At 69.9% G+C, this 56,897-nt stretch carries 55 protein-coding genes (2 of these 55 only partly in view); 15 read left to right on the plus strand and 40 right to left on the minus strand.

The genetic code is table 11. The features are described 5' to 3' along the window. The 29 genes from rpsC to ORG17_RS16530 all read right to left on the minus strand — a co-directional run. Window positions 1-15 carry the 5' portion of a 30S ribosomal protein S3 gene (gene rpsC, locus ORG17_RS16390; protein WP_017885527.1) on the minus strand. It extends 798 nt beyond the left edge of the window, so 15 of the gene's 813 nt are visible here — the first part of the coding sequence; its start codon is at window positions 13-15; its stop codon lies off the left edge, out of view. Then, on the minus strand, window positions 15-407 hold the full coding sequence (gene rplV, locus ORG17_RS16395) for a 50S ribosomal protein L22 (protein WP_035809257.1): 393 nt from the start codon (window positions 405-407) through the stop codon (window positions 15-17). Before rplV ends, rpsC begins: the two co-directional genes overlap by 1 nt. A 25-nt stretch (window positions 408-432) precedes the next feature. Beyond that, on the minus strand, window positions 433-714 hold the full coding sequence (gene rpsS / locus ORG17_RS16400) for a 30S ribosomal protein S19 (RefSeq protein ID WP_017885529.1): 282 nt from the start codon (window positions 712-714) through the stop codon (window positions 433-435). Window positions 715-725: 11 nt separating this feature from the next. Continuing rightward, on the minus strand, window positions 726-1,565 hold the full coding sequence (gene rplB / locus ORG17_RS16405) for a 50S ribosomal protein L2 (protein ID WP_027466728.1): 840 nt from the start codon (window positions 1,563-1,565) through the stop codon (window positions 726-728). 18 nt (window positions 1,566-1,583) lie between these two features. Next, window positions 1,584-1,883, minus strand: a complete 300-nt coding sequence (rplW, locus tag ORG17_RS16410; protein WP_027466729.1) for a 50S ribosomal protein L23 — start codon at window positions 1,881-1,883, stop codon at window positions 1,584-1,586. Further along, window positions 1,880-2,539, minus strand: coding sequence for a 50S ribosomal protein L4 (rplD, locus tag ORG17_RS16415; RefSeq protein ID WP_027466730.1), 660 nt, complete (start codon window positions 2,537-2,539; stop codon window positions 1,880-1,882). Before rplD ends, rplW begins: the two co-directional genes overlap by 4 nt. A gap of 2 nt (window positions 2,540-2,541) precedes the next feature. Then, complete coding sequence (gene rplC / locus ORG17_RS16420; protein ID WP_027466731.1) at window positions 2,542-3,198, minus strand: 50S ribosomal protein L3; 657 nt, start codon at window positions 3,196-3,198, stop codon at window positions 2,542-2,544. 12 nt (window positions 3,199-3,210) lie between these two features. After that, entirely contained in the window at window positions 3,211-3,519 is a 309-nt protein-coding gene (rpsJ, locus tag ORG17_RS16425) for a 30S ribosomal protein S10 (RefSeq protein WP_017885534.1), read from the minus strand. Between the two features lie 521 nt (window positions 3,520-4,040). Next, the gene (locus tag ORG17_RS16430; protein WP_051596996.1) at window positions 4,041-4,868 is read right to left on the minus strand and encodes a DarT ssDNA thymidine ADP-ribosyltransferase family protein; all 828 of its coding nucleotides are present in this window, start codon (window positions 4,866-4,868) and stop codon (window positions 4,041-4,043) included. An 80-nt stretch (window positions 4,869-4,948) separates the two neighbouring features. Beyond that, window positions 4,949-5,926, minus strand: coding sequence for a DNA topoisomerase IB (locus tag ORG17_RS16435; protein ID WP_027466733.1), 978 nt, complete (start codon window positions 5,924-5,926; stop codon window positions 4,949-4,951). Between the two features lie 172 nt (window positions 5,927-6,098). Continuing rightward, on the minus strand, window positions 6,099-7,286 hold the full coding sequence (gene tuf / locus ORG17_RS16440; protein ID WP_027466734.1) for an elongation factor Tu: 1,188 nt from the start codon (window positions 7,284-7,286) through the stop codon (window positions 6,099-6,101). A 147-nt stretch (window positions 7,287-7,433) separates the two neighbouring features. Then, a complete protein-coding gene (gene fusA, locus ORG17_RS16445) occupies window positions 7,434-9,551 on the minus strand; it encodes an elongation factor G (RefSeq protein WP_027466735.1) in 2,118 nt (705 codons plus the stop codon). A gap of 87 nt (window positions 9,552-9,638) precedes the next feature. After that, on the minus strand, window positions 9,639-10,109 hold the full coding sequence (rpsG, locus tag ORG17_RS16450) for a 30S ribosomal protein S7 (RefSeq protein ID WP_017885539.1): 471 nt from the start codon (window positions 10,107-10,109) through the stop codon (window positions 9,639-9,641). A gap of 5 nt (window positions 10,110-10,114) precedes the next feature. Then, window positions 10,115-10,483, minus strand: coding sequence for a 30S ribosomal protein S12 (gene rpsL, locus ORG17_RS16455; protein ID WP_017885540.1), 369 nt, complete (start codon window positions 10,481-10,483; stop codon window positions 10,115-10,117). A gap of 228 nt (window positions 10,484-10,711) precedes the next feature. Beyond that, on the minus strand, window positions 10,712-11,884 hold the full coding sequence (locus tag ORG17_RS16460) for a hypothetical protein (RefSeq protein ID WP_214526123.1): 1,173 nt from the start codon (window positions 11,882-11,884) through the stop codon (window positions 10,712-10,714). 37 nt (window positions 11,885-11,921) lie between these two features. Next, window positions 11,922-12,434 (minus strand): DUF6121 family protein, encoded by a 513-nt coding sequence (locus ORG17_RS16465; RefSeq protein WP_214526122.1) that lies wholly within the window; start codon window positions 12,432-12,434, stop codon window positions 11,922-11,924. A 27-nt stretch (window positions 12,435-12,461) separates the two neighbouring features. Continuing rightward, on the minus strand, window positions 12,462-13,064 hold the full coding sequence (locus ORG17_RS16470; RefSeq protein WP_411913894.1) for a CBU_0592 family membrane protein: 603 nt from the start codon (window positions 13,062-13,064) through the stop codon (window positions 12,462-12,464). 161 nt (window positions 13,065-13,225) lie between these two features. Further along, window positions 13,226-13,903 (minus strand): type IV pilus inner membrane component PilO, encoded by a 678-nt coding sequence (locus ORG17_RS16475; protein WP_027466738.1) that lies wholly within the window; start codon window positions 13,901-13,903, stop codon window positions 13,226-13,228. Next, the gene (locus tag ORG17_RS16480) at window positions 13,900-14,628 is read right to left on the minus strand and encodes a hypothetical protein (protein WP_214526120.1); all 729 of its coding nucleotides are present in this window, start codon (window positions 14,626-14,628) and stop codon (window positions 13,900-13,902) included. Before ORG17_RS16480 ends, ORG17_RS16475 begins: the two co-directional genes overlap by 4 nt. Further along, complete coding sequence (gene pilM / locus ORG17_RS16485; protein WP_214526119.1) at window positions 14,625-15,677, minus strand: type IV pilus assembly protein PilM; 1,053 nt, start codon at window positions 15,675-15,677, stop codon at window positions 14,625-14,627. Before pilM ends, ORG17_RS16480 begins: the two co-directional genes overlap by 4 nt. A 35-nt stretch (window positions 15,678-15,712) precedes the next feature. After that, a complete protein-coding gene (locus tag ORG17_RS16490) occupies window positions 15,713-16,555 on the minus strand; it encodes a prepilin peptidase (RefSeq protein ID WP_214526118.1) in 843 nt (280 codons plus the stop codon). Next, complete coding sequence (locus ORG17_RS16495) at window positions 16,552-18,447, minus strand: hypothetical protein (protein WP_214526117.1); 1,896 nt, start codon at window positions 18,445-18,447, stop codon at window positions 16,552-16,554. The genes ORG17_RS16490 and ORG17_RS16495 overlap by 4 nt, the downstream gene beginning before the upstream one ends. After that, entirely contained in the window at window positions 18,444-19,148 is a 705-nt protein-coding gene (locus tag ORG17_RS16500) for a PilW family protein (protein ID WP_027466743.1), read from the minus strand. The genes ORG17_RS16495 and ORG17_RS16500 overlap by 4 nt, the downstream gene beginning before the upstream one ends. Next, a complete protein-coding gene (locus ORG17_RS16505; protein ID WP_214526116.1) occupies window positions 19,148-20,599 on the minus strand; it encodes a prepilin-type N-terminal cleavage/methylation domain-containing protein in 1,452 nt (483 codons plus the stop codon). Before ORG17_RS16505 ends, ORG17_RS16500 begins: the two co-directional genes overlap by 1 nt. A 76-nt stretch (window positions 20,600-20,675) precedes the next feature. Beyond that, window positions 20,676-21,098, minus strand: coding sequence for a type II secretion system protein (locus ORG17_RS18420; protein WP_051596998.1), 423 nt, complete (start codon window positions 21,096-21,098; stop codon window positions 20,676-20,678). 183 nt (window positions 21,099-21,281) lie between these two features. Then, the gene (locus ORG17_RS16515; RefSeq protein WP_214526115.1) at window positions 21,282-22,505 is read right to left on the minus strand and encodes a type II secretion system F family protein; all 1,224 of its coding nucleotides are present in this window, start codon (window positions 22,503-22,505) and stop codon (window positions 21,282-21,284) included. Beyond that, window positions 22,505-24,103: a type IV pilus twitching motility protein PilT gene (locus ORG17_RS16520; RefSeq protein WP_284731060.1), complete on the minus strand. Its 1,599-nt coding sequence runs from the start codon at window positions 24,101-24,103 to the stop codon at window positions 22,505-22,507. Before ORG17_RS16520 ends, ORG17_RS16515 begins: the two co-directional genes overlap by 1 nt. Window positions 24,104-24,123: 20 nt before the next feature. Then, entirely contained in the window at window positions 24,124-25,791 is a 1,668-nt protein-coding gene (locus ORG17_RS16525) for a GspE/PulE family protein (protein WP_027466747.1), read from the minus strand. Window positions 25,792-25,969: 178 nt separating this feature from the next. Next, window positions 25,970-26,998 (minus strand): GNAT family N-acetyltransferase, encoded by a 1,029-nt coding sequence (locus ORG17_RS16530; RefSeq protein ID WP_214526114.1) that lies wholly within the window; start codon window positions 26,996-26,998, stop codon window positions 25,970-25,972. Window positions 26,999-27,083: 85 nt separating this feature from the next. Here ORG17_RS16530 and ORG17_RS16535 point away from each other — a divergent pair, with 85 nt between their 5' ends. Then, the gene (locus ORG17_RS16535; RefSeq protein WP_071245506.1) at window positions 27,084-27,479 is read left to right on the plus strand and encodes a VOC family protein; all 396 of its coding nucleotides are present in this window, start codon (window positions 27,084-27,086) and stop codon (window positions 27,477-27,479) included. Between the two features lie 129 nt (window positions 27,480-27,608). On the opposite strand, the gene rpoC is transcribed toward ORG17_RS16535, so the two are convergent. The 6 genes from rpoC to ORG17_RS16565 all read right to left on the minus strand — a co-directional run bounded on the left by rpoC (window position 27,609) and on the right by ORG17_RS16565 (window position 38,814). Beyond that, window positions 27,609-31,490, minus strand: a complete 3,882-nt coding sequence (gene rpoC / locus ORG17_RS16540) for a DNA-directed RNA polymerase subunit beta' (RefSeq protein WP_027466748.1) — start codon at window positions 31,488-31,490, stop codon at window positions 27,609-27,611. Window positions 31,491-31,534: 44 nt separating this feature from the next. Continuing rightward, entirely contained in the window at window positions 31,535-35,023 is a 3,489-nt protein-coding gene (rpoB, locus tag ORG17_RS16545; protein ID WP_027466749.1) for a DNA-directed RNA polymerase subunit beta, read from the minus strand. A 401-nt stretch (window positions 35,024-35,424) separates the two neighbouring features. Beyond that, on the minus strand, window positions 35,425-36,069 hold the full coding sequence (locus tag ORG17_RS16550) for a hypothetical protein (RefSeq protein WP_214526113.1): 645 nt from the start codon (window positions 36,067-36,069) through the stop codon (window positions 35,425-35,427). Between the two features lie 332 nt (window positions 36,070-36,401). Next, complete coding sequence (locus ORG17_RS16555) at window positions 36,402-37,085, minus strand: response regulator transcription factor (RefSeq protein ID WP_214526112.1); 684 nt, start codon at window positions 37,083-37,085, stop codon at window positions 36,402-36,404. Next, on the minus strand, window positions 37,082-38,296 hold the full coding sequence (locus ORG17_RS16560) for a sensor histidine kinase (RefSeq protein ID WP_214526111.1): 1,215 nt from the start codon (window positions 38,294-38,296) through the stop codon (window positions 37,082-37,084). The genes ORG17_RS16555 and ORG17_RS16560 overlap by 4 nt, the downstream gene beginning before the upstream one ends. Next, window positions 38,293-38,814, minus strand: a complete 522-nt coding sequence (locus tag ORG17_RS16565) for a hypothetical protein (protein ID WP_214526110.1) — start codon at window positions 38,812-38,814, stop codon at window positions 38,293-38,295. The genes ORG17_RS16560 and ORG17_RS16565 overlap by 4 nt, the downstream gene beginning before the upstream one ends. A gap of 131 nt (window positions 38,815-38,945) precedes the next feature. Between ORG17_RS16565 and ORG17_RS16570 the strand changes: the two genes are divergently transcribed. The 6 genes from ORG17_RS16570 to ORG17_RS16595 all read left to right on the plus strand — a co-directional run bounded on the left by ORG17_RS16570 (window position 38,946) and on the right by ORG17_RS16595 (window position 44,547). Continuing rightward, the gene (locus tag ORG17_RS16570; protein WP_071245518.1) at window positions 38,946-39,788 is read left to right on the plus strand and encodes a spermidine synthase; all 843 of its coding nucleotides are present in this window, start codon (window positions 38,946-38,948) and stop codon (window positions 39,786-39,788) included. 108 nt (window positions 39,789-39,896) lie between these two features. Continuing rightward, window positions 39,897-40,700, plus strand: a complete 804-nt coding sequence (locus tag ORG17_RS16575) for a DUF4064 domain-containing protein (RefSeq protein ID WP_214526109.1) — start codon at window positions 39,897-39,899, stop codon at window positions 40,698-40,700. 143 nt (window positions 40,701-40,843) lie between these two features. After that, entirely contained in the window at window positions 40,844-41,674 is an 831-nt protein-coding gene (locus tag ORG17_RS16580) for a hypothetical protein (RefSeq protein ID WP_214526108.1), read from the plus strand. After that, a complete protein-coding gene (locus ORG17_RS16585; RefSeq protein WP_214526107.1) occupies window positions 41,671-42,162 on the plus strand; it encodes a SprT-like domain-containing protein in 492 nt (163 codons plus the stop codon). Before ORG17_RS16580 ends, ORG17_RS16585 begins: the two co-directional genes overlap by 4 nt. 47 nt (window positions 42,163-42,209) lie before the next feature. Further along, a complete protein-coding gene (locus ORG17_RS16590; protein WP_214526106.1) occupies window positions 42,210-42,905 on the plus strand; it encodes a CGNR zinc finger domain-containing protein in 696 nt (231 codons plus the stop codon). Between the two features lie 382 nt (window positions 42,906-43,287). Continuing rightward, window positions 43,288-44,547: an Nramp family divalent metal transporter gene (locus tag ORG17_RS16595; protein WP_173032721.1), complete on the plus strand. Its 1,260-nt coding sequence runs from the start codon at window positions 43,288-43,290 to the stop codon at window positions 44,545-44,547. Between the two features lie 30 nt (window positions 44,548-44,577). On the opposite strand, the gene ORG17_RS16600 is transcribed toward ORG17_RS16595, so the two are convergent. Next, window positions 44,578-44,880 carry a DUF427 domain-containing protein gene (locus ORG17_RS16600; protein ID WP_027466755.1) on the minus strand — a complete coding sequence of 101 codons (303 nt, stop codon included), beginning with the start codon at window positions 44,878-44,880 and terminating at the stop codon, window positions 44,578-44,580. Between the two features lie 42 nt (window positions 44,881-44,922). Beyond that, entirely contained in the window at window positions 44,923-45,528 is a 606-nt protein-coding gene (locus ORG17_RS16605; RefSeq protein ID WP_250892046.1) for a hypothetical protein, read from the minus strand. Between the two features lie 91 nt (window positions 45,529-45,619). Between ORG17_RS16605 and ORG17_RS16610 the strand changes: the two genes are divergently transcribed. The 4 genes from ORG17_RS16610 to ORG17_RS16625 all read left to right on the plus strand — a co-directional run bounded on the left by ORG17_RS16610 (window position 45,620) and on the right by ORG17_RS16625 (window position 47,943). Next, window positions 45,620-46,258, plus strand: a complete 639-nt coding sequence (locus ORG17_RS16610) for a GNAT family N-acetyltransferase (RefSeq protein ID WP_214526105.1) — start codon at window positions 45,620-45,622, stop codon at window positions 46,256-46,258. A 127-nt stretch (window positions 46,259-46,385) separates the two neighbouring features. Then, window positions 46,386-46,868, plus strand: coding sequence for a hypothetical protein (locus tag ORG17_RS16615; protein WP_110859471.1), 483 nt, complete (start codon window positions 46,386-46,388; stop codon window positions 46,866-46,868). A gap of 132 nt (window positions 46,869-47,000) precedes the next feature. After that, window positions 47,001-47,573 (plus strand): DUF1684 domain-containing protein, encoded by a 573-nt coding sequence (locus ORG17_RS16620; protein WP_214526155.1) that lies wholly within the window; start codon window positions 47,001-47,003, stop codon window positions 47,571-47,573. A gap of 10 nt (window positions 47,574-47,583) precedes the next feature. Then, window positions 47,584-47,943: a GntR family transcriptional regulator gene (locus ORG17_RS16625; protein WP_035809483.1), complete on the plus strand. Its 360-nt coding sequence runs from the start codon at window positions 47,584-47,586 to the stop codon at window positions 47,941-47,943. A 155-nt stretch (window positions 47,944-48,098) separates the two neighbouring features. Here the strand turns inward: ORG17_RS16625 and ORG17_RS16630 are convergent, their stop codons facing one another. Continuing rightward, window positions 48,099-48,932, minus strand: a complete 834-nt coding sequence (locus ORG17_RS16630) for an endo alpha-1,4 polygalactosaminidase (protein WP_214526104.1) — start codon at window positions 48,930-48,932, stop codon at window positions 48,099-48,101. 288 nt (window positions 48,933-49,220) lie between these two features. On the opposite strand from ORG17_RS16630, the gene ORG17_RS16635 reads away from it, so the two are divergent. Further along, the gene (locus tag ORG17_RS16635) at window positions 49,221-50,822 is read left to right on the plus strand and encodes a DEAD/DEAH box helicase (RefSeq protein WP_214526103.1); all 1,602 of its coding nucleotides are present in this window, start codon (window positions 49,221-49,223) and stop codon (window positions 50,820-50,822) included. A gap of 250 nt (window positions 50,823-51,072) precedes the next feature. After that, complete coding sequence (locus ORG17_RS16640) at window positions 51,073-51,276, plus strand: CsbD family protein (RefSeq protein WP_027466762.1); 204 nt, start codon at window positions 51,073-51,075, stop codon at window positions 51,274-51,276. 103 nt (window positions 51,277-51,379) lie between these two features. On the opposite strand, the gene ORG17_RS16645 is transcribed toward ORG17_RS16640, so the two are convergent. Next, a complete protein-coding gene (locus tag ORG17_RS16645) occupies window positions 51,380-51,922 on the minus strand; it encodes an NUDIX hydrolase family protein (protein WP_027466763.1) in 543 nt (180 codons plus the stop codon). Between the two features lie 73 nt (window positions 51,923-51,995). Here ORG17_RS16645 and ORG17_RS16650 point away from each other — a divergent pair, with 73 nt between their 5' ends. Next, window positions 51,996-52,616, plus strand: a complete 621-nt coding sequence (locus ORG17_RS16650; RefSeq protein ID WP_051597006.1) for an alpha/beta hydrolase — start codon at window positions 51,996-51,998, stop codon at window positions 52,614-52,616. Between the two features lie 71 nt (window positions 52,617-52,687). On the opposite strand, the gene ORG17_RS16655 is transcribed toward ORG17_RS16650, so the two are convergent. Continuing rightward, entirely contained in the window at window positions 52,688-53,362 is a 675-nt protein-coding gene (locus tag ORG17_RS16655) for a PadR family transcriptional regulator (RefSeq protein ID WP_214526102.1), read from the minus strand. A 160-nt stretch (window positions 53,363-53,522) separates the two neighbouring features. On the opposite strand from ORG17_RS16655, the gene ORG17_RS16660 reads away from it, so the two are divergent. Further along, window positions 53,523-56,897: the 5' portion of an Lhr family ATP-dependent helicase gene (locus ORG17_RS16660; RefSeq protein ID WP_214526101.1), read on the plus strand. Its footprint extends 1,383 nt past the window's final position; only the first 3,375 of its 4,758 coding nucleotides appear in the window; its start codon is at window positions 53,523-53,525; its stop codon lies off the right edge, out of view.

Consider the following 56,897-nt stretch of genomic DNA (forward strand, 5'->3'; position numbering starts at 1 on the left):
GACCTTCTGGCCCATTACTTGCTCGCCTTCTTGCTCGTCGCGGCAACCTCGGCCTCGTCGGGCGTCGCGAGGACGACCGTGATGTGGCTGGTGCGCTTGTTGATGCGGAAGGCGCGGCCCTGGGCGCGCGGCTGGAACCGCTTCAGGGTCGTGCCCTCGTCGACGAAGACGCGGCTCACGTAGAGGTCGCGCTCGTCGAGGAAGCTGTTCGTCGAGTCCGCCTTGACCCGTGCGTTCGCGATCGCCGAGGCGACCAGCTTGTACACGGGCTCCGAAGCGCCCTGGGGGGCGAACTTCAGGATGGCGAGGGCCTCGTGGGCCTGCTTGCCGCGGATCAGCTCGATGACGCGACGGGCCTTCTGAGGCGTGACGCGGATGTGTCGCACGCGTGCGATCGACTCCACCATTTCGTTCCTCCTCTGCGTCGCCGCCTCAGCGGCGACGGCCCTTCTTGTCGTCCTTCACGTGACCACGGAAGGTGCGGGTCGGCGCGAACTCGCCGAGCTTGTGACCGACCATCGACTCGGTGACGAACACCGGGATGTGCTTGCGGCCGTCGTGGACGGCGATCGTGTGCCCGAGCATGTTCGGGACGATCATCGACCGACGCGACCACGTACGGATCACGTTCTTGGTGTTGGCCTCGTTCTGCGTGACGACCTTGCGGAGCAGGTGCTCGTCGACGAAGGGGCCCTTCTTCAGACTGCGTGGCATCTTCTGAACTCCTACTTGCGCTTCTTGCCGGCGTTACGGCGACGGACGATGAGCTTGTCGCTCGGCTTGTTCGGCTTGCGCGTACGGCCCTCGGACTGGCCCCAGGGGCTGACCGGGTGACGACCACCGGACGTCTTGCCCTCACCACCACCGTGCGGGTGGTCGACCGGGTTCATGGCGACACCACGGACGGTCGGGCGGACGCCCTTCCAACGCATGCGGCCGGCCTTGCCCCAGTTGATGTTCGACTGCTCGGCGTTGCCGACCTCGCCGATGGTGGCGCGGCAGCGTGCGTCGACGTTGCGGACCTCACCCGACGGCAGACGGAGCTGCGCGTAGGGGCCGTCCTTGGCGACGAGGCGGACCGAGGCGCCGGCGGAGCGAGCCATCTTGGCGCCGCCACCGGGGCGGAGCTCGATGGCGTGCACGACGGTACCCACGGGGATGTTGCGCAGCGGCAGGTTGTTGCCGGGCTTGATGTCGGCGCCGGGGCCCTGCTCGATGACGTCGCCCTGCTTCAGCTTGTTCGGCGCGATGATGTACCGCTTCGTGCCGTCCACGTAGTGCAGGAGCGCGATGCGCGCAGTGCGGTTGGGGTCGTACTCGATGTGAGCGACCTTGGCGTCGACGCCGTCCTTGTCGGAGCGACGGAAGTCGATCACGCGGTACTGGCGCTTGTGGCCACCACCGATGTGACGCGTGGTGATACGGCCGGAGCTGTTGCGACCACCGGTCTTCGGCAGCGGACGAAGCAGGGACTTCTCCGGAGTCGAACGGGTGATCTCAGCGAAGTCTGCGACCGACGAGCCGCGACGACCGGGGGTCGTCGGCTTGTAGTTACGAATAGCCATGATTTATCCCTCTGGTCCTCAGCCGACAGCCGTGAAGATGTCGATCGAACCGGACTTGAGCGTCACGATGGCGCGCTTGGTGTCCTTGCGCTTGCCGAGACCGAACTTGGTGCGACGGGTCTTGCCCGGGCGGTTCAGCGTGTTGATGCTCGCGACCTTGACGTCGAAGATCTTCTCGATGGCGAGCTTGATCTCGGTCTTGTTCGAGCGGGGGTCCACGATGAACGTGTACTTGCCCTGGTCGATGAGCGCGTAGCTCTTCTCCGAGACGACCGGCGAGATGATGACGTCGCGCGGGTCCTTGTTGAAGCCGCTCATGCGGTGATCTCCTTCGCGGTCTTCGACGCGATGAAGGCGTCGAGGGCGCTCTTGCTGAAGACGACAGCGTCCGAACGCAGCACGTCGTAGGCGTTGAGCTGGCCGTACGAGAGCGCGTGGACGTTCGACAGGTTGCGGATCGACTTGAGCGTCAGCTCGTCGTCCGTCTCGAGCACGACGAGCACGTTCTTGACGGGCGCGACCTTCTCGAGGAGCGTGCGGGCGGTCTTGGTCGACGGCAGTTCAGCCGCGACGAAGCCCTCCACAGCGGAGATGCGGCCACCGCGGGCGCGGTCCGAGAGCGAGCCGAGCAGAGCAGCGGCGATCATCTTCTTCGGGGTGCGCTGCGAGTAGTCGCGCGGGGTCGGTCCGTGGACGACGCCACCGCCGGTGTGCTCCGGAGCACGGACGGAACCCTGACGGGCGCGGCCGGTGCCCTTCTGCTTGAACGGCTTGCGACCGGCACCGCGGACTTCGCCGCGGTTCTTGGTCTTGTGGGTGCCCTGACGCGCGGCTGCGAGCTGCGCGGTGACCACCTGGTGGATCAGCGGGACGTTGGTCTCGACGTCGAAGAGAGCTGCGGGGAGCTCGACGGTGCCGGACTTGGCACCCGATGCGTCGAGGACGTCGATCGTGGTTGCGGTCGTGGTGGCCATGATCACTTACCCTTCACGGCGGTGCGGACGAAGACGGAGCGGCCACGAGCACCGGGGACGGCGCCCTTGACGAGCAGCAGACCCTTCTCGGCGTCGACGGCGTGCACCGTGAGGTTGAGGACGGTCACGCGGTCGCCACCCATACGACCAGCCATGCGCATGCCCTTGAAGACGCGCGACGGGGTCGAGGAAGCACCGATCGAGCCGGGCTTGCGGTGGTTGCGGTGCGCACCGTGCGAGGCACCGACGCCGTGGAAGCCGTGGCGCTTCATGACACCGGCGAAGCCCTTGCCCTTGGAGGTACCGACGACGTCGACCTTCTGGCCCGCCGTGAACGTGCCGTCCACGGTGAGCTCCTGGCCGAGCGTGTACTCAGCGGAGTCGTTGGTACGGATCTCGGTGAGGGTGCGACGCGGGGTCACGCCAGCGGCCTCGAAGTGGCCAGCGGCCGGCTTGTTGACCTTGCGCGGGTCGATGGCGCCGGCGGCGATCTGGATCGCCTCGTAGCCGTCGCGCTCAGCGTTGCGGATCTGGGTGACCACGTTCGGGCCGACCTCGATCACGGTGACGGGGATGAACTTGTTGTTCTCGTCCCACACCTGCGTCATGCCGAGCTTCTTGCCGAGGAGGCCCTTGACGGTCTTGGTTGAGTTCGCCATTGGTCAGCCCCCTTACAGCTTGATCTCGATGTTGACGTCTGCCGGCAGGTCGAGTCGCATGAGCGAGTCCACGGCCTTCGGCGTCGGGTCGACGATGTCGATGACCCGCTTGTGCGTGCGCTTCTCGAAGTGCTCGCGCGAGTCCTTGTACTTGTGAGGGGAACGGATCACTGCGATCACGTTCTTCTCGGTGGGGAGCGGCACCGGGCCGACCACGGTTGCACCGGCACGGGTCACCGTGTCGACGATCTTCCGGGCCGACGTGTCGATGACCTCGTGGTCATACGACTTGAGCCGGATGCGGATCTTCTGTCCCGCCATGTGTCTCTTGTCCTCTCTGCGCCGCGCACCCTCTGGCCGCCTGACGCCGCTCGGTTCCGCATTCCTGCGGACCGTGCTGTTTTCCTGAACCAACCGGCCGCATCCACTGGGGATGACCGCTGTTCACCTGTCAACCTCGCGGGCGACCGTGGCCGTCCAGCGTGGGCAATCGACTGCCTCGCGCTCCGGGCGCAGCAGTTGTACACCGCGTCCGTCACATCTCGGGGAGTCGTGTTCTGCTGCCTGCGGCCCAACCCAGCCCTGCTGAACAAGGGGGTTGTGCACTGCCAGAGCAGTGATCCTGTGGGCGTACACCCACGGGGAATTCGGAACCGGACAAGTCTCGCATAGCCCCGCCCCACGTGCAACCCGGGCGTGTCGCGAATTACCGGGCGTGTCTCGCCGGGTCGCTTCCGCGGATCCACGCGGATCGAACGGCCTGGAGGCCCGGCTCGGCCCCGCAACGCGACGCACCCTCCGGACGGGGTCCGGAGGGTGCGTCGAAACGGGTCAGGAGACCGTCACTCGGCGGTCACCGGGGGCACGAACCACGGCGGGAAGACGGCCACTCGCGGAGCGTGTCCGCCGTGGTCGGCGAGCACGGCGCGGACGGTCTGCCGGGCCTTGTCGTTCGGCACGCCGATGACCGCGACCGACGTGAACGGCACACTCGGACCGGCGAGCAGCTCGAGGCCGTGCATCTCGGGGTCCGTGAAGTCGGTGCGGCGGATCAGGTTCGTGCCGGCGTCCGGGCCGACGGCGAACCGGACGTCGTCGGCGTCGGCGTCCTGGTCGGCGACGATCACCGAGGCACCGAACGCCGAGACCGGCACGACGAGCACGACGTAGTCGATCGCCCGGGTACGGCGGGCGGCGTCCGACCAGCGCTCACCGTCGGCGCCCGTGCGGAGCTCGTCCCAGCGGGTGGCGTCGGGCGACAGCGTGAACGGCACGTGGCCGGCGATCGAGGAGCCGTCGGGGGCCTCGGCCTCGGCGCGGGCGGCACGGGTCTCGGCGGAACTGACGTCCACGACCGGCTCGGCCTGGTCGGACGCCAGGATCGCCCCGGCACCGACGATGCCGTCGAGGTTGTCGATGTGGGTCACGTGGTGGGCGCGGAGCGCTGCGAACTCACGTGCCTCGGGCAGGTCGGCTGACGACGAACGGAGCGACGTCGGCGACCGGAGCGACGTCCCGGGGCCGGAGGCCGGCGGGTCGACGCGCAGGTTGGTGGTGATGCGGGTCCGGCGGGGGGCCGGGGTGGCTGGGATCTCCGACGCCTCGCGCTGCCGGGGTGCGCAGATGTCGCAGAGCTCGGTGGGGAATCCGTGGATGCACTCGTCGGTCACGACTGTTGTGGGTCCTTCCGTGCCGTGTGGGGGTGGTCCGGCACGTCGACCAACGCTACGTCATCCGGACGGCCCCCGGGTCATTGTCGGTAGAGCAGTGCCCGGACCTCGGCCTCGGCGGACGCCAGGCGGTTCGGGTCGATGGTCTCCCCGTGGTCGTACGCGTCGAGCAACCGGGGGTCGATGTAGCTCTGTCGGCACACCGTCGGGGTGTTGCCGAGCTCGTCGCTGGCGGCCTTCACCGCGTGCGAGACGGCCTTCTTCCGCTTCGCCTGGGACGACTGCGGTCCGGTCTTGGCCAGGTCGACCGCGGCCGCGACCGTCCCGTGCAGGGTCCGGAAGTCCTTCGCGGTGAACTCGTCGCCCGCACGTTCCTTCACGTAGGCGTTGATGTCCTCGGCCGAGAGCGGCTCCCACTCCGCTCCGCGGCGCTCACGGAACGAGAGCAACCGCGCGTTGGGCCCACGACGCTTCATGCCCGCGATCACCCGCGCCAGGTCGTGGTCGTGGATCGACGACGACCACTCCTGCCCGCTCTTGCCGGGGAAGTCGAGCTCGATGTCGTCGCCGGAGACGTGCGCGTGCGCGCAGAGCAGGGTAGACAGTCCCCGACTGCCGTGCTCTGTGGCGTACCGCTCGGACCCGACCCGGAGCGACCCCTGGTCGAGCATCCGGAACGCTGCTGCCAGCGCACGGCGGCGGTCCGGCTCGGGGCGACGGAGGTCCTGCGTGACACCGCGGCGGGCAACCGGCAACGACTCGGCCAGTGCCAGCGCACGGTCGTACTTGATCCGGTCCATCCGTTCGCGCCAGGACGGGTGGTACATGTACTGGCGGCGTCCCGCGCCGTCCGTGCCCGTCGCCAGGATGTGGCCGTTCTCGTACGGGGAGATCCAGACGTCGTCCCACGCCGGCGGGATCACGAACTCCTCCAGCCGACGGCGTTCGTCCGGGTCCGTCACGGTGTTGCCGTCGGGGTCGCGGAACGAGAAACCGCGTCCGGAACGGACGCGGTGGTAGCCGCGACCAGAGGTCGCGGATCTGCGGAGGCGTGTCACGACGTCGAGCCAACTCCGTGACGCCTGTGACGGGTCACGGGGCGGACTGGAGGCCCGTGGCGGGCCCCGCCCCGGCCCTCCTGTCCGGCGCCCTGTACGCGCGCCAGGGGCCGGACACGACGAAGCGGGGCCGGGCCCGAAGGCCCGACCCCGCTGTCGCAAGGAACCGGAGTTACTTGATGATCTTCTCGACCGTACCGGCACCGACCGTACGACCACCCTCACGGATGGCGAAACGGAGGCCCTCTTCCATGGCGATCGGCTGGATCAGCTCGACCGTCATGGCGACGGTGTCACCGGGCATGACCATCTCGGTGCCCTCGGGCAGCGTGATGACGCCGGTGACGTCCGTGGTGCGGAAGTAGAACTGCGGGCGGTAGTTCGCGTAGAACGGGTTGTGACGCCCACCCTCGTCCTTGGTCAGGATGTACGCATTCGCCTGGAACTCGGTGTGCGGCGTGACCGAACCCGGCTTCACGACGACCTGGCCGCGCTCCACGTCCTCGCGCTTGAGGCCACGGATCAGCAGACCGGTGTTGTCACCGGCGACCGCCTGGTCGAGCAGCTTGCGGAACATCTCGATGCCCGTGACGGTGGTCTTCTGCGTCGCGCGGATGCCGACGATCTCGACCTCGGCGTTCAGGTTGAGCGTGCCACGCTCGACGCGACCGGTGACGACCGTGCCACGACCGGTGATCGTGAAGACGTCCTCGATCGGCATCAGGAACGGCTGATCGGTGGCGCGCACCGGGTCCGGCACGTGCTCGTCGACCTGGGCCATGAGGTCCTGGACCGACTTGACCCACTTCTCGTCGCCCTCGAGCGCCTTGAGCGCCGAGACCTGCACGACGGGAGCGTCCTCGTCGAACTGCTGCGAGCCGAGGAGCTCGCGGACCTCGAGCTCGACGAGCTCCAGGATCTCCTCGTCGTCCACCATGTCGGACTTGTTCAGTGCGACGACGATGTAGGGGACGCCGACCTGGCGGGCGAGCAGCACGTGCTCACGCGTCTGGGGCATCGGGCCGTCGGTGGCGGCGACCACGAGGATCGCGCCGTCCATCTGTGCCGCACCCGTGATCATGTTCTTCACGTAGTCGGCGTGACCGGGGGCGTCGACGTGCGCGTAGTGACGCTTCTCGGTCTGGTACTCGACGTGCGAGATGTTGATCGTGATGCCGCGCTGGCGCTCCTCGGGAGCGTTGTCGATCTGCGCGAAGTCGCGGGCCTCGTTGAGGTCCGGGTACTGGTCGTGCAGAACCTTGGTGATCGCCGCCGTGAGCGTGGTCTTGCCGTGGTCGACGTGACCGATGGTTCCGATGTTGACGTGCGGCTTGGTGCGCTCGAACTTGGCCTTGGCCACTGTGGGTCCTCCTCAGGACTCGGAAGCGTCACCCCCGGCCGGCCCTGGATGGGCTCGGAACCGTTGGTGCGCGGTGTGTGTCTGTACTTTACTTGGTGGCGAGGGGCCCGTCGCCGGGCGCCCCCGCCTGTGGAGAAGCGCTGAGCGCTACTCCCCCGCGTTCTTCGCGATGATCTCCTCGGCGACCTTGGCCGGGACCTGGCTGTAGGTCTCGAAGGTCATCGAGTAGACCGCACGACCAGAGGTCTTCGACCGCAGGTCGCCGACGTAGCCGAACATCTCGGACAGCGGCACGCTCGCGCGGACCACCTTGACGCCCGAGGCGTCCTCCATCGAGGCGATCTGGCCACGACGGGAGTTCAGGTCACCGATGACGTCGCCCATGTACTCCTCAGGAGTACGGACCTCGACGGCCATGATCGGCTCGAGGATCGCCGGACCGGCCTTGCGAGCCGCTTCCTTGTAGGCGATCGAGCCGGCGATCTTGAACGCCATCTCGGACGAGTCGACGTCGTGCGCCGCGCCGTCCTTGAGGATGGCCTTCACGCCGACCGTCGGGTAGCCCGCGAGGATGCCGACCTGCATGGCGTCCTGGATACCGGCGTCGACCGACGGGATGTACTCGCGCGGGACACGGCCACCGGAGGTCGCGTTGACGAACTCGTAGACCTTCTCGCTCGTGACCTCCATCGGCTCGAGCGCGATCTGCACCTTCGCGAACTGGCCGGAACCACCGGTCTGCTTCTTGTGGGTGTAGTCGTAGCGCTCGACGATCTTGGTGAGCGTCTCGCGGTAGGCCACCTGGGGCTTGCCGACGCTCGCCTCGACGTGGAACTCACGCTTCATGCGGTCGACGAGGATGTCGAGGTGGAGCTCGCCCATGCCCTTGATCGTCGTCTGACCGGTCTCGGCGTTGAGCTCGACGCGGAACGTCGGGTCCTCTTCGGCGAGCTTCTGGATGGCCGTGGAGAGCTTCTCCTGGTCAGCCTTCGTGTTCGGCTCGATGGCGACCTCGATGACCGGCTCCGGGAACGTCATCGACTCGAGGACGACCTGGTTGGTCGGGTCGCACAGGGTGTCACCGGTGGTGGTGTCCTTGAGGCCGATGACCGCGTAGATGTGGCCAGCGGTCACGTTGGCGACCGGGTTCTCCTTGTTGGAGTGCATCTGGAAGATCTTGCCGATGCGCTCCTTCTTGCCCTTGGTCGAGTTGATGACCTGGGCACCCGACTCGATCGAGCCGGAGTAGACGCGCACGTAGGTCAGACGACCGAAGAACGGGTGCACCGCGACCTTGAACGCGAGGGCCGAGAACGGCTCGGACGCGTCGGGCTTGCGGATGATCTCCTTCTCCTCGTCCTTGACGTCGTGGCCGATCATCGGCGGCACGTCGAGCGGGGACGGGAGGTAGTCGATGACGGCGTCGAGCATCGGCTGGACACCACGGTTCTTGAACGCGGAACCGCAGAGGACCGGGTAGAGCGTGCTGCTCACCGTGAGGGCACGGATGGCTGCCTTGATCTCGGCGACCGAGAAGTCGGTGTCGCCCTCGAGGTAGCGCTCCATGAGGACGTCGTCCGCCTCGGCCACGCGCTCGATGAGCTTCTCGCGGTACTCGGCGGCACGGTCCTGCAGGTCGGCCGGGATCTCTTCGATCTCGTACTTCGCGCCCATCGCGACGTCACCCTTGGCGTCGCCGCGCCAGGTGAGTGCACGCATCTGGACGAGGTCGACGACGCCTTCGAACGAGCTCTCGGAACCGATCGGCAGCTGGAGCACGAGGGGCTCCGCGCCGAGGCGGTTCACGATGGTGTCGACGGTGTAGTAGAAGTCGGCGCCCAGCTTGTCCATCTTGTTGACGAAGCAGATGCGCGGGACGTCGTACTTGTCGGCCTGACGCCAGACGGTCTCGGACTGGGGCTCGACGCCCTCCTTGCCGTCGAAGACGGCGACCGCACCGTCGAGGACGCGGAGCGAGCGCTCCACCTCGACCGTGAAGTCCACGTGACCGGGGGTGTCGATGATGTTGATCTGGTTGTTGTCCCAGAAGCAGGTCGTCGCGGCCGACGTGATCGTGATGCCGCGCTCCTGCTCCTGCGCCATCCAGTCCATCGTGGCAGCGCCGTCGTGGACCTCACCGATCTTGTGCGTGATGCCCGTGTAGAACAGGATGCGCTCGGTCGTCGTGGTCTTGCCGGCATCGATGTGCGCCATGATGCCGATGTTGCGGACCTTGTTCAGGTCGGTGAGCACGTCCTGTGCCACAGGGTTCCTCCGGAAGAGTTGTAGGAGAGGTTGGCGGCCGTCCGGGCGCCGGGGTTCTTGACCACCGGCGCCCGGACGGTGCCGGGACTACCAGCGGTAGTGGGCGAAGGCCTTGTTCGACTCGGCCATCTTGTGCGTGTCCTCGCGGCGCTTGACCGCGGCACCGAGACCGTTCGACGCGTCGAGGATCTCGTTCATGAGACGCTCGGTCATCGTCTTCTCGCGACGGGCCTTGGCGTACGAGGTGAGCCAACGGAGCGCGAGGGTGTTCGCGCGGTGCGGCTTGACCTCGACCGGGACCTGGTAGGTCGAGCCACCGACGCGGCGGCTGCGGACCTCGAGGGTCGGACGGACGTTGTCGAGCGCCTTCTTCAGCGTCACGACGGCGTCCTGCTGGTTCTTGGCGGAAACGCCCTCGAGTGCACCGTAGACGATGCGCTCGGCGAGGCCCTTCTTGCCGTCGAGCAGGATCTTGTTGACGAGCTGGCTGACGATCGGCGCACCGTAGACCGGGTCGGCGACGACGGGACGCTTGGGGGCGGGACCCTTACGAGGCATCTAACTCAACCCTTCTTCGCGCCGTAGCGGCTACGAGCCTGCTTACGGTTCTTGACTGCCTGGGTGTCCAGGGCGCCACGGATGATCTTGTACCGCACACCCGGGAGGTCCTTCACACGACCGCCACGGACGAGCACCATCGAGTGCTCCTGGAGGTTGTGGCCCTCACCGGGGATGTAGGCCGTGACCTCGGTGCCGTTCGAGAGCTTGACACGAGCGACCTTGCGCAGTGCCGAGTTCGGCTTCTTGGGGGTGGTGGTGTAGACGCGGGTGCACACACCACGCTGCTGGGGGTTCGCCTTCAGGGCGGGCGCCTTGGTCTTGGTGACCTTCGGCGTACGACCCTTGCGAACCAGCTGCTGAATAGTAGGCAACTGTTCTCCTGGTTCTTCGCTCGTGCTCTCTGGCCGGCGCGTTCCGCCGGCTTCCTCGTCCCACGCTGAGCACCGCCGGACGGCGGGTGTTCGAGTGGGGGACGGAGTGGTCCGGCTGGGCGATCCCGCTCGCCGGACTTTTCGGGCGCGCCCGAGGGCGCACACCCGGTAGAGACTACCCGCGTAACGGGACGAAATCAATCCGGGTCACCCCGGGAACCGACACCGTCATGAGCCGGTGTCGGAGGACCCGTTGCCCACCGCCGAGCGGAACGTGGCACCGTCGCTCGAGAAGCCGGTGACGTACCCGCTCGCGTTCACGTTGAGCGGCCCCGCGGACGCCGTTCCGGTGCCGGCGGCACCCGAGATGTCGGCCGTGTACTTCGCCCGTCCGAACGTCGTCGTCGTGATCAACCAGCCGTTCGTCGTCCAGCTGCCGACCCGGACGGTGGGCCGCGTCTCGAGTGTCCACTTCTGGTTCGAGTACGTGTACGCGGGGTTCTGCCCGTACGCGTAGAAGCTGCACCCGGCGGGGGCGGCGTCGGTGGAGGCGATGCAGCCGTCCACCCAGGCGTCCACCGCTCGCTTGGCGGCCTGCTGCCCGGCGGTGGTCAGGGTCGTGGTCATCTGCACCGGGCTCGAGGTCGACCGGCCGAACCCGCTGACGCTCGCCGATCCCCCGCTGGCCGTGGTCCACTTGTCACCGTCGAAGGCGACGTCGTAGGTCCCGGGCAGCGCGCGGAGGCTCACCGTGCCGTCCTTCGCGGTCTTCGCGTCCCGGCCGGCGACGGTGACCCCAGCACCGGACGGACCCCGCACGGCGACGTCGACCGATCCGAGCTCCGGGGCCTGCAGCTCCCAGACCGGGAACACCCCCCAGTCCGTCCCGGTCTTGTCCAGCGTGAAGGTCGCGGCGACGTCCTGCCCGCCCTGGCGCAGGTAGGCGCGGACCGTCGCGGTGTCGCCCTCTGTCCGCGTCGCGGCGACGCGGTAGCCGGTGACCTTGTCCGATGCCTTCGCGTAGGCGGCTTCACCGAGGAGCACGTCGGTCTTCTCGCGCTCGATGCCCGCGTCGTCGAGGGCGTCGGCCACGCGTCCGGCCGTGAGATCGTCGAGGAACGCCCGCACCGGACGGTCAGCAGAGTGCGAGGAGGAACCGATCGAGTACCCGACGACCCCGGCGACGAGCAGCAGGACGACCGCCGTGCCGCCCGAGACGATGCCGATGAGCTGACCGCGGCGGAGCTTCCGGCGAGGACGCTGCGGCACCGGCCCGGACACCCCGGGGAACCCGGGGGCTCCTGCGGCGGGCGTTCCGTCGGTGCCACGGATCGAGTCCACCGGCGGGACGGCGCCCCAGCCGCCCTGCTGGTCCGGATCCTGCGCGTGCTGGTCGCTCATCGTTCCCCCGTTGCGTGTGCGTCGTGCCCTGCGAACACTACCGTCCGGCGGGTTCCTCGCCCGCGTTCGTCCGGTCGTGCCCGGAGCGCCCGTCAGGCCCGTCCGGACGCGTCGCGGCAGCGCCCGAGCCGCCAGCGGTCCGCGCCTGGTGTCGGGCCATCGTGATCCCGCCGAGCACCGACAGGACCGCCACCACGACGGACCCGACCACGAACGGCCCGAGGGCGTACCCCGCGGGGAAGACGAGGAGCTCCGTCGCGTCCGAGCGGACGAGCGCGTAGCCCACGGCCCCGATGCCGAGCATGACCAGGTAGACCGTCGCAGCGGCCACCAGGGCCGTCACGCCGGGGTTGCCGTCACGCGCACCCGCCGCAGTCGCGAGGAAGACCACCACCGCGGCGCCGACCACCATCGCGGGCCCGAGGTACGGGGTGGCGTCGGGCTGGGAGATGACCTCGACGTCGGCGAGCAGGGCTTCGAAGCCCGTGACGGCGATCACGAGCGCGATGAAGAGGACGGACGTCATCGTCGCGATCAACCACCGGGACATGCGCCGATCGTATCGCCGACCGGCTGGTCAGCGAGCGGGTTCGGCGTGGCCCGTGTCGTCCGCGTGCTCGCGACGGTCCGCCCGGGCGGACTGCTCCTGCGCGGCGGCGACCAGGGCGAGCGCGATCGTCGCCGTGATGATCGGGACGGTCTCCGTCATGGGGGCGGGCGCAGCATCCGGCGTCTTCTCGTCCGTCGCGTCCGTCGCGTCCGTCGTGTCCGTCGCGTCGTCGGACTGGAGGCCCGTGGCCGCGTCCGCCTCGGCGGTGTCCTCCGGCTCGTGGTCACGCAGCGCCGGGCCGATGACCGGCAGGACCCCGGTGGTCGCGGCCGGTTCGGCGTGCAGGACCGGCGGCTCGGTGGACACGGATCCGTCGCGCTTCGCCGCGCGACGCGCTCGGCCCATCTTCACCAGGACGACGACGGCGACGATCGCCCAGATCCCGTTGACGATCGTCGAGGGCACGGCGTGGTGCGCGGCGACGTTGATCGCCACCGCGAGGCCACCGACCAGGTTGAACAGCTGGTAGAGCGGGCCGTTCGGGATCTTGCCAGTCGAGAACAAGATGTAACCGGCTAGAACGGTTACGGCACCGAACCAACCGAGGAATTCCACGATTCCGACCAACACGCGCGACTCCGGGCACGACGAGGAACGGCCGGTTCGAGCCGACCGTTCGAGCGGGGATGAACAGCCGCGATCACGGCGTCTGGTGCATCGTAATCACAACGACGGGTGTCGCGGAAGTGGGGTCGGCGTGGCGTGGTCGACCGCGGTCCGTGGGGGCGGGGTCAGCCCTTCGCGGCGGTGTCCGACTCGGCGAGGACGTAGACCGATCCGGAGAGCGACCACGCCTGCGCGTCCATCGGGCTCGCTCCCGAGTCGGAACTCGTCGAGGCGATGCCGGTGACCAGGAACAGCCGCTGCCCGGACTGCACCGCCTTCGTGAAGGCGAGCGCCTGGTCGTACGAGCCCTGCACCGCCACGGTCACCGGGATGACGACGAAGTTCGATCCGTTGATCGCAGCGTCTGTCCGGGCAGTCGGCGCCGTCGGGGTCGGCTCGGCGCTCGGCGTGGCACTCGCCGAAGCCGCCGGCTCCTCGGAGGCCTGGTCGGCTACCGGCTCGTAGGCCTTCGCGTCTCCGACGGTGATCGAGGTCACCGTGACGCCAGCGGCGGTCGCAGCGCCGTTCAGCTCCCGGAGGAGGGCATCCGTCGACGGCGTCGACGGTACCGAGGCGCGGAGCGCGTCCAGCTTCGTCTTCGTCTCGGCGAGTGCGTCGCTCGCCTTCTGGAGCCGAGCGAGCTCGGCCTGGTTCCGGGCGTTCGTGGCGTCGATGTCCGTCTGCTGCGAGGAGTTGTCCGCAGCCTGGGCGAGCTGCGGCTGCACCCCGAGGAACCACGCCCCGGCGAGCACGGCTCCGATCGCGACGAGCGCGACGACGAGCGAGAGGCGGTTGCGGTTCACTTCGACTGCTCCTGGGTGTACTTGCCGTCGAACGCCCGTTCCCCGAGGTGGACCTGGACCGTCGCGGTGTACCCGCCGGAGTCCTCCTGCAACGCGACCGACGTGATGGTCGAGTCCGCGTAGCCCCCGAGCTGCGACAGACGAGCGGTCCAGTCGGGTACCGAGGGGATGGTCGGACTCGACACGGTCAGCTGCATCGATGCGACACGGGCCTTCTCGAGCGGGACCGCCGACTGTGCGAACGTCGTGGTGACGTCGGCGGAGTCGATGGTCATCGAGGTGATGACGACGCCGGCCGGCAGCACGTTCTCGAGCTGCGACAGCGTGCCGTTCCAGTCGATCTCCGTCGACCCCCCGACGGTTCGTGCCGCCTCCAGGAGCTGACTGTCCTGTTCGACCTGCCGGACGTCCGAGAAGCGTTGCTGCTGCTGCAGCAACGACGCCGTCTCGGCCTGCGCCGCGCTCAGCGACGATGCGGTGTCCAGCTGGTGGACCGCCGCTGCACCGACGCCGAGTGCCGCGACGGCCGCCGTGATGAGGACACCGAGCCACGCACGACGTGCGACGCCCCGCTCGCGACGGTCCACGTGGACCTCGGAGGGCAGGAGGTCGACGCGGGGTTCACGACCAGCGATCGAGACCTGCGCGCCGCGAGCACTCCTTCGAGGACGCTCCGGTCGTGCAGCGCCGACCGCGTCGACGGTTCGCGCTTCTGTGACGGTCATGCCGCTCTGCTCCCTACTGCCAACCCGAAGGCGACCGTGATCGCATCGACGTGGTCGGCGACGTCGCCGGGCGGGATCGATCGTGCGAGTCCGACTCCGTCGAACGCGGCGCCCATCGTGACGGGCAGGCGCGTCTGCTCCGCCAGCGCTTCCCGCATGCCCTGCAGCCGGGTCCCGCCACCGGTCAGCACCACCCGGGTCACGGGTTCCGACGGCCGGGTGTTGACGAAGTAGTTGATCGTGTTCCGCAAGCTCGACGTGAGTTCGTGGACCGAGGCCGTGATCACCGCGACGGCACGGGCGTCGTCCGGGGTCCGGGCCGATCCACCGAGCCCGAGGTGGCGCTTCACGGCCTCGGCCTCGTCGAAGGTGATGTCGAGGGTCCCGACCAGCGCGCGGGAGATGTCGTTGCCCCCCATCGGGATGATCCGGACGAACTGCGGGATCCCGTCGGTCGCGATGACCACGCTCGTGGTGTCCGCGCCGAGCTGCACCACCGCCGCGGTCCCCGGGACACCCTGGCGCCCGAGCAGGACACGGGTGAGGGCGAACGGGATCATGTCGACCCCGATCGGGTTGAGTCCGGCGAGCTGCACCGCCTTGACGTTCGCCAGCACGGCGTCCTTGATGGCTGCGATCAGGAGGCCGTGGACGACGGGGCCGTTCTCGCTCTCCCCCTCGGACACCGGGTAGAAGTCGAGGATCGCGTCGCCGACCGGCACCGGGAGCATCTCCTGCACCTGGAACGGGAGGCTCTCGCGGATCTGTGCCATCGGGGCGAGGGGCACCGTGAGGTCGCGGGAGAGCACACGTTGGTTCCCCATCCCCAGGACGACGTTCTTCGAGCGGAACCGCCCCGTCGACCACAGCTCGCGGAGGGTGGCCGCGACGGTGTTCGGTTCGAGGACCTCGCCTCGGCTCACCGCGTCCTGCGGAGTGGGGACCTCCGCGAAGCGCACCACCGTCGGTTGTGCCTTGTCGGCGTCGACGACCTCGACCGCGCGGATCGACGACCCCGCGATGTCGAGGCCCACGATGCTCTTGCCCATGATGCTGCTTTCGTTGGAGGTGGAGTGGTGGTCGCTCAAGCGACCCCGAGGACCTGGAGGTACCCGGTCCAGAGGAGGTCCCCGAAGACGATCCCGAGCCATGCCCCCACCAGCATCGACGGCCCGAACGGCAGCCCACCGCGCCAACGTGCACGGCCGGCGAGGAGGAGCGCGATCGCGACGGTACCGCCCACCAGGAAGGCACCGAAAGCACCCACTGCGAGGGGTCCCCATCCGAGGTACGCGAGGACGAGGCCGAGGACCGCGGCCAGTTTGACGTCGCCGAGACCCATGCCGCCGGGGACCGCCAGCGCGAGACCGAGGTACAGCACACCGGAACCGAGGGCACCGATCGCCGCACGACCGAGAGCGGACCAGTCGCCGTCGGCAGCACTCGCGACGACGAGGAGCACCGCGAGGACGATGCCGGACGGGTAGACGATCGCGTTCGGGAGCGTGTGGGTGGCGATGTCGATCAGGGTGAGTGCGACGCTGATCGCCATCAGGTACAACAACGCGACGAGGACCACGACCTGCGCCACGGTGTCCTGGGTCGTCCCCGCAGGAGAGCGGCCCACGACCACGAGGGCGGTGAGCCCGAACAGGACCGCGGTGGTGAGCTCGACGGCGGGGTACCGCGCGGATATCGGCGCGGTGCAGTCACGGCACCGTCCGCGCAGGACGAGCCAGGAGAGCACCGGGACGTTGTCGCGGCGTCGGATCGTGTGCCCGCACGCCGGACATGCGCTCGGTGGTGAGACCACGGACTGGCCCGCCGGCACGCGGTGCACCACGACGTTGAGGAACGAGCCGATGAGCAGTCCGAACACGGCGGAGAGTCCGGGGAGCACGGGGCCGAGCACCTGGAGACCGGTCATCGGCACGCACCACCGGTCGTGGTCGCGCATGAGCCGCCGGCGGTGTACGCGGCCTGGACCTCGACCTGCGTCGTGACCCCGTACGAGGTCGACACCGGCTGCAGGAACTTCGGGGGCGCCGTCGTCAGGAGCCGCTGGTCGTAGACGTAGTTCTTCGAGAACCCGGTGTTGCCGGTCGTCGCGACCGCCCCGCGCCAGTTCTGTGCGATCGAACCGATGACCTTGAGGGTGCCGAGCTTCGAGCCGATGTCGTAGTTCTGGTTCCAGAACGTCCCCGCGTTGCTCGCGATCGCCGCCGACACGGTGATCGATTCGCCCGGAGACCGGCTCAGCAGGCCCACACCCGAACTGTTGCAGCGCGAGGTGTCCGTCACGTACCCGACACCCCACTGGTAGGTCGTCGGGTACGAGGTGCAACGGGCTGGGTTGGAGATCTCGACGGCGTTCTGGCCGACGAGCCCGAGCACGTCCTTCGTGGCGCTGAGGTAGGTGATGTCGTCGGTGACCCACACGGTCCCGGATGCCGCGATCGTCATCGCCCCGCTGAACGCCCCGCTGACGAAGACGTCGCCCGCCGTGCAGCTGTACGTGTCGGACGCCGAACCCGTCTGGTACGAGGAACCCGACGATCCCCCGTTGATCCACTCACCTGCGGCCGGGAACCCCTGTCCGTTGTTGAACGGCTGGTTGCTCGTGTTCGTCGCCGAACCGTTCGACCGCACGGTGACCGTGGTGGTGCAGTACGTGTTCGTGTACTTCGACGGGAAGGCCGCACCCCAGGCGTTCACGTTGTTCGACGCGGACGGGATGTCCTGCACGTACATCAGGTTCGAGGGGAGGGTCGGGATGGTGGCACCGGCGGAACTCTGCAGATCCGAGACCGCCCCGCAGAGCGCTGCGGCCTTCGCTGCGTCGTCCGCGGCGAGGACCGCCCCACTCGAGCTGTTGACCTTGATCTGCGTGGCCCGGGACCACGGCGACCACACGGTCATCTTGCCGTTCCCGAGGAACTTCACGCGGGTCGGTCCGGTGTACATGCAGCCGGGCCGCGGAACCGTCGTGGGGAGGTCGGTCCGCGTCTCCTGCGACATGTTCGTGTTCAGCGCGGGCAGACCGAGGTACGGAACCGCGGTTGCAGCACCGCCGTTGAACGTCCCCGCGCAGGTGCCGCTCGACGGGCGCACCGTCGTGTCGTGCTGTTCGACCGACCCGTTGAACACCGTCGAGCACGCCGAGGTGAAGACGTCGTTGGTCCGGATCGGCCCGTTCAGGGTGTCGGTGCCGGCGAACTGCACCGCCGTGCACTTCCCCGCGACCGATTGCCACTGGTAGGCGGTCGTGCAACCGGTCCCGGTGAGCGCGGGGTTCGAGGACTCGTAGTTGGTGAAGTAGAGGTAGTTGATGAAGCCGTCGCCCTTGAGGTTGGCCACGAGCGACCGGACGCTTCCCCCGGCCTTCCCGGTGACACGGACCCGCAGGACGCCCTTGCCGGAGTAGTCGGAGTTGTCGACCTCGTAGCGGAACCACTGGTCGCTCGAGCCGACGACCGGGGCCCAGTCCGAACCGGAGTTGGTGAAGGCGATGTTCTTGTCGGCGTTGACGAAGGTCGACCCACTCGACTTGCTGAACTGGGCGTTCGCGTTGCCGTAGAGCGCGTAGCCGTTGTCGTTCGAGAGCTTCGACTGGTAGTCGGCGAGCCCCGCGTACGCGGCCGCCATCGCGTTCTGGAAGTTGCGGTCCGACGCGGCCTTGACCGCGCCCGAGGTGGAGACGGCGATCATCGTCGCGACGAGCAGCATCATGACGGTGCCGAAGATGAGCACGTTGCCGAGGACCATGCCGCGCTCGTCGCGCTGGGCCCGCGCGAGGACCGCGCTGATGCGACGGATCATGATGAACCCGCTCCGATGCTGGTGCCGTAGACGACGTTGAAGAGGTACAGGGTGTTCTGCACGTGGGTGTTGCCGCTCGCACCGGCTGTGGTGGAGCCGAGTTCCAGGTTCACGCGGACGGCTCGCACGTTGCCCAACTGCGCGGTCGCCAGTGTTCCGTCCGGCTGGGTCGCGAGAGTCTTGCCGTCCGCTCCGAGGTACGAGAACAGCGCGACGCCGTCGCTCGTCGGCGAGGCGATCGGACCACCCACCACCAGGCTCCGCGCCGGGGTCTGGGTCGTCGCCGGGAAGGAGTAGAAGCCGTTCGTCGCGGTGCCGTCCCACTGGTCCACGACGAGGCGCTTCGCGTCGTTCAGCGAGTAGCGGATCTGCACGGGCTTGTCGGTGCTGTTGCCGTCGAGGTTGATGTACGCGAAGAACACCACCTGCGTCGGGGCCGCCCGGGTGACCGCAGCGGCGTAGGTGCCGTCAGACTTCGGCAACAGACTCGCGGCGTGCACGTAGCGCGTGATCGAGTTCATCGCGATCGACGCCGTCCGAGCGTTCTGGTCGGAGGACGTGTTCGTCACCCCGGCGCGCAAGGTGGCCGTGAAGAACCCGCCCACGGCGACGAGGATGATCATCGACACGCTGACGGCGACGAGCAGCTCGGACAGCGAGATCCCCGCCTGCTCGCGGTGGAGGCGTCGGAGGGCCCGCATCACGACGTCTGCCCGCGAGGGTCGAGGGTCAGGGTGTTGTCGTAGTTGATGAGCACCAGCGCCGTCTTCTGGTTCACCATGCCGTTGGTCACCGGTTTCACGTTCGAGGCCTTCGACGCGATCTCGTTCTTCGTCGTCGACCCGAACGTCGTCCCGGAGTAGAGCGTCCACGTGCCGAAGGGCAGGGCGATGGTCGCGGTGTCGCCGGCGGAGGCCGGGAACCTCATCGTCATGCCGGCGGCGCAGCCGGGGTCGCCGGCGGCCGGGTTCGCCGACGAGACGGCAGTGATGTAGCGGTCCTTCACACCGGTGACGGTCGCGACGCCCATCATCACGGAGGCCGACGATGGCTTGCCGGGAGCAGTGGCGACCGACGGCGGGCTCACACCGATCGCGTTGGCCGCGTTCGGTGTCGACCAGGACGAGGGGTTCGGACTGAGGCAGCTCGTCGCACTCCCGGTGCTGTTGGAGTACGGGCCGGCGTAGACGGTGTAGCCCGAGGCGAACGGGAACACCGGCAACGACGGCTGTGAACTCGAGGTGATGTTGAGCGAGGTGCTGGCCAGGTCCCACGGCTTGACGACGTCCAGCCCGCCGGCCGTGCTCGACAGCGTCGTGGGCATGTTGGTCGGGATCATCGCCTTGGAGCCGGCTGCGTACTGCAGGGTCAGCTGACTCGACTGGTCGTACACGAACGGGACGGGCGAGCTCGCGCCGGCGGTCACCGAGATCGGCGATTGCACGGACGGCTGCTGCTGGTTCGTGTCGATGCCGCCGGTGACGCTCGCAGAGACCGCGTAGTCGCCCTGCGACACGTTCACCGCGTACGAGCAGCCCTGTGCGTCGGTCGGGAGGACCGGCGCCGTCAGCGCTGCACCGCCACCGCCGCTGACGGGGGTGATCGTGATCCCGACACCCTCGTAGGGCGCGCCCGAAGCGGTGGTGACCGAGATGATCACGGTGCCGTACCCGGGGTCGGTGACCGCGTCGCTCGGCGCGATCGCTGACGAGACGGACGTGGTGCTGGAACCGCCGCGCGGGTTCGGCCAGGTCACGGTCTCGACGACGCTCTTGTAGGCGAGCTTGCCGTTCGAGGTCCCGCACGCGCCGGTCGCGCCGTCGCTCTGCACCCAGCTGACCTTCCGGTCGATCGCGTACTCGACGCCCCCGATGGTCTTCGTGTTGTCCGGACCGGACTTGCTGAGGACCCGGAAGATGCCGCCGGTGGAGGCGGCCGCGGTCTGGCGGAGGGTGTCGATGTCCTGCGAGGCGAGGGCGACCGCGGTCTCGCGACCGCGATTGGTCTGCGTGAGCTGGAGGCTGTTCGCGATGCCGTAGGCGATCCCGATCGACATGACCGCGAACACCATCATGGCGACCATGACCTCGATGATGGAGAAGCCGGCTTCGGCGTCGTGCCGGTACAGCCGGTCGTGCAGTCGCTGGAACATGGTCACCTCCTCGTGCAGCATCGGAGCAGAAGGGCGGCCCGTCGTCCGACGGGCCGCCCTCAGGAGCAGATCAGGATCAGCAGGTGCCCTTGGCGGCAGCCAGCGCGTCGGTGATCTTGAAGTCGGTCTTCGTGGCGCCGGTGCCCTGGATGCAGAAAGCCGTCGTGGAGGTCGCCTTGTAGGTCAGTGCGTTGTCCTGGCTGCTGGTGTAGCCGTACTGTCCGAGCGTCGCTTGCGTGAAGTCAGTGGCGGCGGGCAGCTTGCCGTTGTTGTCCGTCTGGTAGGCGATGACCGCGGTCTTCGCGTTCGCGAGGTCCGACTTGACCGAGGCGTCCTTCGCGTTGTTCTGCACGTTCAGGTACACCGGGATGGCGATGGCGGCGAGGATGCCGATGATGATGACGACGACGAGGAGCTCGATGAGCGTGAAGCCCTTCTCCTTGTCCTCGAGGAGACCCTTGCGGCGAGCGTCGAGCTTGCCCATGAGAGCGAAGTACATGGTGGTTCCGTTCTTGGGGGAATGCGATGGGAGAATGTGCCGGGGAGTGCTCCGCCGCCGCTGACAAGAGTATTCAGCGGCGATTCGGGGTGGAATCCCGAGAACGGGGGGTCCGGGCCCTCCGAATTGCCCCCAGTAACGGGGGTCTCCCCTCGCGCTTCACCCCCACACGAGGGGCGATCCTTACTTCACCAACGACGTGATCTGGAAGATCGGCAGGTAGAGCGCGATGATCATGCCACCGACGACGACGCCGAGGAATGCGATGAGGAGCGGCTCGATCAGGGCAGTCAGCGACTCGGTCGTCGACTCGACTTCGGAGTCGTAGAAGACCGCGATCTTCTCGAGCATGATCTCCAGCGAACCGGCGTCCTCGCCGACTGCGACCATTTGCGAGACCATTGCCGGGAAAATGTTTTCCCGCGCCAACGGCGCCGCAATTGATTCGCCTTTTCGGACGTCTTCAGCAACGCGCTCGAGTGCTTTCTGGACCACGAAGTTGTTCGACACCTGACCGACGATCGACAATGCCTGCAGAATCGGCACGCCAGCGCCGATCATGTTCGAGAAGTTCCGCGCGAACCGCGCGATGACGATCTTGCGGGTCAGTCCACCGAACACCGGCAGGCGGAGCATGATCGGGTCGCGGAAGCTCCGGAAGCGATCCGTGTTCTTGTTCGCCCGGAACCACAGCCAGCCGACGATCACGGCGACCGCCAGGACCGGTGCGAGCCAGCGCATCGCGTGCGACAGGGTCACCAGGACCTGCGTCGGCAACGGCAGCTGCCCGCCGAGCGACGAGAACATGTCCTGGAAGATCGGGACGATGAAGATGAGCATGATCACGACGGCGGCAAGTGACATGCACAGCACCACCACCGGGTAGGTCATCGCCGACTTGATCGTCGAGCGGAGCTTGTGCTCCTTCTCGAAGTTCGTCGCGATGGAGTCCATGGCCTGGTCGAGGAAGCCGCCGGTCTCTCCTGCACGGATCATGTTGATCATGATCGGCGGGAAGTCGACCGGGTACTTCGCGACGGCGTCGGAGAACGAGACGCCGCGCTCGACGTCGTCACGGACCTTGCCGAGGATGTCCTTGAGCTTCTTGTTCTCGGTCTGGTCGGACAGGATCGTGAGGGTCCGCAGCAGCGAGAGGCCCGAGGTGAGCATCGTCGAGGCCTGCCGCGACATGATCGCGAGGTCCTTGAGCCCGACGCCCTTCTCGAACCCGGGGATCTTGATCTCGGTCTGCAGCCCGGTGCCGGCCTTCGCCTCGGTGATGGCGATCGGCGAGACGCCCATCCCCCGGAGGCGCTGGACGACGGCCCCTTCGGACGCGGCGTCGAGGCGGCCCTTCACGAGCTTGCCGGCGCCGTCGCGCCCGCGGTAGTCGAACGCGAGTGACATCAGTAGCCTCCGGAGAACTTGTCGCCGAAGTCGATGCCGCTGGCGGCGATCGCGGCGGCCGAGGAGTCGGACGGGGACTCGACGCGCTGGACGAGCCGGTCGAAGCCCTCTTCGTCGTGGACCTTCTCCATCGCGGCCTTGCGCGAGATGGTGCCGACGTTGACCAGTTCGGCGAGGTCCTGGTCCATGGTGTGCATGCCGAGGTCACGGCCGGCCTGCATGGCGGAGGTGATCTGGTACGTCTTGCCTTCGCGGATGAGGTTGCCGATGGCCGGGGTGATCGTCATGATCTCGGTGGCGACGACCCGACCGACACCGTTGGCCTTCGGGACGAGGGTCTGGCAGACGACGCCCTGCAGGGTGGCCGCGAGCTGCGTGCGGATCTGCCCCTGCTGGTGCGGCGGGAAGACGTCGATGACGCGGTCGATCGTGCCGGGTGCGCTCTGCGTGTGCAGGGTGGCGAACACCAGGTGGCCGGTCTCGGCGGCGGTGAGCGCGACGGAGATGGTCTCGAGGTCGCGGAGCTCACCGATCAGGATGACGTCGGGGTCCTGCCGCAGCACGTGCTTGAGCGCGGAGGCGAAGGAGTGGGTGTCGGCGCCGACCTCGCGCTGGTTGATGATCGACCGCTTGTGGTCGTGCATGAACTCGATCGGGTCCTCGACCGTCACGATGTGGTCGGCACGGCTCTCGTTGACCAGGTCGATGAGCGCGGCGAGGGTGGTCGACTTGCCCGAGCCGGTCGGGCCGGTGACGAGGACCAGGCCACGGGGCAGGCCGGCGAAGTCGCCGACGTGCGCGGGGATGCCGAGCTGCTTGAGCGTCTTGATCCTGGTGGGGATGATGCGGAACGCCGCGCCCCAGTTGCCGCGCTGCTGGTAGTAGTTCACGCGGAAGCGGTACTCCGGCGACAGCGAGTACGCGAAGTCGAGTTCCTGGTCGTGGTCGAACTGCCCGGCCTGTTCGGCGGACAGCAGCGTCTTGAGTGCCGCGATGACCTTGCCACGCGACCACGCGCCTCCGGGCACGGCCGGCCGGAGCGAGCCGTCGACGCGGACGGTGGGCGGGGCGTCGGCCGTGACGTGCAGGTCGGAGGCCCCCTGGTAGACGACCTGCGCCAGCGCGGTGATGAGGTCGGGGTCGGCGACCTCACGCGCGTGCCGGGCGAAGTCGATGTCACCGGCCGACGCCGCGGTGGGGGCGGGAACCGGAGCGGGTGCCGCCGGTGCGGCGTGGTGGGCGCCGCTGTAGGCGATGGCCGGCAGCTGCTGGGTCGCGGGCTCGGCGTACCCGTAGGTGGCGGTCGAGGACGGCACCGCGGCGGGCGGCGTCGCCGGGGCGGTGGCGGACTGCCCCACGGGCGCAGCGACCGGACCACCCACGGGCCCGGCGATCGGGCTGGCCACGGCCGTGGCGGTGGGCGCGGGCCACACCGCCGAGTCGTCCGTCAGGTCGTAGACCTGCTCGGGCGGGGCGGCAGCAGCCGCGGCCAGACGCGCGGCACGGCGGGAGCCGACCTCGGCGCCGGGGGTGCCGGGGTGCCACCCGGCGACGGGCTCGTCGCCGGGCATGGTGATGTCGTACACGGAGTCGGTCATCTGCTCGTCCTGTTCCCCGGTCACGCGACGACGCGCAGGATCTCGTCGACGCTCGTCATGCCGAGCTTGACCTTCTCGAAGCCGTCCTGGCGGAGCGTGAGCATGCCCTGCTGCTGGGCGACGCGGCTGATCTCCGCGCTCGAGGCGCGACCGACGGCGAGCCGCTCGATCTCCTCGGTCACGGTCATGACCTCGTGCAGGGCGATGCGGCCGCGGTACCCGGTGTTCGAGCACACCGCGCAGCCGACCGGGGCGAAGAACGCGGGCATCTCGTCACCGGGAGCCAGGAAACCGAGTGCCCGGAGCTGCTCGATCTCGTACACGGCTGGCGCCTTGCACCGGTCGCACAGCCGGCGGGCGAGTCGCTGGGCGACGACGGAGTCGAGGGCGGACCCGACCAGGAACGGCTCGATGTCCATCTCGGTCAGGCGGGTCACGGCCGAGGGCGCGTCGTTGGTGTGCAGGGTCGAGAGCACGAGGTGCCCGGTGAGCGACGCCTCGATCGCGATCTGGGCGGTCTCGTGGTCGCGGATCTCACCGAGCAGCACGACGTCGGGGTCGGACCGGAGGATAGAGCGGAGCGCGGACGCGAACGTCAGGCCGGCCTTCGGGTTGACCTGCACCTGGTTGATGCCGGCCATCCGGTACTCGACCGGGTCCTCCACCGTGATGACGTTGATCTCGGGCTTCGCCACGGCGTTGAGGGTCGTGTACAGCGTCGTCGACTTGCCCGAACCGGTGGGACCGGTGACCAGGATCATGCCGTACGGCTTCGAGTAGGACCGCTGGTACGCCTGGAAGTTCTGCTCGAGGAGGTTGAGGTCCTTGAGGGTCAGCGAGGTGTTCGTGTTGTCGAGGATCCGCATGACGACCTTCTCACCCCACACGGTGGGCAGCGTCGCGACGCGGAGGTCGATCTGCCGGCCGCCGTGGCGCACGGACATGCGGCCGTCCTGCGGCTTGCGACGCTCGGCGATGTCGATGTCGCTCATGATCTTCAGGCGGCTGATCACGCCGTTCTGGATGTTCTTCGGCGCCGGCGCCATCTCGTGCAGCACGCCGTCGATGCGGTACCGGATCCGGACCTCGTGCTCGCCGGGCTCGATGTGGATGTCGGACGCGTGGTCCTGGATGGCCTGCGACACGAGCAGGTTCACGAAGCGGACGATCGGCACGTCGTCGAGGGCACCGTCGGCGATGTCGACCTGCGCCTTCGAGGTCGTCGACGCTTCTTCTTCGAGCGACGACGTCAGGTCGTTCAGCTCGTCGTCGGCGCGCAGGTACCGGTCGAGGGCAGCGACGAGGTCGCGCTCCTCGACCTGCAGCGGCTTGATCGCCCGGCCGGACGCCGTCCGGGCGTCGTCGATGGCGAGCACGTTGGTGGGGTTCACCATCGCGAGGATGAGCAGGTCGCCCTCGAACCCGACACCGAGTACACCGTGGCGACGGCACAGGGCGGCCGGCAGGATCGACACCGCGGTGCCGTCGACGGGGTAGTCGCTCAGCGGGACGGTGCGGGAGTTGTTCGACGCGGCCCGGGCGGTGATGAACTGGGCCTCGCTCACGACGCCCTGGTCGACCAGGCCGCGGATGGCGCGCTCGTCGAGGTCCTCGTCACCCGTCATCGCATCGAGGTGCTCGATCGGCAGGGCGCCGTTCAGGATGAGGATCTCGGACAGGGTCGCCATGAGTCCCGTGCCTCCTTGGACTCGCGCACGGCGAGACGTCGTCGGGTGATGCGCCACCAGGGATGTGGCGCCCGACCACGCTACTTCTGGGGCCCTCGCCGACCGCAGTCCCAGAAAGAGGGGGCGGAGGGGGTCCGGCTGCACCCAGAACTGGGGTCCACGACCCGTTCGGCCCCGGTCAGAGGGACACCGAGGCCGTGACGTGGACCTCGCCCCGGACGAATCCGAGCCGCTCGTAGATCCGGGCCGCGCCGCTCGGGTTCTCGGTGTCGACGTCCAGCACCGCAGCGGACAGCCCGTCCGCTCGCATCGCCGCGAGTGCAGCGCCGAGCACGAGCGGCGCCAACCCGCGACCACGCGCGGAACGGGTGACGCCGACCCAGTGCACGTACCCGAACGCCCGACCGCGTGCGGCGAACCCGTCCGGATCGACCTCGACGACGGCGAAGGCGAGCACGTTGCCCAGTGGATCGACCACGAGTCGGGACAGGTCGAGCCGGCTCTTCGGTGCAGTGAGGAAGCCCCGCCAGTCGGACGCGACCATCGGCTGCGAGCCCCAGTGGTCGCGGAAGGCGTCGTTCTTGGCAGCCCGCATCGGCTCGATGTCGTCCGCGGCCGCTGGTCGGAGGACCAGACCGTCGGGGAACGCGGGCGTCGGGGGGCCGTCGACGGCATGGTCGGCGAAGACGAGCTCCATCTCGACCCAGTGCCGGACCGGCCGGAACCCGAGCCGCTCGGCGAGGGCGAGGACGGGAGCACCGGAGCGGCCACCGACGTCGAGGGTCGCGGGAAGGTCGAGGTCGAGCGCGGCGAGCCGTTGCTGCGCTCGACCGACCTGCCACGCGAGGACCCGGCGCCCGACACCACGGCTCCGGTACCGGGGGTGGACCGCACCGCCGAGCACCGCCCGCGCCGCGGTGACCCGGGAAGGGACGTCGATGACGATGCCGTAGGCCTGCACATGTCCGTCAGGATCGACGCCCACCACCGTGTCCCGATCGACGATGAGCCCTTCGGTGGACAACGAGCGGTCGAGGTCCGCTGTGGAGGGACGGGCACGAGGATCGTCGAGTGCGGCGGCAGCGACCGCGACCGCGTGCATGCCCACCAGGTCGTCGCGCGATCCCGGACGGAAGACGATGCCGCCCACTGGTGACGGCAGTTCGAGCCGGGGCGAGGCGGGAATCCGTTCGCGCAGCGTTGCCATGACACCACCCTGCCACGCGGGCCGGACAGCGCGGCACCGCGGAATCCCTCTCGACGCGCGCCCCCACCCGGGCACATGATGAGTCATGGACATCACGAGCGTGACCGTGGGGTTACCCGTCAGCGACATCGAGGCGTCCTGCCTCTGGTACGGCGCGGTCTTCGAGCGCACCGAGCCGGACCTCGAGCCCGAGGACGGCGTCGCCGAGTACGAGGTCGGCGGCATCTGGATCCAGCTCTACGTCGACGAACAGGCCGAGGAGAACCCGGTCAGCGTCCGCTTCGGCGTCGACGACGTCGCCGCGCAGCACGCACGCATCGGCGCGCTCGGCATCGACATCGGCCCCGTCGAGTGCGTCGACGGGGCGGTCGACTGGTTCGACGTCCGCGACCCCGACGGCAACGTGCTGAGCCTGTTCTCGCTGGTCGACGAGACCGGTCGCGGTTCCGGCCGCGACAACGGCGCGGGCCGCGCGCTCTAGCCGCGACCCCACGGCGGACGGGAGGCCCGTGCCGGCCCCGCACCGCGCCTCCAGGCCGTCACGTGGTGACGACACAACGAAGGCCCCGCCTCCTTGCGGAGACGGGGCCTTCGTGGGATCACATCAGGCTCAGTTGTACGTGCCCGGCGTGAAGTCGTCCGACGAGAAGCTGTCGAAGTCGACGAAGCTCAGGTCGGCGTCCGAGAACGACGAGTCGTCGGCGAAGATGCGGTTGGGGTACCGCTCCGCCTTCGCCTCTTCGGTCGCGTTCACGTCCACGTCACGGTACCGGCTGAGGCCCGTCCCGGCGGGGATGAGCTTACCGATGATGACGTTCTCCTTGAGGCCGACGAGGTGGTCCTGCTTGCCCTCCATGGCCGCCTGCGTGAGCACGCGGGTGGTCTCCTGGAAGGAAGCGGCGGACAGCCACGACTCGGTCGCGAGGGACGCCTTCGTGATGCCCATGACCTCCTGGCGAGCCGAGGCGGTCTTGCGACCCTCCTGCAGCGCCGCACGGTTCAGCGCGTTGTAGCGCGACCGGTCGACGAGCTCACCCGGCAGCAGGTCGGTGTCGCCGTGGTCGACGACGGTGACCTTGCGGAGCATCTGGCGGACGATGACCTCGATGTGCTTGTCGTGGATCGGCACACCCTGCGAGCCGTAGACGTCCTGCACACCGTTGACCAGGTGCTTCTGGACCTCTCGGACACCCTTGACCCGGAGGACTTCCTTCGGGTCGACGGTGCCGGCGATGAACTGCTCGCCGAGCTCGACGTGCTGGTTGTCCTCGATGAGGAGCGTCGCACGCTTGAGCACCGGGTAGATGAACGGCTCGTCGCCGTTGTCCGGCGTGAGGATGATCCGACGACCCTTGTCCGTGTCCTCGACCACGACGCGGCCGGGGGCCTCGGCGATCGGGGACGCGCCCTTGGGGGTACGCGCCTCGAAGAGTTCCGTGACACGCGGCAGACCCTGGGTGATGTCGTCGGCCGAGGCCGAACCACCCGTGTGGAAGGTACGCATCGTCAGCTGGGTACCGGGCTCACCGATGGACTGGGCGGCGATGATGCCGACCGCCTCGCCGATGTCGACGAGGTTGCCCGTGGCGAGCGAACGGCCGTAGCACTTCGCGCAGACACCGACGGCGGACTCGCAGGTCAGGACCGAGCGCACCTTGATGCTCTCGACACCGGCTGCCAGCAGCTTCTCGAGGAGCACGTCACCGACGTCCTCACCGGCTTCGGCCACGACCGTGCCCTGTGCGTCCACGGCCTCGGTGGCCAGGGTGCGGGAGTACACGGTGTTCTCGACGCGCGGGTCGCGGACGAGCTTGCCGTCGGCGTCCACGGTCGCGATCGGCAGCTCGAGGCCACGCGTCGTGCCGCAGTCGTCCTCGCGGATGATGACGTCCTGCGAGACGTCCACGAGACGACGGGTGAGGTACCCGGAGTCCGCGGTACGGAGCGCGGTGTCGGCAAGACCCTTACGAGCACCGTGGGTGGCGATGAAGTACTCCGCCACGGTCAGGCCCTCGCGGTACGAGTTGATGATCGGGCGGGCGATGATCTCGCCCTTCGGGTTGTTCACCAGACCACGCATACCGGCGATGTTGCGGACCTGGAGCCAGTTACCACGAGCACCGGACGACACCATGCGGTTGATGGTGTTGTCGACCGGGAAGTTGTCGCGCATCTCCTGCGCGATCTCGTTCGTGGCCTCGGTCCAGATCTTGATCAGGTCGGCGCGACGCTCGGAGTCGGTGATCAGACCCTTGTCGAACTCGCCCTGCACCTTGGCGGCCTGGATCTCGTAGCCCGCGATGATCTCCTTCTTGCGAGGAGGCGTCACGACGTCCGACAGGGCGACGGTCACACCGGAGCGGGTGCCCCAGTAGAAGCCGGCGTCCTTGATCCGGTCCAGCGCAGCGGCCGTCTCGGTCTTGGAGTAGCGCTCGGCGAGGTCGTTGACGATCGCGGAGAGCACGCCCTTGTCCGTGACCTTCTGGACGAACGGGTAGTTCGCCGGCAGGGTCTCGTTGAAGAGCGCACGGCCCAGGGTCGTCTCGAGCAGCACGGTGTCGCCCTGCTCGTAGCCCTCGGGTGCTTCACCCTCGGCGAAGTGGACACCCGTCATGCGGATCTTCACCATCGCGTTGAGGTGCAGCGTGTGCTGGTCGTTCGCCAGGATCGCCTCGGCCACCGACGAGAACGCACGGCCCTCGCCCACGGCGCCCTCGCGGACGGTCGTGAGGTGGTGCAGACCGATGATCATGTCCTGTGCGGGCAGGGTCACCGGGCGGCCGTCGGACGGCTTCAGGATGTTGTTCGAGGCGAGCATCAGGATGCGGGCCTCGGCCTGGGCCTCGACCGACAGCGGCAGGTGCACGGCCATCTGGTCGCCGTCGAAGTCCGCGTTGAACGCAGCACAGACGAGCGGGTGGAGCTGGATGGCCTTGCCCTCGACGAGCTGCGGCTCGAACGCCTGGATGCCCAGACGGTGCAGCGTCGGCGCACGGTTCAGCAGGACGGGGCGCTCGCGGATGATCTCCTCGAGCACGTCCCACACCTGCGGACGCGAACGCTCGACCATGCGCTTGGCCGACTTGATGTTCTGCGCGTGCGACAGGTCGATGAGGCGCTTGATCACGAACGGCTTGAAGAGCTCGAGCGCCATCTGCTTGGGCAGACCGCACTGGTGCAGCTTCAGCTGCGGGCCGACGATGATGACCGAACGGCCCGAGTAGTCGACGCGCTTGCCGAGCAGGTTCTGGCGGAAACGACCCTGCTTGCCCTTGAGCATGTCGCTCAGGGACTTCAGGGCGCGGTTGCCGGTACCCGTGACCGGACGTCCACGACGACCGTTGTCGAACAGCGCGTCGACCGCTTCCTGCAGCATGCGCTTCTCGTTGTTCACGATGATCTCGGGGGCACCGAGGTCGAGCAGGCGGCGGAGACGGTTGTTGCGGTTGATCACACGACGGTAGAGGTCGTTGAGGTCCGACGTGGCGAAACGGCCACCGTCGAGCTGCACCATCGGGCGCAGCTCCGGCGGGATGACCGGCACGACGCCGAGCACCATCGCGGCCGGCGAGTTGCCGGTGGCGAGGAAGGAGCTGACGACGCGCAGACGCTTGATCGCGCGGATCTTCTTCTGGCCCTTGCCCTCGGCGATCTGCAGACGCAGTGCCTCGGCCTCGGCGGCCAGGTCGAACGCCTCGAGCCGGAGCTTGATCGCCTCGGCGCCCATGTAGGCGTCGAAGTAGATCCCGAACCGGTCCTGGAGCTCGTGGAAGACGGCGTCCTCGGGCTTGAGGTCGCCCACCTTGAGGTTGCGGAAGTCCTCCCACACACGCTCGAGACGGGTGATGTCCTCGTCGAACGACTTGCGGACCTGGGACATCTCCTTCTCGGCGGTGTCCTTGGTGCGGCGCTTGACGTCGGCCTTCGCACCCTCTTCCTCAAGGGCTGCGAGGTCGTCCTCGAGCTTCTTGAGGCGGTCGGCGATGATCGAGTCGCGCTGGCCCTCGAGGGTCTTGATCTCGAGACGCATCTCGTTCTCGAGACCCGGCATGTCCGCGTGACGGCCCTCTTCATCGATGTCGATGATCATGTACGCCGCGAAGTAGATGACCTTCTCGAGGTCCTTCGGCGCCATGTCGAGGAGGTACCCGAGGCGCGACGGGACGCCCTTGAAGTACCAGATGTGCGTGACGGGGGCAGCGAGCTCGATGTGGCCCATGCGCTCACGACGGACCGAGGACTTGGTGACCTCGACGCCGCAGCGCTCGCAGACGATGCCCTTGAACCGGACACGCTTGTACTTGCCGCAGGCGCACTCCCAGTCGCGGGAAGGACCGAAGATCTGCTCGCCGAACAGACCGTCCTTCTCGGGCTTCAGGGTGCGGTAGTTGATGGTCTCCGGCTTCTTGACCTCGCCGTACGACCACTGACGGATGTCCTCGGCGGTCGCGAGGCCGATCCGAATGGCGTCAAAGGAAGTTGCTTCGAGCAATGTTCTTCTCTCTTGCTGATTCAGGCTTCGATGTACGGGCGGGATCAGATGTCGTCGACAGAGGACGACTCGAACCGCGAGGAGATGTTGATGCCCAGCTCCTCCGCAGCGCGGAAGACCTCGTCATCGTTGTCGCGCAGGCTGACCGCCTGGCCGTCGGCCGAGAGGACCTCGACGTTCAGGCAGAGCGACTGCATCTCCTTCATGAGGACCTTGAAGGACTCGGGGATGCCGGGTTCCTGGATGTTCTCGCCCTTGACGATCGCCTCGTAGACCTTCACGCGGCCGAGGATGTCGTCGGACTTGATCGTCAGGAGCTCCTGGAGGGCGTAGGCGGCGCCGTACGCTTCGAGCGCCCACACCTCCATCTCACCGAATCGCTGTCCACCGAACTGCGCCTTACCACCCAGCGGCTGCTGCGTGATCATCGAGTACGGACCGGTCGAACGCGCGTGGATCTTGTCGTCGACCAGGTGGTGCAGCTTGAGGATGTACATGTAGCCGACCGAGACGGGCTCCGGGAACGGCTCGCCGGAGCGGCCGTCGAAGAGCTGCGCCTTGCCGGACGAGCCGATCAGGCGCTCGCCGTCGCGGTTCGGGAGGGTCGAGTCGAGGAGGCCCTCGATCTCGCGCTCGTACGCACCGTCGAACACCGGGGTGGCGACCTTGGTGCCGGGCTCGGCGCTGTGCGCTGCCTCCGGCAGGTTCTCGGCCCAGTCCTGGATGCCCTCGACGTTCCAGCCCTGCTTGGCGAGCCACCCGAGGTGGATCTCGAGCACCTGGCCGAAGTTCATGCGGCCGGGGACGCCGAGCGGGTTGAGGACGATGTCGACGGGGGTGCCGTCGGCGAGGAACGGCATGTCCTCGACCGGGAGGATGGTCGAGATGACGCCCTTGTTGCCGTGACGACCGGCGAGCTTGTCACCCGCGGTGATCTTGCGCTTCTGGGCGATGTAGACGACCACGCGCTGGTTGACGCCCGAGCCGAGCTCGTCGTCGCCGTCCTGCGAGTCGAACACCTTGACGCCGATGATCGTGCCCTCTTCACCGTGGGGCACCTTGAGCGAGGTGTCGCGGACTTCGCGCGACTTCTCGTTGAAGATGGCACGGAGCAGACGCTCCTCGGCGCTCAGCTCGGTCTCGCCCTTCGGCGTGACCTTGCCGACGAGGATGTCGCCGGGGCGGACCTCGGCACCGATGCGGATGATGCCGCGCTCGTCGAGGTCGGCCAGCAGGTCCGGGCTGACGTTGGGGAGGTCACGCGTGATCTCCTCCTTGCCGAGCTTGGTGTCGCGGGCGTCGACCTCGTACTCCTCGATGTGGATCGAGGAGAGCGTGTCGTCCTTGATGAGGTTCTGCGACAGGATCATCGCGTCCTCGTAGTTGTAGCCCTCCCACGGCATGAACGCGACGAGGAGGTTCTTGCCGAGCGCGAGCTCGCCGTTCTCCGTCGCGGGACCGTCGGCGATGACCTCGCCCTGCTCCACGCGCTCGCCTGCGGAGACGATGACGCGGTGGTTGTAGCTCGTGCCCTGGTTGGAGCGGTCGAACTTGCGCAGGTAGTAGGTCTGCGTGCCGCCCTCGTCGAGCTGCAGGGTGACGGCGTCGGCCGAGACCTCGGAGACGACACCGGCCTTGTCGGCGGTGACGACGTCGCCGGCGTCGATGGCCGTGTAGCCCTCCATGCCGGTGCCGACGAGCGGCGACTCGGAACGGAGCAGCGGGACGGCCTGACGCTGCATGTTCGCACCCATGAGGGCGCGGTTCGCGTCGTCGTGCTCGAGGAACGGGATGAGCGACGTCGCGACCGACACCATCTGGCGCGGGGAGACGTCCATGTAGTCGACCTCGTCCTTGGCGACGAGTTCGACCTCGCCACCCTTCTTGCGGACGAGCACCTTGTCGTCGGCGAAGTGGAAGTCGTTCGTCAGCGGGGCGTTTGCCTGCGCGACGACGAAGTCGTCCTCTTCCGAAGCGGTGAGGTAGTCGATGGTCTTCGTGACCTCGCCGTCGACGACGCGACGGTACGGGGTCTCGATGAAGCCGAAGGAGTTGATCCGACCGAACGACGCGAGCGAACCGATCAGGCCGATGTTCGGGCCTTCCGGGGTCTCGATCGGGCACATGCGGCCGTAGTGCGACGGGTGGACGTCACGGACCTCGACGCCGGCACGCTCACGGGACAGACCACCCGGGCCGAGGGCCGAGAGACGACGCTTGTGCGTCAGGCCCGCGAGCGGGTTGTTCTGGTCCATGAACTGCGACAGCTGGGACGTTCCGAAGAACTCCTTGATCGCGGCGACGACCGGACGCACGTTGATGAGCGTCTGGGGCGTGATCGCCTCGATGTCCTGCGTGGTCATGCGCTCGCGGACGACGCGCTCCATGCGGGACAGACCCGTGCGGACCTGGTTCTGGATGAGCTCGCCGACGGCGCGGATGCGACGGTTGCCGAAGTGGTCGATGTCGTCCACGTCGAGGCGCAGCTGCACCGGCTCGCCGTCACGGACGCCGTCGATCGTGGTGCGCTCAGCGTGCAGCGACACCAGGTACTTGATCGTCGCGACGATGTCCTTGACGGTGAGCACCGAGTCGGACAGCGGGGCGTCCATGCCGAGCTTGCGGTTGACCTTGTAGCGGCCGACCTTCGCCAGGTCGTAACGCTTCGGGTTGAAGTAGAAGTTGTCGAGGAGCGCACGCGCGGCCTCGGCAGCGACCTGCTCGCCCGGACGGAGCTTGCGGTAGATGTCCTTGAGCGCCTCTTCCTTCGTGAGGACGGCGTCCTTCTCGAGGGTCGACTCGATCGACGCGAAGCCCTGGAACTCGTCCATGATCTCTTCGCTCGTCAGGCCGAGGGCCTTGAGGAAGACGGTCACGGACTGCTTGCGCTTGCGGTCGATGCGCACGCCCACCTGGTCGCGCTTGTCGATCTCGAACTCGAGCCAGGCACCACGCGACGGGATGATCCGCGCCGAGTAGATGTCCTTGTCGGAGGTCTTCTCCTGCTGGCGCTCGAAGTACACGCCGGGCGAACGGACGAGCTGCGACACGACGACGCGCTCGGTGCCGTTGATGATGAACGTGCCGCGTTCGGTCATGAGCGGGAAGTCGCCCATGAAGACCGTCTGCGTCTTGATCTCACCCGTCATGTGGTTCATGAACTCGGCGTTGACGTACAGCGGAGCGGCGTAGGTCTTGCCGCGCTCCTTGCAGTCGTCGATCGAGTACTTCGGGTCTTCGAGCTCCGGCGCGGTGAACGAGAGCTGCATGGTCTCGCCGAGGTCCTCGATCGGGGAGATCTCCTCGAAGATCTCCTCGAGCCCCGAGTGCAGCGCGAGGTCGGTACGACCCTGCTCCTGCCCTTCGGCGAGGCGGGCCTTCCAGACGTCGTTGCCGACGAGCCAGTCGAAGCTCTCCGTCTGGAGTGCGAGCAGATCAGGAACCGTGAGGGTGTCCGTGATCTTGGCGAACGAGAGTCGCGAGTGGTTGCGACCGTTCTTGGGGTTGGTGGATGCGTTGGGCGCAGCAGCCAAGGGTGTGACCTCCGGTAGGCCCCGTCGGGCCGACACTGACGAGCAGTGTGTAGGTGAGTGGATTGATCGCTCGGCGAACCCTGAGATGCAAGCCCTGCGACCACGCCGACGCGTGCCTGACGCGGAACGTCGGTGCACGTGTGGGATGATCTCCGTGAGCGGTACCCGCCGCCATATACGGGTCCGGCTGCACCAGGGCGAGATGAGTTTCTGTCTCAGAACTCTGCGTCGACCGCAATATGACGACACGGATGCCAGGGAGCGCGAACTGTCATCATAGTTCGCTCCGTGGCGCGCTGTCCAGTCCCGGCTTGACCGGATTCGGCAGTGGCGTGTATAAGCCGCCACGCACCGCTTCCATTCCCGTGCTCAGCCGGGTCCGTGCTCAGCCGAGCCCCTGATCAACCGAGACGCTCGCGCTCGACGTGATCCGCGCCTCCCGGCCCGCCCGGCAGTCCTGCCAGCGCACGGAACGCGTCCTCCGGTCGACGCGTGCGGACGAACGTGACCCGGCCCCGGTCGTCCGTGAGCTCGATGCCGAGCCCCGGCGTGAGGATGAGCGCACGCACGCCGCGACGGATCCGCAGGCCGACACCGCCGTAGGTGGCCGCGTCCGCCTCGACCAGGCGGACGTCGGTGATCCGCCGGCGCGGGATGCGCCGCGGCGGGAGCGGACGGAAGTGCAGGGTCACGTGCCGCTCGGTGACGGTGAACCCGGCACGCGCGAGCAGGAGCAGCGCCCCGAGGGCGACGGCGAGCAGGGCCGGCACCAGCAGCGCGACCTCCGGCGCGTCCCCGGGCCAGCCGAGCACGGCGGCGGACAGGCCGGCGCCGCCGACGAGCAGCGCCGTGCCGACGACCCGCATCCAGGTGGGCGCCGTCTCGCGGTCGGCGTGGAACGGCAGGGAGGCACGCGAAGCGCGCGACGGCCGGGAAGCGCGGGTCGGTCGGGAGGCCCGGATCACCCGGGCGGGTCGGGTGCCGGCCCGGCGGGTGTCCGGGGTGGTGGAACGAGCGGTGGGCACGCTCATGGTGTCGGCGGTCATGACGGAGGTCTCCTGCGGCGGATCAGCAGTGGTGCACTCGTCATCGGGTGCGGTGCGTTCGACGGCCAGCGCGCGCGGGTGGCCGGAGGGGTGACGCGCAGCAGCACGCCGACGACGCGCACGCTCGAGCGGTGGGGGCGCTCACGGGCACGTCGTGGTCACGGTGTCCGGGCGGACGCGTGGAGTGTGGGGCACACACGCATCGACGCTCTGGCGTCGTGACGACAGGCGTCAACGGTACGCAACGAGTCTTGGCGTCCGCTGGTCGTCCATGTGTACGCATTCACGTGTCCGCGGTGCGTCGCCTGGGGACGACGGGGTGCTGCTGACGGTCAGCGCAGGACGCGGGCGACGGCCTCGGCGCGGGTCCGGACCCCGAGCTTCGCGAACACCTGGTTCACGTACGACTTCACGGTGGGGACCGTCAGGAACAGCTCGGCGGCGATCTGCGGGTTCGTCCGGCCGTCCGCGATCCGCTCGAGGACGTCCAGTTCGCGCGGGGTGAGATCCGGGAACCGGGCAGCGAGGGACCGGCCCGGATCAGCTCCCGCCGGCGCAGCGGAACCAGCAGCGGCGCCGGCATCGGCACCAGCACCACCGGCGAGGCGCGCCACCAGCCGCGCCCCCACGGTCGCGTCGAAGGTCGACTGCCCGGCGGCCACCGCCCGCACCGCGGTCGCGATCTCCGCCCGACCGGCGTCCTTCGTCAGGTAGCCGCGCGCGCCCGCCCGCAGCGCGGTGACGATGGAGTCGTCGTCGGCGTAGGTCGTCAGCACCAGGACCGCCACCCCGGGGTGCTCGGCGACGATCCGCGCGGTCGCGGTCGGCCCGTCGACCCCCGGCATCCGCAGGTCCATCAGGACGACGTCGGGCACGTACCGGTCGACGGCGGCGATCGCCTCGGCACCGTCCGCCGCCTGCCCGACGACCTGCAGGTCGGGCACGAGCGACAGCACCGTCACCAGGCCGTCGCGGACGATGGCCTGGTCGTCGACCACGAGCACCCGGATCGTCACGAGCGGTCGTCCTCGGCGGCGCCTGGAGCGTCCGCGGTCTCCGCATCGACCGAACCGTCGACGGGCAGGTGCATGGCGACGACGAACTCGTCGTCGGAACGCTCGGCCTCCACCGTGGCCTCGCTGCCGAGTTCCGCGAACCGCTCGCGCATCCCGAGCAACCCCTGTCCGCCGCTCGGCAGCGGGTTGGCCACGACGACGTCCACGGCGTCGCCGTCCCGGATCACCGACAGGGACACGGGGCGGCCGGGAGCGTGCCTGCGGGCGTTGCTGAGGGCCTCCCGGACGACCTGGACCACGGCGGCCCGGTGGGCGTCGTCGAGGACCGCGAGGGCCGCGTCGCCCTGCACGACGACCTCGCCGCCGAACGAGCGGTGCGCGTCGAGCAGGGCCGTCAGGCCCGACGCGTGGTCGGCGGACGGACTGGAGGCACGGGTCGGCTCCGGCTGGTCGGGCTGCGGTTCGTCGCGGAGCGCGTGCACCGCACGCCGCGCCTCGGCCAGGCCGTCCGCGGCCAGCGCGCGGGCATCGCCGGCTCGGCGGGTGGCCTCGTCGACGCGGCCGGCCTCGAGCAGGGCCTCGACCGCGTCGAGCTGCAGCACCAGGCCGCCGAGCGAGTGGGCGAGGACGTCGTGGATGTCCCGGGACGCCCGCGACCGGTCGGCGAGGAGCCGTGCGCGCTGCTGCTGACGCTCGGTCTCGCGGGCCTGCGCCGTCGTGATCCGGACCTGCCGACGGCTGAATCCGACGAGCACGCCGAGCAGCAGCCCGCCGCTCACGCCGAGGACGAGCTGCACCGACGCCTGCTCGAGCGTCGCGGTGACGGCGACCACCACGATGGCGGCGAGCGCGGCGACCGCGGCCGTCCAGACCGGCAGGCGGAGGTCGGCGCCGAGGACGACGAGCCCGACGATCACCGGGACGACCAGGAGCGAGTCGGTCGGCACCACGACGCAGGATCCGGCGGCGGTCATCACGCCGGCTGCGGCGACGAGCACGCGGGGCGTGCGTGCTCCTTCGCGGACGGCCCAGGCGGCGAGCGCCACGGCCCCGAGGACCCAGACCCACGCGGGGTGGTGGAGCAGGAGGCCGTTCCGGACGAACCAGAAGGCGACCACGGCGATCCCGACGGCGTTGAGTCCCCAGGACAGCACCGAGCGGGACCGGACCCCGGCGGGGTCGGTCGGGTCCGGGTCGGTGGGCAGGCTCACCGGACCATCATGCCGCGGCGGGCGGCCTCCGACCGGTCGCCGCCGCGGGGGATGCGCTGGTCGACGACCAGGGCACGGGCGGCGCGGTTCAGGGCGAGCACGAGCAGGATCGTGCCGGTCGAGGTGAGCAGGTGCGCGCCGAGGTGGCCGCCGAGGACGTCGAGCCCGATGCGGGCGGCGATCAGGACGAGCCAGAGCGCGGCGCCGAGCCAACCGGTGCGGGACTGCAGGGTGGGGCCCTTGTCGTCCGGTGTCGTGACGGTGCGGAACCGGGTCATGGCCCCCATCGCGAGGCCGACGCCGACGGTGAGCAGGGCTTCGAGGCCGAGGAACACGACGTCGGTGGTGGTGACGGTCGTCGTGGTCTGCGCGAGGACGACCACGCCGACGATCGCCATCACGAGCGGACCCCGCCAGATGCGCGCCGGGTCGAGGAACCGCCAGGTCGCCTGCCGGTACGCCAGGAGGCCGACGAGGGCGAGGCCGATGAGCACGTTCGCGAGGAGCTGGACCGACATGGTGTGCCTTTCGAGGTGGTCCGGCGGGGCGTTCCCGACCGGTGTGATCAGCCTCGTTCCGGGCGTCCCCCGGGCACACCAACCAGGGGTGGGGGCGCGGGTGGTGATCGCGGTGGTGTTCCATTGACGGCATGGCTGATGCGTTCGACGGGTTCCGGATCGGTGCGGGGTACTCGGTGGTGGAGCCGGACCGGCACCGACCGGGGTCCTTCACCCTGGTGGTGGACGGCACCCCGCAGTCGCACGTGGACCTCGAGGACCCGACCCACCTGGCGTTCGAGTACATCCGCCGGATCGGGCACGCGATCGACCTGCTGCCGGACGGCCCGATCACGGCACTGCACCTGGGCGCCGGCGCCCTCACCCTGCCCCGCTACGTCGCGGTGACCCGTCCGGGTTCGCGGCAGCAGGTGATCGAGCTCGAGCGTGACCTGGTCGAGCACGTGCGCGAGGCCCTGCCGTTCCCCCGTGGCGCGTCGATCCGGGTGCGGTACGGCGATGCCCGGGAGGTCCTCGGCAAGCTGCCCGCCGGGCTCCGCGGCACCGTGGACCTGGCGGTGGTGGACGTCTTCGGCGGTTCGCAGATCCCCGCACACGTGACGAGCGTCGAGTTCTACCGCGAGGTCGCCGCGTTCCTGTCGCCGACGGGCATCGTCGCGGTGAACGTGGCCGACGGCGCCGGGTTGGCCTTCGCCCGCGGGCAGGCGTCGACGCTGCAGTCGGTGCTGCCGTCGGTCGCGGCGGTGGCGGACACCGGGATGCTCAAGGGCCGGCGGTTCGGGAACATCGTGCTGCTCGGGTCGCCGACCGACCTGCCGGTGGCGGACATGCCGAGGCGGTACTCGTCCGACCCGATGCCGGCCAAGGTCGTGCACGGTGCGGAGCTCCGGTCGTTCATCGCCGGGGCGCCGATCGTCACGGACCAGACGGCGGTCGCGTCGCCGGAGCCGAACCGGAGCGTGTTCGGGGGCTGACGCCCGCCCGCGGCGTCGCCGGGGACGGACTTCGGGCACTCGACGGGTCCGGCTGTCAGGATGGTCTGAACGACCGCGCAGCTGCGCGACCGAGCGATGGGAACCCTGATGACGAACGACGACCGGAACGACCAGGACCGGACGGGCGACGGCCAGGCGCCGCGCTGGGGCGACGCCCCGCAGCAGCAGCAGCCCGACGCCGATGCCCCGCGGTACGGCGAGCGTGTGGACCCGGCGCCGACCTCGACCCCGCAGTACGGCGAGCAGTACGGGCAGGGCCAGCAGCAGTACGGGCAGCAGTCCGGGCAGGGCCAGCAGCAGTACGGGCAGCAGTCCGGGCAGGGCCAGCAGCAGTACGGCCAGCAGCAGTACGGCCAGCCGTCGAGCACGCCGAGCTGGAACGACCAGCAGCGCCACGACCAGGGCCAGCACCACGACCAGCAGCCGTACGCCGCCGCGCCCGCGCACTCCGGTGCCCCGGCCTGGCAGAGCCACGACGAGCCGAAGCCCAAGAAGAAGAAGACCGTCGGCATCATCGCCTTCGTGCTCGGCCTGCTCGCGCTCGTGCTCGGCGTCGTCGGCGGCTACATCATGGGTTCGGCCATCAGCAACAGCGGTGTGATCGACCAGATCACGCAGAACGGCTCGACGAACCTCACGCCCGAGCAGATGCAGAGCGAGGTCATGAGCGACCCGGACGTCCGCTCGCAGCTCGTGGGCGGCATCGCCGTGATCGGCATCGCCGCGTTCCTCGGACTCTGGGCACTCGTGCAGGGCATCATCGCGGCCGTCGCCAAGCGCGGTCGTGTCTGGGGCATCCTGGCGATCGTCCTGGCGGTCGTCGCGACCATCGCGACGTTCGTCACCTACGCCGGCGTGGCCGCTGCCGGCGCGGTGGGCGCCAACTCCTGATCCACCCCTCGACCGAACGGCCCGTCGCGCTCCGGCACGGCGGGCCGTTCGTCGTCCCGGGGGTACGCGCGGACGGCTGCACCCGCGCAACCTGAGCGCGTCGCACCGACCGCTCCCGGGAGACCGCGGCTACCCTCGAACCGATGTCCCTCCCGCCCGACGACCGCCAGCAGCCCGACCTGTCCGACCGTTCCCGTGAACCGCGCCACGCGGCTCCCGTGACGGCCGGAGTCAGCCCGGGCAGCACCTTCGCGCCCATCAGCCTGCGACCCGCGGTCGACGTCGACGCCGTGCACCAGCGGCTCCGTGACCTCGGTCAGAGCCGCAGCACCGACGCCCTCGCCGAACGGGCCGAGCTCCTCCGCCTGCTCGGCCGTCTGGACGAGTCGCTCGTGATCGCCGAAGAGGTGTTCCGCCTCGCGATGTTCACCGGGGAGCGCCAGGACAAGGTCGCCGCGCGGATCCGTCGTGCGCACGTCCTGCACGACCTCGGCCGGCATGACCGCGCTGCCGCCGAGGCCGCCATGGCCCGCGACACCGCCGCCACCGAGGAGTGGCCCGAGCTCGAGGGCGCCGCGGCCGAGATCGCGGGCTGGTCGCTGTTCGAGAACGACCGCTTCGACGAGGCCCGCGCCGCACTCTCGCGGGCGTACCAGGCCTTCCGGCAGGCCGGCGCGCCGTCCGAGCGCACCGACGCGCTGCGCACCGCGGTCGAGGCCGCCATGCGGGCCTCGATCACGAACCCGGCGGAACCGTCCGACCGGCCCCGGACGGCCCGCGAGGTCGCCGCCCGCCGCGCCGAGGACGACGAACCCACGACCCGCGTCGCCGAGCCGGTGAAGCAGGTCCCGCCGATCCGCCGGCGCGTGCTCGGTGCGCCCGACGCCGCCCGGACCGAGGCCGACGACATCTGGGGCCGGATCGCGGCCCGGGCAGCGAAGAAGGGCCAGGCCGACCCGCGTTCCGAGCAGTGACCGCGCTCGAGGCCGTCCGGCTCCGCGCCGAAGCGCTCATCGCCGAACACCTCGGCACCGGGACGTGGGCGTTCGGGTTCGACCACGCCAAGACCCGCGCGGGTCAGTGCGACTTCGCGCGGAAGCGGATCACGGTGAGCCGTCACCTGGCCACCCGGTTCTCCGACGAGGACGTCGAACAGGTCCTGCTGCACGAGGTCGCGCACGCACTCGCCGGCGCCCGGGCGGCACACGGACCGAAGTGGAAGCGCACGGCCGCGTCGATCGGGTACACCGGTTCCCGGCTGCACGACGGGCCGATCGCCAGCGAGCTCGCCCCCTGGATCGGCACCTGCCCCGCGGGACACGAGCACTTCCGGTACCGCATGCCCACCCGTCCCCTGGCCTGCGCCCGCTGTTCCCGGCGGTTCGACGCCCGGAACGTCATCACGTGGCGGCGTCGGACCGCGGACGACGACGCGGCCACGATGGCGTCGACTACCGCATGAGGTGCCCGACGCACGGAGGCGCGCCGGTAACCCGTTAGCCTGGGCGGATGCACACGGGGCAGCACATCCGCACGGACGCCGGTTCCTCCTGGTTCTTCGACGCCGGACGGATCGCGCTCGACTTCGCGCACACGGGTGGCTTCGCCGACGACCCCACCGGACGCCGACCGCGGTCGCAGCTCGGGGAGCTGCTCGCGAGCCCGGCCGACCTGGACGAGTGGCTCAGCGAGCACACCGAGCCGATCGACGTCGGTGCCAGCGCCCGCGAGCTGCAGGACGCCCGTGCCCTGCGTGCCGCGATCGCCCGGCTCGCCGTGGCCGCCGCCCCCGCGCCGGCGAGCACCGCCGCGGAGCGCACCGCCGTGGCGGTGGGCCTGCGTGCCGGAGCCGGCCGCACGCGCCCCGCGCCCGACGACATCGACACCGTCAACCTGTTCGCCGCCCTGCCGGACGTGCCCCCGAGCCTCCCGGGTGGCCGACGCCGCGCCGGAGCGAACCGGGTCCGCCTGGCGCAGGCCCTGTCGAGCGTCGCGCGCGACGCCGTCGCGCTCTTCACCGAGGTCGGCTTCGACGACGTCGAGGCCGACGGCCGGCCGACGCGCCTGAGCCGGTGCTCGGCCGAGGACTGCGGCCTGGTGTTCTACGACTCGTCGCGCGGTGGGACCCGTCGCTGGTGCTCGATGCAGCGGTGCGGCAACCGGGCGAAGGTCCGGGCGCACCGTGCTCGCCGCGCCGCGGAGTGAGCCCGAGCTGACACCTTCCCCTCGTTGTCCGGGAGGGGGCGAGTCGCGACACCCCGCTCACCTCCGCTGAGCGGTCACCAACCGTCGCCCGACGGCGTCGCAACCGTCAGGTTGCGACCACCCGACGCGAAGCAAGCGACGAGTCGCGACCAGCCACCGGCCGGGAGGCCCGTGGCGGCGCCGCCACGGGCCTCCTGTCCGCCTTCCGCGAGCGGTCACGACACCCCGCGCACCTCGGCCGAGCGGTCACCGACTGCTGGCGGCGTCCCAGCCGACGGGTCCTGACCACCCGACACACGCACGCTCGAGCGGCGACCGGCCAGCACCACGACACTACGAAGAAAAAGATTCGGTGAGCCGAATTCTCTGGCAGGATCGGTGCATGACCGACACTGCCAGCCCCCGGCTCGACGAGCACCCATCCGGTGCCCCGCGTCGTCGCGCAGCCGGGCTCACCCTGCTCGGACCGGCCTTCGTGGCGGCCATCGCGTACGTCGACCCGGGCAACGTCGCCGCCAACCTGACGGCCGGCGCCGAGTACGGGTACCTGCTGCTCTGGGTGCTCGTGGCCGCGAACGCCAGCGCCGTGGTGGTGCAGTACCTGTCCGCCAAGCTCGGGGTGGTGACGGGCAAGTCGCTGCCCGAACACCTCGGCCTGCGGATGCGACGAACGCCGCGCCTGCTGTTCTGGGGCCAGGCCGAGATCGTCGCCGCCGCGACCGACATCGCCGAGGTCATCGGCGGCGCGCTGGCGCTCTACCTGCTCTTCGACCTGCCACTCGTGGTCGGCGGGATCATCACCGGGCTCGTCTCGATGCTCCTGCTGACCCTGCACAGCCGCCGGGGCACGCGCCTGTTCGAGACCGTGGTGACGGCGATGCTCGCGATCCTGACGGTGGGCTTCTGCGCCGGGCTGCTGTTCGCCAGGGTCACACCGGCCGACCTGGTCGCCGGGCTCGTGCCGCGGTTCGAGGGCGCCGGGTCGGTGCTGCTCGCGGCCTCGATGCTCGGCGCAACCGTGATGCCGCACGCGGTGTACCTGCACTCGGCGCTCGCCCGGGACCGCCACGGGGACGTCCCCGCCGGGCCGGAGCGTCGCCGGGTGCTCGTCGCGACTCGGTGGGACGTCGGGCTCGCGCTGATCGTCGCGGGTGGGGTGAACATCGCGATGCTCGTCCTCGCCGCGGCCACCCTGCCCGGAGTCGCGGGCACCGACTCCATCCCCGGTGCGCAGCGCGCCATCGCCGAGAACGTCGGCCCGGTCGTCGGGGTGCTCTTCGCCGTGGGCCTGCTCGCGTCCGGCCTGGCCTCGACCTCGGTGGGCTGCATGGCCGGCGCGGAGATCATGAAGGGCCTGCTGCACGTGCGGATCCCGCTCGTGGCCCGGCGCGCGATCACCCTGGTGCCCGCGATCGTGCTGCTCGCCCTGAACGCCGACGCGACGATGCTGCTCGTCGTCAGCCAGGTGGTGCTGAGCTTCGGGATCGCCTTCGCGATCGTGCCCCTGGTGGTCTACACCTCGCGACGGAGCGTGATGGGGACCGACGTGAACGCCGCGCCCACCCGCGTGGTGGCGTGGGTGATCGCGGCGGTCATCGTGGCGCTCAACGTCGCACTGGTCGTGCTCACCCTGACCGGCTGAGGCACGACCGGTCAGGGTGACGGGCGGTCGTCACTCGACGACCTGGACGTCCTTCCAGAACGCGACGTAGCCCGAGTAGTCCTTGCCGACGCGGTCGAACGACGACGGGATCGGCGTCGGGTACGACCACGCGCGGTCCTGCAGCGCCTGTCCGTCGACGTTCACCGTGAAGTACTGGGTGTCGCCCTTCCACGGGCAGTGGTACTGGGTGGGGCTCTCGGTGAAGAGCTCGGTCTTCACGCTCGACGGCGGAAAGTACCAGTTGCCCTCGATCTTGATGAGGTCCTCTTCGGGGGCCTCCGCGATCACCGTGTCGCCGACGACTGCCTTCATGGCGTTGCTCCTTCGCTCGCTGGTTCCGTGACGGGGCGAACGCTACGCGCGCTCCCCCGATTCCCGCAGGACGGTCAGGTCGGGGCCCGCGGCGAGCGCCGCGAGCACGTCGTCACGGCTCAGGGCGGCGGCTCCCTCGGACGCGCTGACCAGGTGCCGCACTGCGCGGCGCAGCCCCGTGTACGCCGCGCAGGCCGCGGCGGCCTCGGGTGAGGTGTGGTCGATGCCGACCTCGGTGAGCGCGTCGACGACGGCTCCGGCGGCGAGCAGGTCCTCGACGGCGAAGTCGGGTGCGTCGGCGACGTCGACGGACTCCCCCGCCGCCTCGGCCGCGTCGTCGAGGGCAGCGGTGTGGTGCAGCCCGGCGGCCACGATCGCGACGACGCACCGGTCACCGCGTGCGGCCTGGAGGCCCGTCACCCGTTCGGCGACCGCCGCCGCGTTGCCGAGGTGGCCGAGCACGACCTCCGGACCCTGCGGCAACTGGGCGGTCAGGTTCCGCAGCGCGCGCCGCTGTGCGGCGGCGTCGGGAGTCGGCGGCAGGGCGTCGACCCAGACGAGCAGGTGGGTGCCGTGGGCGATGCGAGCCGCACCTCCGGGACCCCACGCGAACCGGACCTGGTACTTCTCCTGGGTGCGTTCTGCCACGTCCGTCACGATAGCCGCCCGGGCGATGCTGTCCCTCTCCACAGGGTCGCCGTCCGACCGGGTTCCGCCAGGGTCGTCGACCCTAGGATGCATGGTCATGGAGATCGCCCCCGTACCCACCCTGACCGGCGACCGTGTGACACTCGAGCCCCTCGGGCAGGAGCACGCGGAAGACCTGCGGGCGGCGGTCGCGGACGGCGATCTGTGGCGCACCTGGTACACCTCGGTGCCCGCCCCGGCACAGGTCGAGGCCGAGATCGACCGGCGGCTCGCCGAGCACGAGGCCGGCCGCATGGTGCCCTTCGCCGTGCGGGACCGCCCGACCGGCCGGGTGGTGGGTGCGACGACCTTCATGCACATCGACTCGGGCAACCGCCGTGTCGAGATCGGCAGCACGTTCCTGGCCAGGTCCGCGCAGCGATCGGGGATCAACACCGAGTCGAAGCTGCTCATGCTGTCGCACGCGTTCGAGGCGTGGCAGTGCATCGCGGTCGAGTTCCGCACCCACTGGCACAACCTGCAGTCCCGAGCGGCCATCGCGGGCCTCGGTGCCAAGCAGGACGGCGTGCTCCGGAACCACGCGATCGGCCGTGACGGCACCCTGCGCGACACCGTGGTGTTCTCCGTCATCGCGTCGGAGTGGCCGGCGGTCCGCCTCTCGCTGGCCGAGCGGCTCCGGCGGCACGACCGCGCCGAGGGGTCCCGCCGTCGGTCGGCCCGGCACGCCTGAGGCGTCGCGCCGGCGTCGTCGCGTCTGCGTCGTCACGCCTGAGGCGTCTCGCCGGCGTCGTCACGTCTGCGTCGTCGCCCAGCGAGCCACGGCGCGCCGTCCAGCCCGCGGGCGTAGCGTCACCGCCATGCACGTCGGCCTCCGGATCGTCCTCGATGCGCCGGTCGACGCCGTGCGCGATGCCCTGCTGTCCCCGTCCGTGATGGTGGCGGTGACGAAGCCGTTCCTGGCGTACCGCTCGCGCGACCCCCGGGGGTTCCCGGAGCGCTGGGAGCCCGGGCACCCGCACCCGATCACCGCGGACGCCTTCGGGCTGGTGCCGAGCGGCGACACGCACGTCGACCTCGACCTGTACGAGGTCCAGGGGGTCCCGGTGCAGCGCGACAACGGCGGCGGCACGTCCGGGTTGTTCGGGCGGATGACGATGTCGCACCGGATGGCCGTCGTCCCCGCACCGGGAGGCCGCACCCTGCTGCTCGACCGCCTGACCTACCGGATGCGACCGGCCGTCCTCGGGCTCGCCCTGTGGCCCGGCATGTGGGTCATCTGGCAGTGGCGGGCGTTCCGGATGCGCGCCCTCGCGCCCACCTGGCGGACCGACGGCGAGTGACGTGACGCGGGTCGGGCCTCCCGTCCACCGCGGAGCGGGCGTAGCCTCGACCACGTGAGCCAGACGCGCCCCCAGGAGCCGACGACCGACGACCGCGTGCGCAGCACGCTGGCGACGACGGATTGGCGGCGGATGACGTTCGACCTGTACCGCCGCGTCCGCGCCACCCCGGACCCCCAGACGGCGCACGCGCTCTGGCGCGAGACCCGGGACGCGATGTTCGCGGAGCACCCGGCGTCACCGCTACTCGACGAGGACGCCCGCGACTTCGAGTCCCTGCCGGTGCCGGACTACGACCCCGCGTGGCGGTTCCAGGTGCGCATCGAGTCCACGGAGCCCGCCGAGTTCGACTTCGAGACCGGCACCGACGGCGTGGTCCACTTCGACCGGCTCGGCCTCGTGCGGGTCCCCGGTGTCGGCACGCTCGACGTCTGGAAGCACGGCGGCTACGCGGGCGGGGTGTTCGTCCCGGTCAAGGACGCCAGCGCCGGCAAGGCCCGCGGCACGTACGGTGGCGGACGCTACCTGCTCGACACCATCAAGGGCTCGGACCTGGGCGGCGACGACCTCGGGTCGCTCGTGCTCGACTTCAACTTCGCATACAACCCGTCGTGCGCGTACGACCCGGCGTGGGCGTGCCCGCTCGCGCCTCCGGGCAACACCGTGCCGGTCCCGATCCCCGTCGGCGAGCAGTACGACTTCTAGGGTGGAACGCATGACAGGACTCGTCGCCCTCGACGTCGGTGGCCGCGTGCCGCCGTTCGAGCAGGTCCGATCGCAGATCGCCGCGCAGATCACCGCCGGGTACCTGGTGGACGGCGAACGGCTGCCGAGCGTCCGTGGGCTGGCGGACGAGCTCGGGCTCGCCGCCGGCACCGTCGCGAAGGCCTACCAGCTGCTCGAGGAGGCCGGGCTCGTGCACACCGCACGGGGCGCCGGCACCCGCGTGGTGCGGCCGGCAGCGGTGCCGGACGCGGTGGCCGAGGCTGCTCGTGCCCTGGCCGCTGCGGCCCGCTCGGCAGGGCTGTCGGCGGACCAGGCCGCGACCGCGTTGCGGGAGGCCTGGCCGGCCTAGCGCTGGCGAGGGCGGGTGGCTGGCTGGCGCGGGTGGCTGGCTGGCGCTTCCGGGCGTACCCGGTCGTTCCGGGCGTACCCGGTCGGAAGTTCTGACCCGGTACGCCCGATCCGACCAGGCATCGCAGGCGTTCTGGGAAGGACCGTTCCGAGCGCTCAGCAGTGCTCGTACACGTACGCGTCGTCCTCCGGGGTCACCAGGTCGCGGTCACGCAGGATCGTCATGGCCGGACGGCTCTCCAGCCCGCAGACCGACGCCCACGAGCCCTCGAGCGTGTCCGAGTACTCGACGTCGATGACCCGTCCGCCGTAGGCCTTCGTGTACGCGGCGCACTCCCGGTACTGCACGCACTCCTCGGCGACGACGAAGTCGAACCCGGTCTGCTTCCTGCCGGACGCCCCGAGCTGCGGGGTGTTCTTCTGCCCCACGGCCAGGCCGTGCCGGTGTCCCTCGGCGACGAGCGACTTCGCGAGCGCCAGGTTGCCGGCACGGGTCAGCCGCTTGCCGCTCCGGGTCCACGAGTCGAGGTTGTCGAACTCCACCGCGTCGAACCCGCGGTCACCGCAGCGGGCGACGGTCTTCGCGAGCACCTTCGTGATCAGGGCACGCTTGGCCGCGGTCCGGGTGTCGAGGAGCATCTCGTCCGGCCACCCCGGGTCCGAGACCGGCTTTCCCGCACGGTCGCGGAGGATCGCCGACGGGTACGACTTCTTCCACGTGCTGGCGGCCTCGGGCTGCGTCTGGAACCCGTTGACGTAGCAGATGTTGTACTTGCCCTTCGCCGGGCGGTCGGTGCTGTCGCGCTCGACGATCGTCACGCCGGAGGGCGGGGTGTACCCGCCGCCGAGCTGGTAGTCCACGCGACCCGAGGTCGGCAGGTTGCGGTAGCTCCCGGCCGCGCTGGGCGTGGCGGCCTCGGCGCAACCGGCGGTGCCGAGGACGGCCACCAGGGCCATCGCGGTGGTCAACAGGACGGATCGCGTGCGCACCCCGGAATCCTCGCACGCCACGGGCGAACGACCCCGCCCTCGCCGTTCCGGGCATGTGCACGCTATGCTGGTCGTACTCGAGGCGCCGATCGCCTCGTGCGTCGTACGGACGCCCCGAACTCCCGACCAGCTGTCTCCAGACTCCGGTCGATGATCGAGCACCTCACGAAGGTGCCCAGGCTTCTCTGCTGCGGCGACTGCGCCAGCCACATCCGTTGGCGCGCATCCCGCCCGCGCGCTGCCTCAGAGCGCGCCCACAGCCGGACTGCTCCGGCTCGAAAGGTCACCATGACCACCGAAGACATCCGTTTCTCCGACCTCGGCGTCCCCGCGCCGATGGTCTCCGTCCTCGCCGACCAGGGCAAGGACATGGCGTTCCCCATCCAGGCGGACACCCTCCCGGACTCCCTGCAGGGCAAGGACGTCCTCGGCCGCGGCCGCACCGGCTCCGGCAAGACCATAGCCTTCGCGATCCCGCTCGTCGCCCGCCTCGCCGCCAGCGGCCGCAAGCGCCGCGCCGGCCGCCCCCGCGCCCTGGTGCTCGCTCCGACCCGTGAGCTCGCGACCCAGATCGACGTCGCCCTCGCCCCGCTCGCCAAGGCCATGGGCCTCAACACCACGACCATCTTCGGTGGCGTCGGTCAGGGTCGTCAGGTCGACGCCCTGCGCGGCGGCGTCGACGTCGTGGTCGCCTGCCCGGGTCGCCTCGCCGACCTCATGCAGCAGGGCCACGTGAACCTGGGCGACATCGAGGTCACCGTCCTCGACGAGGCCGACCACATGGCCGACATGGGCTTCCTGCCCGGCGTGACCAAGATCATGCAGGCGACGCCCGAGAACGGGCAGCGACTGCTGTTCTCCGCCACGCTCGACAACGGCGTGGACAAGCTCGTCAAGAAGTTCCTGCACAACCCGGTGATGCACTCCGTCGACGAGGCGAACAGCCCCGTCGAGGCGATGACCCACCACCTGTTCGAGGTCGCCGACGCCGACGCGAAGAAGCACCTCGTGAGCGCCCTCGCCTCGGGCAACGGTCGCCGCATCCTCTTCATGCGCACGAAGCACCACGCCAAGCGCCTGGCCAAGCAGCTCAGCAGCCAGGGGATCCCGGCCGTCGACCTGCAGGGCAACCTGTCGCAGGGTGCCCGTGAGCGCAACCTCGCGAAGTTCTCCTCCGGCGAGGCCCTCGTGCTCGTCGCCACCGACGTCGCCGCCCGCGGTGTGCACGTCGACAACGTCGAGCTCGTCGTGCACGTCGACCCGCCCACCGAGCACAAGGCGTACCTGCACCGCTCGGGCCGCACGGCGCGTGCCGGTTCGTCCGGTGACGTCGTCACGGTGACGATGCCCGCCGAGCGTCGCGACGTCGCGCAGATGATGCGTGCTGCCGCGATCAAGGTCACCCCGCAGCACGTCACGGCGACCTCCCCGGCCGTCACCGCGCTCGTCGGCGAGGTCGCTCCGATCCGCCACGTGGCCGAGGAGCAGCCCACCCAGCAGCGTCAGCCCAAGCAGCGTTCGGCCGAGTCCGCCGGTGACGGCGGCGGTCGTCGCCGTGGTCGCGGCGGTCGGTCTGGAGGCGCGGCGCAGCCCGCGCGCTCCGGCTCGGCTGGCGAGTCCGCCGGTTCGGCCGGGGGCCGTCCGGCCCGTGGCGCACGGACCGAGGGTGCCGGGCGCTCCGGTGCCGCGGCCGCCGGTTCGACCGGTGGTCGCCGCAGCGGCGGCAACCGTCGCTCGGGCAGCAGCGACGTCGTGCGCGGCGGCTCGTCGGCCGTGTGGTCGTCCGAGGGCGGCTACGCCGCGGGTCGGTCCGGCAACGAGTCGGGCGGCAACCGTCGTGGTGGCTCGCGCCGCGCCTCCCGTCCGGCCGGCGCTGCCGACCGCCACTGACCCACGCGCTTGACCCACGCGGCCTGACCCAGTCGGCCTGAGCGCGTCGGTGCACGCAAAACACCGGTGTTCACGTTTCGAACCCCCGCATCCCGCGGTGTGTTCCGTGAACACCGGTGTTTTGCGTCAGGGCTCGGGCGAACCTTGGCGGGGGCTGGGGGTGGGGTACTCCGCCGGGCGTACGGTCTCACTCACCGGATGCCGCGCAAGCGGCTGACGGGGAACACGTCCGCTTCTGGAAGGAGTGCCTATGGCTGGCATCGATGACATCAAGAACGCCGCTGAGAAGGCGGCAGGCAAGGTCAAGGAAGCCGCCGGCAACGCGACCGGTAACGACCGGCTGAAGGCCGAAGGCCAGACCGACCAGGGCAAGGCCTCGGCGAAGCAGGGCGTCACCGACGTCAAGGACGCCGCGCACGGCGTCGCCGACAGCTTCAAGGACGACAAGCACTAAGCCGGTTCGCGACCGCGCTGCGAAGCCCCCGGATCCGATCGGATCCGGGGGCTTCGTCGTGCGCGGGCTTCGTCGTGCGCCGGGCGTGGAAGCCCCGGTCGGGCTAGTGCAGGGCGCCGACCGATGCCAGGCCGGCCCGCAGCAGTGCGCCGCGGCCGCCTTCCATCTCGTCGGCGACGGCGTCGGACGCGGCCTCCATCGGGCTCATCCACGTGAGCTCGAGGGCGTCCTGCCGGGGCTCGCACGTCCCCGTGACGGGGACGACGTACGCCAGCGAGATCGCGTGCTGCCGCTCGTCGGTGTACACCGAGGCACCGGGCAGCGGGAAGTACTCGGCCACGGTGAACGGCGTCGGGCTCGAGGGCAGCTGCGGGAACGCCATCGGCCCGAGGTCCTTCTCGAGGTGGCGGAACAGCGCGGTGCGGATCGACTCGCCGAACATCACGCGGCCGGACACCAGGGTGCGGGCGATGAGACCGCTCGGGGAGACGCGCAGCAGCACGCCGACCTCGGTCACGACGCCGAGGCCGTCGGTGCGGACGGGGACCGCCTCGACGTAGCAGATCGGCAGACGACGGCGGACGTTCGCGAGCTCCTCGTCGGACAGCCAGCCGGAGTCGGGATCGGGGGTGCGCAGCGAGGACATGCACCGTGTCTACCAGGGACGGCGGCGAGTTCGGCGGAAGGCGCGGGAGTTGGGGATGGTTAGCGTTGTCCACATGATCGACGCGGACCTGGTGCAGTGGACACGGAGTGCCTCGGACCGGCGGGGCACACCCCTGCTCGTGGCGATGCACGGGGTGGGCTCGAACGAGCACGACCTGCTCGGGCTCGCCCCCGCGCTGCCGCCCGCGTGGACCGTCGCGTCGCTCCGCGCGCCGATGCCGTGGGGGCCCGGCTTCAGCTGGTACCCGCTCGGCACGCCCGGCTCCCCAGCGCCCGAGGCGGTGGACGCCGCGACCGCCGAGGTGCTCGACTGGATCGACTCCGTCGCCGCCGACCACCCGCGGATCGGGCTGCTCGGCTTCTCGCAGGGCGGCTCGATGGCGCTCCAGCTCCTGCGCGCCCGGCCCGCGGCGTTCGCGTTCGCGGTGTCGCTGTCGGGGTTCGTCGTTCCGGGCATCACGGACTCCCGCGACGAGGCCGTGTCGGCCGTGCGACCACGGGTGTTCCTCGGGCACGGTGACCTCGACCCGGTGATCCCGCCCGAGGCCACCGCCCGGACGCAGGCGTGGGCCGCAGCGCACACCGACGTGACCGACCGTTCCTACGCGGGCCTGCCGCACGCCGTGTCGACGGCGGAGCTGGCGGACGTGGCGGCCTTCGTCGACGCGGTGTAGGCGCACGACGACGGACAGGAGGCCCGGTGCCAGCTGGCACCGGGCCTCCTGTCCGTCACGGGTGACGTCCGTCAGTCGGCGAGGATCTGGAGCAGGTCCTTGCGGAGCTGGTCCACCTTGGCCGTGGCGGCCTTGGCCTGTTCCTCGGTCGCGGTGCTGCGGTACATCTGCAGGACGCCCATGGTCTTCCGCAGCGCCTCGAAGAACTCGCGCTGGGCGTCCGGGATGCCCGGAGCCCCGTCGAGTGCCGCAGCGATCTCGTCGGCCTTGGCCTCGGTCTCGGCCTTGCCGGCGTCGGTGAGCTCGAAGAGCGTCTTGCGGCCGTCGCCCGACGAGACCACGAGGTCTTCGTCGACGAGCTGCTGGAGCGTCGGGTAGACCGAGCCGGGGCTCGGCTTCCAGGCGCCGCCGGTGCGCTCGGCGATGGTCTTGATCACGGCGTACCCGTTCTGCGGGCCCTCGGCCAGCAGACCGAGGATCGCGAGGCGGACGTCACCGCGGCGACGGCGTTCGCGGCCGAAGCCGGGCCCGCCGAAACCGGGGCCGAAGCCCGTGCCCGGGCCGAAGCCGGGGCCGAAACCGCGACCACCGAAGCCGCGGCCGCCGTGGTCGTGGTCACCGCGGTCACGGCCGGGGAACCCGGCGCCGTGGTGCTGCCGCGCGCCGCCGAAGCGGGGGCCGCGCGGGCCGAACCCGCGCTGGTCGCGGGGGGACGTGTTGCTGTCGTCGTCATACGAGGGGCGCATGAGGAGTCCTTTCATCGTGCTGAGTCGGCTCGCGACCGGTCTGACCTGATCGTCTTCGTCGTATCGCGATGTGTTTACGATAGATCGGTAACTATCGCTCTGTCAAGGGGTACGTGCGCTCGGCCTGCTGTCGGTGGTGGCGGGCAGGATGGGACGGACCATGACGGACGTCTTCGAGCGCTTCTCCCCCGCGACCACCGAGTGGTTCCGCGGCGCCTTCGACGCACCGACGCCGGCGCAGGCCGGGGCGTGGGACGCCATCTCGACCGGGCAGCACGCACTCGTGATCGCCCCGACCGGCTCCGGCAAGACCCTGGCGTCGTTCCTGTGGTCGATCGACCGGCTCATCAGCGCGACGGACCGTCCGCCGGCGAAGCAGCGCACGCGGGTGCTCTACGTCTCGCCGCTCAAGGCCCTCGGCGTCGACGTCGAGCGCAACCTGCGGAGCCCGCTCGTCGGCATCACCCAGACGGCTCGGCGCCTCGGCACCGAACCGCCGGACGTCACGGTCGGGGTGCGCAGCGGTGACACCCCGTCGTCCGACCGCCAGAAGCTCCTGCGCCAGCCGCCGGACATCCTCATCACCACGCCCGAGTCGCTCTACCTGATGCTCACCTCGCAGGCGCGCGAGACCCTGGTGAACGTCGACACGGTCATCGTGGACGAGGTCCACGCGGTCGCCTCGACCAAGCGCGGCGCGCACCTGGCCGTGTCGCTCGAGCGCCTCGACGACCTGCTCGACAAGCCGGTGCAGCGCATCGGGCTGTCCGCGACCGTCCGCCCGCCGGAAGAGGTCGCGCGGTTCCTCGGCGGCCGTGCACCGGTGACGATCATCGCGCCGCCCGCGCAGAAGACCTTCGACCTGCGGGTCGTCGTGCCCGTCGACGACATGACCGAGCTCGGGGCGCCGCCGGTCGGCGCGGACGCGTCCGAGTCGCCGACGAACGGGTCGATCTGGCCGCACGTCGAAGAACGTGTCGTCGACCTGATCGAGGAACACCGCTCGACCATCGTGTTCGCGAACTCGCGGCGGCTGGCCGAACGGCTCACGGCGCGGCTCAACGAGATCCACGAGGAACGCGTGCTCGCCGCCGCCGGTGACGGCGTGCTGGTGCCGGCTGGGGCGTCCCCGGACGACGACGGGCTCCCCGCGGCGCGGGGCCGACCACAGTCACCGGCCCGTACCTCGGCGCACGCCGTCGCGCCCCAGGGGGCCAAGCGACCGCCGGCGCAGCTGATCGGCGGGTCCGGGCAGACGGGCGGCGGGGGCTCGGACGCCTCGGTCCCGGTGCTCGCCCGCGCACACCACGGCTCGGTGTCGAAGGACCAGCGCGCGATCATCGAGGACGACCTGAAGTCCGGTCGGCTGCGGTGCGTCGTCGCGACGAGTTCACTCGAGCTCGGCATCGACATGGGCGAGGTCGACCTGGTCGTCCAGGTCGAGGCGCCGCCGTCGGTCGCGAGCGGCCTGCAGCGCGTCGGTCGCGCCGGCCACCAGGTGGGTGAGATCTCCCGCGGCGTGCTGTTCCCGAAGCACCGGGCCGACCTGGTCAACAGCGCGGTCACGGTCGAGCGGATGGTCACGGGTCAGATCGAGTCGATCTCGGTGCCGGCGAACCCGCTCGACGTCCTGGCGCAGCACACCGTGGCCGCCGGGGCGATCGACACCCTCGACGTCGAGCACTGGTTCGAGCTCGTGCGGCGGAGCGCACCGTTCAGCGGCCTGCCCCGGTCGGCGTTCGAGGCGACGCTCGACCTGGTCACGGGCCGGTACCCGAGCGACGAGTTCGCCGAACTCCGGCCACGGCTGGTCTGGGACCGCGTGCACGGCACCCTGACCGGGCGCCCCGGTGCGCAGCGACTCGCGGTGACGAGCGGCGGGACGATCCCCGACCGCGGCATGTTCGGCGTCTTCATGGTCGGCGAGAAGGCGTCCCGTGTCGGCGAGCTCGACGAGGAGATGGTCTACGAGTCGCGCGTGGGCGACGTCTTCGCCCTCGGTGCGACGAGCTGGCGGATCGAGGAGATCACCCACGACCGCGTCGTCGTGAGCCCGGCGTTCGGGCAGCCCGGACGCGTGCCGTTCTGGAAGGGCGACGGCATCGGCCGGCCCGCCGAGCTCGGGCGGGCGACCGGTGCGTTCGTGCGCGAGGTCGAGGGCGCCTCGGACGACGACGCCCGCGCCCGCGTCGCCGCCGGTGGACTGGACGAGCGCGCGATCACCAACCTGCTGACCTTCCTGCGCGACCAGCGCGCGGCCACCGGTCACGTGCCGAACGACACCACGCTCGTCATCGAGCGGTTCCGCGACGAGCTCGGGGACTGGCGACTCATCCTGCACTCGCCCTACGGCATGCAGGTGCACGCGCCGTGGGCCCTTGCCGTCGCCGCCCGGCTGCGCGAACGGCACGGCATCGACGGTGACGCGATGGCGGCCGACGACGGCATCGTCGTCCGCATCCCGGAGACCGACGCCGAGCCGCCGGGTGCCGACCTGTTCGTGTTCGAGCGCGACGACCTCGAGGCCCTGGTCACCGACGAGGTCGGCGGCTCGGCGCTGTTCGCCGCCCGGTTCCGCGAGTGCGCGGCGCGCGCCCTGCTGCTGCCCCGACGGAACCCCGGGCAGCGGTCGCCGCTCTGGCAGCAGCGGCAGCGGGCCTCGCAGCTGCTCGAGGTCGCGCAGAAGTACCCGACGTTCCCGATCGTGCTCGAGACCGTGCGCGAGGTGCTGCAGGACGTCTACGACGTGCCCGCGCTGCTCGGGATCGCCGACGACATCGCCGGACGCCGGATCCGCCTGGTCGAGACGGAGACCGAGCAGCCGTCGCCGTTCGCCCGGTCGATCCTGTTCGGGTACGTCGCGGCCTTCATGTACGAGGGCGACACCCCGCTCGCCGAACGCCGGGCAGCGGCCCTGTCGCTCGACTCGACGTTGCTCGGCGAACTGCTCGGACGTGCGGAGCTGCGCGAGCTGCTCGACCCGGCGGTCATCACCTCGGTGGAGCGCGACCTGCAGCGGCTGTCGCCGGACCGCCGTGCCCGTGATGCCGAAGGACTCGTGGACGTGCTGCGGCTCGTCGGCGCGCTCGACCTCGACGAAGCGGTCGACCGGAGCTGGCTCGCCGACACCGCCGACCGTCCAGCGGCCACCGCCGAGCTGCGGAGCACGCTCCAGGTGTTGGAGCGGGACCGCCGGGTGCTCTCGTTCTCGCACGCCGGCGCGACCCGCTGGGCCGTGATCGAGGACGCCGCCCGCCTGCGCGACGCCCTCGGGGTCCCGCTGCCGATCGGTGTGCCCACGGCGTTCGTCGAGCCCGTGGCCGATCCCCTCGGCGACCTGATCGGCCGCTACGCCCGGTCGCACGGACCGTTCTCCGCGCAGGAGGCCGCCGGTCGTCTCGGGCTGGGCATCGCCGTCGTGCAGGACACCCTGCGCCGACTCGTCGCCGACCGCCGGGTGGTGGAGGGCGAGTTCCGCCCCGACCGCCAGGGCGCCGAGTGGTGCGACGCCGAGGTCCTGCGACGGATCCGCACG

This window comes from Curtobacterium flaccumfaciens pv. betae, from assembly GCF_026241855.1.
GTDB lineage: Bacteria > Actinomycetota > Actinomycetes > Actinomycetales > Microbacteriaceae > Curtobacterium > Curtobacterium flaccumfaciens.

Excerpts from the sequence above, each read along its gene's own strand:
- ORG17_RS18420 (WP_051596998.1), bottom strand. The coding sequence starts at position 21,098 with ATGTACTTCGCTCTCATGGGCAAGCTCGACGCTCGCCGCAAGGGTCTC.
- rplV (WP_035809257.1), bottom strand. The coding sequence starts at position 407 with ATGGTGGAGTCGATCGCACGCGTGCGACACATCCGCGTCACGCCTCAG.
- ORG17_RS16625 (WP_035809483.1), top strand. The coding sequence starts at position 47,584 with ATGACAGGACTCGTCGCCCTCGACGTCGGTGGCCGCGTGCCGCCGTTC.
- ORG17_RS16525 (WP_027466747.1), bottom strand. The coding sequence starts at position 25,791 with ATGGCGACCCTGTCCGAGATCCTCATCCTGAACGGCGCCCTGCCGATC.
- ORG17_RS16505 (WP_214526116.1), bottom strand. The coding sequence starts at position 20,599 with ATGTTCCAGCGACTGCACGACCGGCTGTACCGGCACGACGCCGAAGCC.
- ORG17_RS16460 (WP_214526123.1), bottom strand. The coding sequence starts at position 11,884 with ATGAGCGACCAGCACGCGCAGGATCCGGACCAGCAGGGCGGCTGGGGC.
- ORG17_RS16620 (WP_214526155.1), top strand. The coding sequence starts at position 47,001 with ATGACGTTCGACCTGTACCGCCGCGTCCGCGCCACCCCGGACCCCCAG.
- ORG17_RS16575 (WP_214526109.1), top strand. The coding sequence starts at position 39,897 with ATGACGAACGACGACCGGAACGACCAGGACCGGACGGGCGACGGCCAG.
- pilM (WP_214526119.1), bottom strand. The coding sequence starts at position 15,677 with ATGGGCAAGAGCATCGTGGGCCTCGACATCGCGGGGTCGTCGATCCGC.
- rpsJ (WP_017885534.1), bottom strand. The coding sequence starts at position 3,519 with ATGGCGGGACAGAAGATCCGCATCCGGCTCAAGTCGTATGACCACGAG.
- ORG17_RS16550 (WP_214526113.1), bottom strand. The coding sequence starts at position 36,069 with ATGACCGCCGACACCATGAGCGTGCCCACCGCTCGTTCCACCACCCCG.
- ORG17_RS16535 (WP_071245506.1), top strand. The coding sequence starts at position 27,084 with ATGGACATCACGAGCGTGACCGTGGGGTTACCCGTCAGCGACATCGAG.
- ORG17_RS16495 (WP_214526117.1), bottom strand. The coding sequence starts at position 18,447 with ATGATCCGTCGCATCAGCGCGGTCCTCGCGCGGGCCCAGCGCGACGAG.
- rpsG (WP_017885539.1), bottom strand. The coding sequence starts at position 10,109 with ATGCCTCGTAAGGGTCCCGCCCCCAAGCGTCCCGTCGTCGCCGACCCG.
- ORG17_RS16520 (WP_284731060.1), bottom strand. The coding sequence starts at position 24,103 with ATGACCGACTCCGTGTACGACATCACCATGCCCGGCGACGAGCCCGTC.
- rplW (WP_027466729.1), bottom strand. The coding sequence starts at position 1,883 with ATGAGCGGCTTCAACAAGGACCCGCGCGACGTCATCATCTCGCCGGTC.
- ORG17_RS16635 (WP_214526103.1), top strand. The coding sequence starts at position 49,221 with ATGACCACCGAAGACATCCGTTTCTCCGACCTCGGCGTCCCCGCGCCG.
- ORG17_RS16640 (WP_027466762.1), top strand. The coding sequence starts at position 51,073 with ATGGCTGGCATCGATGACATCAAGAACGCCGCTGAGAAGGCGGCAGGC.
- ORG17_RS16600 (WP_027466755.1), bottom strand. The coding sequence starts at position 44,880 with ATGAAGGCAGTCGTCGGCGACACGGTGATCGCGGAGGCCCCCGAAGAG.
- ORG17_RS16595 (WP_173032721.1), top strand. The coding sequence starts at position 43,288 with ATGACCGACACTGCCAGCCCCCGGCTCGACGAGCACCCATCCGGTGCC.
- rplB (WP_027466728.1), bottom strand. The coding sequence starts at position 1,565 with ATGGCTATTCGTAACTACAAGCCGACGACCCCCGGTCGTCGCGGCTCG.
- rpsS (WP_017885529.1), bottom strand. The coding sequence starts at position 714 with ATGCCACGCAGTCTGAAGAAGGGCCCCTTCGTCGACGAGCACCTGCTC.
- ORG17_RS16615 (WP_110859471.1), top strand. The coding sequence starts at position 46,386 with ATGCACGTCGGCCTCCGGATCGTCCTCGATGCGCCGGTCGACGCCGTG.
- ORG17_RS16570 (WP_071245518.1), top strand. The coding sequence starts at position 38,946 with ATGGCTGATGCGTTCGACGGGTTCCGGATCGGTGCGGGGTACTCGGTG.
- ORG17_RS16645 (WP_027466763.1), bottom strand. The coding sequence starts at position 51,922 with ATGTCCTCGCTGCGCACCCCCGATCCCGACTCCGGCTGGCTGTCCGAC.
- ORG17_RS16590 (WP_214526106.1), top strand. The coding sequence starts at position 42,210 with ATGCACACGGGGCAGCACATCCGCACGGACGCCGGTTCCTCCTGGTTC.
- ORG17_RS16655 (WP_214526102.1), bottom strand. The coding sequence starts at position 53,362 with ATGCGCCCCTCGTATGACGACGACAGCAACACGTCCCCCCGCGACCAG.
- ORG17_RS16480 (WP_214526120.1), bottom strand. The coding sequence starts at position 14,628 with ATGACCGTCACAGAAGCGCGAACCGTCGACGCGGTCGGCGCTGCACGA.
- ORG17_RS16650 (WP_051597006.1), top strand. The coding sequence starts at position 51,996 with ATGATCGACGCGGACCTGGTGCAGTGGACACGGAGTGCCTCGGACCGG.
- ORG17_RS16565 (WP_214526110.1), bottom strand. The coding sequence starts at position 38,814 with ATGTCGGTCCAGCTCCTCGCGAACGTGCTCATCGGCCTCGCCCTCGTC.
- rplC (WP_027466731.1), bottom strand. The coding sequence starts at position 3,198 with ATGGCGAACTCAACCAAGACCGTCAAGGGCCTCCTCGGCAAGAAGCTC.
- ORG17_RS16490 (WP_214526118.1), bottom strand. The coding sequence starts at position 16,555 with ATGACCGGTCTCCAGGTGCTCGGCCCCGTGCTCCCCGGACTCTCCGCC.
- rplD (WP_027466730.1), bottom strand. The coding sequence starts at position 2,539 with ATGGCCACCACGACCGCAACCACGATCGACGTCCTCGACGCATCGGGT.
- ORG17_RS16515 (WP_214526115.1), bottom strand. The coding sequence starts at position 22,505 with ATGTCACTCGCGTTCGACTACCGCGGGCGCGACGGCGCCGGCAAGCTC.
- ORG17_RS16465 (WP_214526122.1), bottom strand. The coding sequence starts at position 12,434 with ATGTCCCGGTGGTTGATCGCGACGATGACGTCCGTCCTCTTCATCGCG.
- ORG17_RS16580 (WP_214526108.1), top strand. The coding sequence starts at position 40,844 with ATGTCCCTCCCGCCCGACGACCGCCAGCAGCCCGACCTGTCCGACCGT.
- ORG17_RS16500 (WP_027466743.1), bottom strand. The coding sequence starts at position 19,148 with ATGCGGGCCCTCCGACGCCTCCACCGCGAGCAGGCGGGGATCTCGCTG.
- ORG17_RS16610 (WP_214526105.1), top strand. The coding sequence starts at position 45,620 with ATGGTCATGGAGATCGCCCCCGTACCCACCCTGACCGGCGACCGTGTG.
- ORG17_RS16530 (WP_214526114.1), bottom strand. The coding sequence starts at position 26,998 with ATGGCAACGCTGCGCGAACGGATTCCCGCCTCGCCCCGGCTCGAACTG.